The sequence below is a fragment of the uncultured Stenotrophomonas sp. genome (assembly GCF_913778665.1).
Lineage (GTDB): Bacteria > Pseudomonadota > Gammaproteobacteria > Xanthomonadales > Xanthomonadaceae > Stenotrophomonas.
The window spans coordinates 511,105-568,085 of record NZ_CAJYVQ010000008.1; the positions used below are offsets into that span (position 1 = coordinate 511,105).

At 67.0% G+C, this 56,981-nt stretch carries 47 protein-coding genes and 1 riboswitch (1 of these 48 running past the window's edge); of the genes, 24 read left to right on the plus strand and 23 right to left on the minus strand.

Going from position 1 to position 56,981, the window contains the following annotated elements; translation table 11 throughout:
• The first annotated feature begins 350 nt into the window (after positions 1–350).
• The 3 genes from gcvT (at position 351) to QZ853_RS11010 (ending at position 3,232) form a co-directional block, all read left to right on the plus strand.
• The gene (gene gcvT, locus QZ853_RS11000; RefSeq protein WP_295572986.1) at positions 351–1,463 is read left to right on the plus strand and encodes a glycine cleavage system aminomethyltransferase GcvT; all 1,113 of its coding nucleotides are present in this window, start codon (positions 351–353) and stop codon (positions 1,461–1,463) included.
• A gap of 92 nt (positions 1,464–1,555) precedes the next feature.
• Complete coding sequence (gcvH, locus tag QZ853_RS11005) at positions 1,556–1,951, plus strand: glycine cleavage system protein GcvH (RefSeq protein WP_295572988.1); 396 nt, start codon at positions 1,556–1,558, stop codon at positions 1,949–1,951.
• A gap of 774 nt (positions 1,952–2,725) precedes the next feature.
• Positions 2,726–3,232 (plus strand): hypothetical protein, encoded by a 507-nt coding sequence (locus tag QZ853_RS11010; protein WP_295572989.1) that lies wholly within the window; start codon positions 2,726–2,728, stop codon positions 3,230–3,232.
• Between the two features lie 267 nt (positions 3,233–3,499).
• Here the strand turns inward: QZ853_RS11010 and QZ853_RS11015 are convergent, their stop codons facing one another.
• Positions 3,500–4,900: a serine hydrolase domain-containing protein gene (locus QZ853_RS11015; protein WP_295572992.1), complete on the minus strand. Its 1,401-nt coding sequence runs from the start codon at positions 4,898–4,900 to the stop codon at positions 3,500–3,502.
• Positions 4,901–5,186: 286 nt separating this feature from the next.
• Here QZ853_RS11015 and QZ853_RS11020 point away from each other — a divergent pair, with 286 nt between their 5' ends.
• Together QZ853_RS11020 and QZ853_RS11025 are read left to right on the plus strand one after the other, a co-directional pair.
• On the plus strand, positions 5,187–6,515 hold the full coding sequence (locus tag QZ853_RS11020) for an MFS transporter (RefSeq protein WP_295572995.1): 1,329 nt from the start codon (positions 5,187–5,189) through the stop codon (positions 6,513–6,515).
• A 77-nt stretch (positions 6,516–6,592) separates the two neighbouring features.
• Positions 6,593–6,943, plus strand: a complete 351-nt coding sequence (locus QZ853_RS11025) for a DUF1304 domain-containing protein (protein ID WP_295572997.1) — start codon at positions 6,593–6,595, stop codon at positions 6,941–6,943.
• A 496-nt stretch (positions 6,944–7,439) separates the two neighbouring features.
• Here the strand turns inward: QZ853_RS11025 and QZ853_RS11030 are convergent, their stop codons facing one another.
• The 3 genes from QZ853_RS11030 to QZ853_RS11040 form a co-directional block, all read right to left on the minus strand.
• Positions 7,440–7,907 (minus strand): hotdog fold domain-containing protein, encoded by a 468-nt coding sequence (locus QZ853_RS11030; protein ID WP_295573000.1) that lies wholly within the window; start codon positions 7,905–7,907, stop codon positions 7,440–7,442.
• A gap of 75 nt (positions 7,908–7,982) precedes the next feature.
• On the minus strand, positions 7,983–10,460 hold the full coding sequence (locus QZ853_RS11035) for an acyl-CoA dehydrogenase (RefSeq protein ID WP_295573003.1): 2,478 nt from the start codon (positions 10,458–10,460) through the stop codon (positions 7,983–7,985).
• Positions 10,457–11,374, minus strand: coding sequence for an alpha/beta hydrolase (locus QZ853_RS11040; protein WP_295573007.1), 918 nt, complete (start codon positions 11,372–11,374; stop codon positions 10,457–10,459). Before QZ853_RS11040 ends, QZ853_RS11035 begins: the two co-directional genes overlap by 4 nt.
• Positions 11,375–11,514: 140 nt before the next feature.
• On the opposite strand from QZ853_RS11040, the gene QZ853_RS11045 reads away from it, so the two are divergent.
• Together QZ853_RS11045 and QZ853_RS11050 are read left to right on the plus strand one after the other, a co-directional pair.
• Positions 11,515–12,114 carry a TetR/AcrR family transcriptional regulator gene (locus QZ853_RS11045; protein WP_005410690.1) on the plus strand — a complete coding sequence of 200 codons (600 nt, stop codon included), beginning with the start codon at positions 11,515–11,517 and terminating at the stop codon, positions 12,112–12,114.
• A gap of 229 nt (positions 12,115–12,343) precedes the next feature.
• Positions 12,344–15,313 carry a TonB-dependent receptor gene (locus QZ853_RS11050; RefSeq protein ID WP_295573010.1) on the plus strand — a complete coding sequence of 990 codons (2,970 nt, stop codon included), beginning with the start codon at positions 12,344–12,346 and terminating at the stop codon, positions 15,311–15,313.
• A gap of 211 nt (positions 15,314–15,524) precedes the next feature.
• Here QZ853_RS11050 and QZ853_RS11055 read toward each other — a convergent pair whose 3' ends face one another.
• Together QZ853_RS11055 and QZ853_RS11060 are read right to left on the minus strand one after the other, a co-directional pair.
• A complete protein-coding gene (locus QZ853_RS11055) occupies positions 15,525–16,337 on the minus strand; it encodes a hypothetical protein (protein ID WP_295573480.1) in 813 nt (270 codons plus the stop codon).
• A gap of 149 nt (positions 16,338–16,486) precedes the next feature.
• Entirely contained in the window at positions 16,487–17,380 is an 894-nt protein-coding gene (locus QZ853_RS11060; protein ID WP_295573012.1) for an Hsp33 family molecular chaperone HslO, read from the minus strand.
• A 77-nt stretch (positions 17,381–17,457) separates the two neighbouring features.
• On the opposite strand from QZ853_RS11060, the gene mtgA reads away from it, so the two are divergent.
• The 3 genes from mtgA to QZ853_RS11075 are packed head-to-tail and all read left to right on the plus strand — an operon-like array spanning position 17,458 to position 19,664.
• On the plus strand, positions 17,458–18,207 hold the full coding sequence (gene mtgA / locus QZ853_RS11065) for a monofunctional biosynthetic peptidoglycan transglycosylase (protein WP_295573014.1): 750 nt from the start codon (positions 17,458–17,460) through the stop codon (positions 18,205–18,207).
• Between the two features lie 46 nt (positions 18,208–18,253).
• Positions 18,254–19,273, plus strand: coding sequence for a glycosyltransferase family 2 protein (locus QZ853_RS11070; RefSeq protein ID WP_295573017.1), 1,020 nt, complete (start codon positions 18,254–18,256; stop codon positions 19,271–19,273).
• Positions 19,233–19,664: a CBS domain-containing protein gene (locus tag QZ853_RS11075; protein ID WP_295573019.1), complete on the plus strand. Its 432-nt coding sequence runs from the start codon at positions 19,233–19,235 to the stop codon at positions 19,662–19,664. Before QZ853_RS11070 ends, QZ853_RS11075 begins: the two co-directional genes overlap by 41 nt.
• 235 nt (positions 19,665–19,899) lie before the next feature.
• On the opposite strand, the gene QZ853_RS11080 is transcribed toward QZ853_RS11075, so the two are convergent.
• The 4 genes from QZ853_RS11080 to QZ853_RS11095 form a co-directional block, all read right to left on the minus strand.
• Positions 19,900–21,870, minus strand: a complete 1,971-nt coding sequence (locus QZ853_RS11080; protein WP_295573021.1) for an AsmA family protein — start codon at positions 21,868–21,870, stop codon at positions 19,900–19,902.
• 83 nt (positions 21,871–21,953) lie between these two features.
• On the minus strand, positions 21,954–22,592 hold the full coding sequence (locus QZ853_RS11085) for a hemolysin III family protein (RefSeq protein WP_014038156.1): 639 nt from the start codon (positions 22,590–22,592) through the stop codon (positions 21,954–21,956).
• Between the two features lie 234 nt (positions 22,593–22,826).
• The gene (locus tag QZ853_RS11090; RefSeq protein WP_295573024.1) at positions 22,827–24,431 is read right to left on the minus strand and encodes a peptide chain release factor 3; all 1,605 of its coding nucleotides are present in this window, start codon (positions 24,429–24,431) and stop codon (positions 22,827–22,829) included.
• A 66-nt stretch (positions 24,432–24,497) separates the two neighbouring features.
• Positions 24,498–25,397, minus strand: a complete 900-nt coding sequence (locus QZ853_RS11095; protein WP_295573026.1) for a M23 family metallopeptidase — start codon at positions 25,395–25,397, stop codon at positions 24,498–24,500.
• Positions 25,398–25,543: 146 nt separating this feature from the next.
• A riboswitch (SAM riboswitch) is annotated at positions 25,544–25,662 on the plus strand.
• A 77-nt stretch (positions 25,663–25,739) separates the two neighbouring features.
• On the opposite strand from QZ853_RS11095, the gene QZ853_RS11100 reads away from it, so the two are divergent.
• From QZ853_RS11100 to QZ853_RS11110, 3 genes are read left to right on the plus strand one after another with little or no spacing between them, the layout of a single operon-like run.
• Positions 25,740–26,771, plus strand: coding sequence for a homoserine O-succinyltransferase (locus tag QZ853_RS11100; RefSeq protein ID WP_111113353.1), 1,032 nt, complete (start codon positions 25,740–25,742; stop codon positions 26,769–26,771).
• The gene (locus tag QZ853_RS11105; protein ID WP_295573028.1) at positions 26,768–28,003 is read left to right on the plus strand and encodes an O-succinylhomoserine (thiol)-lyase; all 1,236 of its coding nucleotides are present in this window, start codon (positions 26,768–26,770) and stop codon (positions 28,001–28,003) included. The genes QZ853_RS11100 and QZ853_RS11105 overlap by 4 nt, the downstream gene beginning before the upstream one ends.
• A complete protein-coding gene (locus QZ853_RS11110) occupies positions 28,000–29,067 on the plus strand; it encodes a homoserine dehydrogenase (protein ID WP_295573030.1) in 1,068 nt (355 codons plus the stop codon). The genes QZ853_RS11105 and QZ853_RS11110 overlap by 4 nt, the downstream gene beginning before the upstream one ends.
• A gap of 76 nt (positions 29,068–29,143) precedes the next feature.
• Here QZ853_RS11110 and QZ853_RS11115 read toward each other — a convergent pair whose 3' ends face one another.
• Both QZ853_RS11115 and QZ853_RS11120 read right to left on the minus strand, forming a co-directional pair.
• A complete protein-coding gene (locus QZ853_RS11115) occupies positions 29,144–30,139 on the minus strand; it encodes an alpha/beta hydrolase (RefSeq protein WP_295573032.1) in 996 nt (331 codons plus the stop codon).
• A gap of 149 nt (positions 30,140–30,288) precedes the next feature.
• On the minus strand, positions 30,289–31,671 hold the full coding sequence (locus tag QZ853_RS11120) for an L-serine ammonia-lyase (protein ID WP_295573035.1): 1,383 nt from the start codon (positions 31,669–31,671) through the stop codon (positions 30,289–30,291).
• 142 nt (positions 31,672–31,813) lie between these two features.
• Here QZ853_RS11120 and QZ853_RS11125 point away from each other — a divergent pair, with 142 nt between their 5' ends.
• Positions 31,814–31,999 (plus strand): thioredoxin family protein, encoded by a 186-nt coding sequence (locus QZ853_RS11125; protein ID WP_295573482.1) that lies wholly within the window; start codon positions 31,814–31,816, stop codon positions 31,997–31,999.
• Positions 32,000–32,082: 83 nt separating this feature from the next.
• On the opposite strand, the gene QZ853_RS11130 is transcribed toward QZ853_RS11125, so the two are convergent.
• From QZ853_RS11130 to QZ853_RS11140, 3 genes are read right to left on the minus strand one after another with little or no spacing between them, the layout of a single operon-like run.
• Positions 32,083–32,655: a YceI family protein gene (locus QZ853_RS11130; protein ID WP_295573037.1), complete on the minus strand. Its 573-nt coding sequence runs from the start codon at positions 32,653–32,655 to the stop codon at positions 32,083–32,085.
• Positions 32,656–32,658: 3 nt separating this feature from the next.
• Complete coding sequence (locus tag QZ853_RS11135; RefSeq protein WP_295573038.1) at positions 32,659–33,231, minus strand: cytochrome b; 573 nt, start codon at positions 33,229–33,231, stop codon at positions 32,659–32,661.
• Positions 33,228–33,872, minus strand: a complete 645-nt coding sequence (locus QZ853_RS11140; protein WP_295573041.1) for a YceI family protein — start codon at positions 33,870–33,872, stop codon at positions 33,228–33,230. Before QZ853_RS11140 ends, QZ853_RS11135 begins: the two co-directional genes overlap by 4 nt.
• A 163-nt stretch (positions 33,873–34,035) precedes the next feature.
• Here QZ853_RS11140 and QZ853_RS11145 point away from each other — a divergent pair, with 163 nt between their 5' ends.
• Positions 34,036–37,581, plus strand: a complete 3,546-nt coding sequence (locus QZ853_RS11145; RefSeq protein WP_295573043.1) for an ATP-binding protein — start codon at positions 34,036–34,038, stop codon at positions 37,579–37,581.
• A gap of 95 nt (positions 37,582–37,676) precedes the next feature.
• The gene (locus QZ853_RS11150; RefSeq protein ID WP_295573046.1) at positions 37,677–41,207 is read left to right on the plus strand and encodes a hybrid sensor histidine kinase/response regulator; all 3,531 of its coding nucleotides are present in this window, start codon (positions 37,677–37,679) and stop codon (positions 41,205–41,207) included.
• Between the two features lie 242 nt (positions 41,208–41,449).
• Here QZ853_RS11150 and mdtD read toward each other — a convergent pair whose 3' ends face one another.
• The 5 genes from mdtD to QZ853_RS11175 all read right to left on the minus strand — a co-directional run bounded on the left by mdtD (position 41,450) and on the right by QZ853_RS11175 (position 46,007).
• Positions 41,450–42,859: a multidrug transporter subunit MdtD gene (gene mdtD / locus QZ853_RS11155; protein ID WP_295573048.1), complete on the minus strand. Its 1,410-nt coding sequence runs from the start codon at positions 42,857–42,859 to the stop codon at positions 41,450–41,452.
• A gap of 97 nt (positions 42,860–42,956) precedes the next feature.
• A complete protein-coding gene (gene hemE, locus QZ853_RS11160; RefSeq protein ID WP_295573050.1) occupies positions 42,957–44,039 on the minus strand; it encodes a uroporphyrinogen decarboxylase in 1,083 nt (360 codons plus the stop codon).
• Positions 44,040–44,065: 26 nt separating this feature from the next.
• The gene (locus QZ853_RS11165; RefSeq protein ID WP_295573052.1) at positions 44,066–44,305 is read right to left on the minus strand and encodes a WGR domain-containing protein; all 240 of its coding nucleotides are present in this window, start codon (positions 44,303–44,305) and stop codon (positions 44,066–44,068) included.
• A gap of 50 nt (positions 44,306–44,355) precedes the next feature.
• A complete protein-coding gene (aroB, locus tag QZ853_RS11170) occupies positions 44,356–45,468 on the minus strand; it encodes a 3-dehydroquinate synthase (RefSeq protein ID WP_295573053.1) in 1,113 nt (370 codons plus the stop codon).
• Positions 45,465–46,007 (minus strand): shikimate kinase, encoded by a 543-nt coding sequence (locus QZ853_RS11175; RefSeq protein WP_295573055.1) that lies wholly within the window; start codon positions 46,005–46,007, stop codon positions 45,465–45,467. The genes aroB and QZ853_RS11175 overlap by 4 nt, the downstream gene beginning before the upstream one ends.
• A 98-nt stretch (positions 46,008–46,105) precedes the next feature.
• Between QZ853_RS11175 and QZ853_RS11180 the strand changes: the two genes are divergently transcribed.
• Positions 46,106–46,309, plus strand: a complete 204-nt coding sequence (locus QZ853_RS11180; protein WP_295573057.1) for a dodecin family protein — start codon at positions 46,106–46,108, stop codon at positions 46,307–46,309.
• 6 nt (positions 46,310–46,315) lie between these two features.
• Here QZ853_RS11180 and QZ853_RS11185 read toward each other — a convergent pair whose 3' ends face one another.
• Positions 46,316–47,143: a kinase gene (locus QZ853_RS11185; protein WP_295573059.1), complete on the minus strand. Its 828-nt coding sequence runs from the start codon at positions 47,141–47,143 to the stop codon at positions 46,316–46,318.
• A gap of 40 nt (positions 47,144–47,183) precedes the next feature.
• Between QZ853_RS11185 and pdxH the strand changes: the two genes are divergently transcribed.
• The gene (pdxH, locus tag QZ853_RS11190; RefSeq protein ID WP_295573062.1) at positions 47,184–47,783 is read left to right on the plus strand and encodes a pyridoxamine 5'-phosphate oxidase; all 600 of its coding nucleotides are present in this window, start codon (positions 47,184–47,186) and stop codon (positions 47,781–47,783) included.
• 63 nt (positions 47,784–47,846) lie between these two features.
• Here the strand turns inward: pdxH and QZ853_RS11195 are convergent, their stop codons facing one another.
• Complete coding sequence (locus QZ853_RS11195; RefSeq protein WP_295573066.1) at positions 47,847–48,380, minus strand: hypothetical protein; 534 nt, start codon at positions 48,378–48,380, stop codon at positions 47,847–47,849.
• Between the two features lie 167 nt (positions 48,381–48,547).
• Here QZ853_RS11195 and QZ853_RS11200 point away from each other — a divergent pair, with 167 nt between their 5' ends.
• Complete coding sequence (locus QZ853_RS11200; RefSeq protein WP_295573069.1) at positions 48,548–49,009, plus strand: DoxX family protein; 462 nt, start codon at positions 48,548–48,550, stop codon at positions 49,007–49,009.
• 384 nt (positions 49,010–49,393) lie between these two features.
• Here the strand turns inward: QZ853_RS11200 and prpR are convergent, their stop codons facing one another.
• Positions 49,394–50,977, minus strand: a complete 1,584-nt coding sequence (prpR, locus tag QZ853_RS11205) for a propionate catabolism operon regulatory protein PrpR (protein WP_295573072.1) — start codon at positions 50,975–50,977, stop codon at positions 49,394–49,396.
• Positions 50,978–51,142: 165 nt separating this feature from the next.
• Between prpR and prpB the strand changes: the two genes are divergently transcribed.
• From prpB to prpF, 5 genes are all read left to right on the plus strand, one after another.
• Positions 51,143–52,036, plus strand: coding sequence for a methylisocitrate lyase (prpB, locus tag QZ853_RS11210; protein WP_295573074.1), 894 nt, complete (start codon positions 51,143–51,145; stop codon positions 52,034–52,036).
• Between the two features lie 35 nt (positions 52,037–52,071).
• Positions 52,072–53,229, plus strand: a complete 1,158-nt coding sequence (prpC, locus tag QZ853_RS11215) for a 2-methylcitrate synthase (protein ID WP_295573076.1) — start codon at positions 52,072–52,074, stop codon at positions 53,227–53,229.
• 97 nt (positions 53,230–53,326) lie between these two features.
• Positions 53,327–55,945 carry a Fe/S-dependent 2-methylisocitrate dehydratase AcnD gene (acnD, locus tag QZ853_RS11220; protein ID WP_295573078.1) on the plus strand — a complete coding sequence of 873 codons (2,619 nt, stop codon included), beginning with the start codon at positions 53,327–53,329 and terminating at the stop codon, positions 55,943–55,945.
• Between the two features lie 94 nt (positions 55,946–56,039).
• Positions 56,040–56,744: a hypothetical protein gene (locus QZ853_RS11225; RefSeq protein ID WP_295573080.1), complete on the plus strand. Its 705-nt coding sequence runs from the start codon at positions 56,040–56,042 to the stop codon at positions 56,742–56,744.
• Positions 56,745–56,775: 31 nt separating this feature from the next.
• A protein-coding gene (gene prpF / locus QZ853_RS11230) for a 2-methylaconitate cis-trans isomerase PrpF (protein ID WP_295573082.1) crosses the window boundary here: on the plus strand, positions 56,776–56,981 show its 5' end (the start). Its footprint extends 979 nt past the window's final position; only the first 206 of its 1,185 coding nucleotides appear in the window; its start codon is at positions 56,776–56,778; its stop codon lies off the right edge, out of view.

The window sequence follows — 56,981 nt, forward strand, 5'->3', positions numbered from 1 at the left end:
GGGTTCCCAACCAGCGGCGGAGCCCCTCGTGGGCAGTCGCGGAAGGCGGTTCATGTGCTCGGGTCGGGTGGGTTGGGTGCGCGGGACACGCCGTCAACCCATCCATGGCGCCAACGGTCCCTCGAACCCAACCCGCCCGACCCCCGACAGTTTCCGTGCGCGTCCAGCCCACGGACAGGAAATCAAAAGCGAGGAGCAAAAGCCGGTGAACTAAGCCTTTGCGCTCTGGCTGCAGAATGCGGCGCTGGCCGCAGGCCGGCTAACTCTCCCCCGCTGCGCTGCGGCGCGACCTGCGGGCGACCGATCTGGGATAATGGGGATTCTTGTTTCCTCTGCTGCCGGACCCGGTCATGACCCAGAAGACGCTGCTCAACGATACCCACCGCGCCCTCGGCGCCAAGATGGTCGATTTCGGGGGTTGGGACATGCCCATCCACTACGGCTCGCAGCTGGACGAGCACCACCTGGTGCGTCGCGAGTCGGGTGTGTTCGACGTCAGCCACATGACCGTCGTCGACCTGCGCGGTGACCAGGTCAAGCCGTTCCTGCGCCGCCTGCTGGCCAACTCGATCGACAAGCTGAAGGCACCGGGCAAGGCGCTGTACTCGTGCATGCTGAATCCGCGCGGCGGCGTCATCGACGACCTGATCGTCTACTACCTGGGCGACGATTTCTTCCGCATGGTGGTCAACGCCTCCACCCGCGAAAAGGACCTGGCCTGGCTGCGCGAGCAGGCTGCGCCGTTCGGTGTCAGCGTCGAGCAGCGCCCGGATCTGGCGATCCTCGCCGTGCAGGGCCCGCAGGCGCGCGAGATCGTGATCGGCCTGGCCCGCGAATCCGAGCGTGAGGCGCTGACCAAGCTGGGCCGCTTCGCCGCCCTGCAGGTGCAGTCCGACGACGGCATCGAGCTGTTCGTCGCGCGCACCGGTTACACCGGCGAAGATGGTTTCGAAATCCTGCTGCCGCAGGACGCCGTGGTTGCGTTCTGGAACCGCCTGCTGGCGGCCGGCGTGAAGCCGGCTGGCCTCGGCGCGCGCGATACCCTGCGCCTGGAAGCCGGCATGAATCTGTACGGCCAGGACATGGATGAGGAGATCAGCCCGTATGAAGCGGCGCTGGCCTGGACCGTGTCGCTGGACGAAGGCCGCGACTTCATCGGCCGCGATGCGCTGGAAGCGCAGAAGGCGGCTGGCAACGCGCGCCAGATGATCGGCCTGGTGATGGACGAGAAGGGCGTGCTGCGCCATGGCCAGGCGGTGACCACCGCTGGCGGCCAGGGCGAGATCCTGTCCGGCACCTTCTCGCCGACCCTGGCCAAGGGCATCGCCTTCGCGCGCGTGCCGGCCGGCGAACTAGGGGACGTCACCGTCGACATCCGTGGCCGGCAGGTGCCGGTGCGCGTGGTCAAGTTCCCGTTCGTGCGCGAAGGCCAGGCCCAGCCTGGCGTGCTTGCCGACGCCTGATCCGAACATGCCGGTCGTCACTGACAGCAGTGGCGGCCGGTTGGTTACACTAGCCCCGTTTTTCCACCCCTGCATATCTCTGGAGCAGTCCCATGAGCGAGATCCCCGGCGACCTCAAGTTCCTCAAATCCCATGAGTGGGCCCGTGTCGAAGGCAATGGCCGCGTCACCGTCGGTATTTCCGACCATGCGCAGGGCCTGCTGGGTGACCTGGTCTACGTCGAACTGCCGGAAGTCGGCGCCGACGCAAAGGCGGGCGAGCAGATCGCCGTCGTCGAATCGGTGAAGGCCGCTTCGGACGTCTACAGCCCGATCAGCGGCAAGGTCGTCGAGGTCAACTCGGCCCTGTCCGACAAGCCGGAAACCATCAACGAAGATGCCTACGGCGAGGGCTGGATGTTCGTGGTCGAACTGTCCAATGCCGAAGAGCTCAACGAGCTGCTGGACCCGGACGCTTACGCCGAAGCCCTGGAAAACGACGACCACTGAGTCGTCGGTTCCAGGTTCGGACACGGCCACCTTCGGTGGCCGTTTTTGTTTTGGCGCCCGCGTCGGACTCATGACGCCCGGTTCGTTGCCGACCCTCGACGCGGCATCAGCGGTCAGCCGAGCGATGCCGATAAGCGTGCGCAGTTTTGCGCAAATCCGCGTTTCCACCCCGCGTCGGCGCGTCCGGATGTGAAAAGTTTTCGCCCCTTGTTGCGGTGCCGTTGTGCTGGCGTTGGCGAGGGGGACACCGCTCGCTGCGGGCGCGAACGTAAAGTGCTATCCAATCCGCATGCATCTGCGCGGAGTGCTTATTTCAAGTGCTTTTTGTTCAACGCTTGCGTTGGCGTTGTTGTGCCCGGCGTGCGTACACGGCGTGCCGGCGGTGGTTGTGGACGGAGCACGGCGGCCGTGCCGGTGCCAGCGCCGACGCTGCGGATGTGAAAATTTTTCGCGGGGGTTGTTGACAGTAAAAAAAACCGTGATTAGGTTTCGCCTCAGCAGACCTTGCCTGCCCAACCGAGTGCGCAGAATCAATCGTCCGATGCGAAGCAGCCCCTTCAAGACCACCGCGATCCTGATGACGGTGGACATGGCCCCGCTTCCCCCGGAGAAATGCAAGGCAACTCCCGTTCCGATGCCCGCTCCGCCGATCGAGGCGGGCATCGCCGCATCCGTAACGGCGCGCCTGACGCGCCGGCGGTCCCCGCACGCAGCATCTGCGGGTTTGATCCACCTGGGCGTTTCAACTCCCTATCACTGACGAGGAGCCATCCCATGGCAACCAAGAAAGCTGCGAAGAAGAAGCCCGCCGCCAAGAAAGCGGTGAAGAAGGTCGCGAAGAAGGCCGCTGCCAAGAAGGCAGTGAAGAAGGTAGCCAAGAAGGCGACCGCCAAGAAGGCAGTGAAGAAGGCTGCGAAGAAGGTCGCCAAGAAGGCCACTGCGAAGAAGGCAGTGAAGAAGGCGGCGAAGAAGGTAGCCAAGAAGTCCACTGCCAAGAAGGCCGCGAAGAAGGCCGTCAAGAAGGTAGCCAAGAAGGCCACCAAGAAGACCGCCAAGAAGGCAACGGCCCGCAAGCCGGCCAAGAAGGTCGCGAAGAAGGCCACTGCCAAGAAGGCTGTCAAGAAGACTGCCAAGAAGGCAGTGAAGAAGACCGCGAAGAAGGCCACCAAGAAGGCTGCTCCGAAGAAGGCAGCGAAGAAGGTTGCCAAGCGCAAGCCGGCCGCCCGCAAGAAGAAGGCCGCCCCGGTCGCTCTGCCGGCAACCCCGGCGCCGCTGATCTAAGTACTTCCCGATAGCCGTACCCTGAAACCCCCTTCCCCGACTGCCCAGCGGGGAGGGGGTTTTTTTATGCACGTGTATGTGCAGCGTCGCGCAATGCTCGAGGCCGCCAGGCTTGTAGCGTCGAGCTCGCTCGCCCGCTTTTCGCATTCGTAGAGTCGAGCTTGCTCGACTGCTCTGGCTCGATCAGTCGAGCAAGCTCGACTCTGCAAGCCAACAAAAAGGGCGACCCATGGGCCGCCCTTCGTGCTTGGGATCGAGCCCACCAGGTCAGCGCGGCGAGGCTACCGCGCGGTTGCCCGAGGCACCCTTGCCCTTGCGCTTGTCCTGCTGCGCCGGGCCCGCACCTTCGGCCATCAGGTTGTCGCTGCCGAAGTCGGTGTCCACATCCAGCCAGCGCTGCGCCGGCAGGCCGAGTGCGGAATCGAGCACGGTCGGCAGCAGGCCGCTGGGCAGGCCGCTTTCGCCGTTCCACAGGATCGCGATGCCGAGGTCGCGTTCCGGTACCAGCGCGACCAGGCCGCGATAGCCCTGCACGGCGCCGGCATGGAACACCACGTCGTGGCCGGCGTAGTCGAAGGTGCGCCAGCCCAGTGCGTAGCCGGCCGAATGCAGGCGCTCACGGCGCCAGCCCGAACGCATCTCGCCGGGGGTGTTGATCAGGCTCGAATGCAGGGTGGCCAGCAGCGGCGCCGGCAGCACGTCGGGGCGATGGCCGGTGTGGGCCAGCAGCCACTGCGCCATGTCGCTGGCGCTGGCGTTGACGCCGGCGGCCGGGGCGACGCGGTAGTAGGTGGGCTTCGGCGTCAGCGAGACCCAGCCGTTGCGGCTGCGCACATGCGGACGTGCCCAGCGCGAGCTGGCCTGGATGCCGGCCAGGCCGAGGCTGGCGTCGTTCATGCCCAGCGGCTTGAAGATGCGGCGCTCGACCGACTGCTCGTAGAAGCTGCCCGAGGCCGCATACACCACATCGCCGATCAGGCTGAAGGCCACGTTCTGGTACGCGTAGCAGTCGCCCGGCAGGCACTTGAGGCTGGTGTTGGCCAGCTTCTGGGTCAGCGAGTAGTACTCGGCGTTGCCTTCGATGTCGCGGTCGTAGGCGTTGTACGGCAGGCCGACGCGGTGGCTGAGCACATCGGCCACGGTCAGGCGGTCGGTGGCTTCGGGCGAGTTGAGGCGGAAGCCCGGCACGTAATCGGTCACCTTGCTGTCCCAGCGCAGGGTGCCATCGTTGACCAGCAGGCCGGCCATGGTGCCGGCGAAGGCCTTGGACAACGAGGCCAGGCGGAACACGGTATGCGCATCGACCGGCAGCGGATTGTTGACGTCGGTGACGCCGTAGCCGCGCGCGCTGAGGATGCGGCCGCCCTGCACGATCGCCACCGCCATGCCCGGCACGCGCTCGCCATAGGTGAGCTGCTGCGCCATCGATTCGATGTTGGCGACGTTGAAGCCGGCGGCCGGGGCCTGTACCTGCGTTACCAGCCCGGTGCGGTACGCCGCCGGCTGGGTGTGGGCAACGGCCGGGGCAGCAGAAGATTCGATGTTGGCCGGCATCGGTGGCAACGGCGGCGGGGTCTGCGCGGTGGTGGACAAGGCAACGGGCATCAACATGCCCAGCAAACCGGTGGCCGCCGAACGGATCGGACGACGCAGGCTGTTCTTTTTCATCGGTTGGACCCGTGCGCGACTGCTGATGGCGATTCTAGCGCCGGTTTTCCCCTGTGCACAAACAAAGCGAAGATGAATACGCATCTCTTTGAAAAAGTTGGGATTTTGACGCTCCAAGGGTGTGTGTCGGAACGTGTCATCCGGGGCTGCTCATGACGCCCTGTTGCAGCGCTGCGTGGCACCGGCGCTGGCGATGTTGCAGTGCATTGGCTAACGTACGCGCTTCACTGCCCCCGGAGCCTGCGATGCCGCTGTCCAACCGCCGTTCTGTGGCGAGGGGCGCCGCGTGAGTGCGGCATCGCGCAAGGGGCCGCTGCAGGGCCTGTTCGCCGCGCTGCGCGAGTCACCCGCGCTGTGGTGGTCGTTCCTGTATTTCTTCTGCCTGCTCAGCGGCTACTACGTGCTGCGCCCGGTGCGCGAGGCGATGGCGGCCTCGGCCGACCTGGAGACGGTTTTCCCACCGCTGCTGATCGCCTGGTTCGAGAGCCACGGCATCGCGCTGAAGGACTTCGTGCTGCAGTTCCTGTTCTCCTGCGTGTTCGTGATCATGCTGGTGCTGCAGCCGGCTTACGGCTGGCTGGTCAGTCGCTTCCCGAGGCGGGTGTTCCTGCCGGCGGTGTATGGCTTCTTCATCGTCACCCTGCTGGGGTTTTACGCGATGTTCGACAGCGGCGTGCCGGGCCGCGGCATGGCGTTCTTCTTCTGGATCACTGTCTTCAACCTGTTCGCGGTGGCGGTGTTCTGGAGTTTCATGGCCGACGTGTTCTCCAACGCGCAGGCGCGTGCGTGGTACGGCTACATCGGCGCGGCCGGCACCATCGGCGCCTTCCTCGGGCCGATCATCACCAGCGCGCTGGTGCAGCGCGTGGGCATCGCCAACCTGATGCTGGTGTCGGCCGGTTTCCTTGCCATCTGCCTGTTGAGCATCTGGAGGCTGCGGCACTGGGCGGTGCTTCGTGAGCAGGAACAGCAGTTGGTGTCGGGCGAAAAACCGATGGGCGGCAGTGTGCTCGATGGTCTCAAGCTGATCGTTTGCGAGCCCCTGCTGCGCTGGCTGGCGATCATGGTGGTGTTCGGCGTCGGCGTTGGCACGCTGCTGTACAACCAGCAGGCCACCATCGTGCGTGCCTCATTCAGCGATGCAGGCGCCGCCACAGCCTTCTTCTCGCGCATCGATCTGGCAGTGAACGCGCTGGCGCTGTTGATGCAGCTGGGGCTGACCCGCTGGCTGCTGTCGCGCCATGGCATTGCACCGGCGCTGCTGATTCCCGGCTTCGCGATCCTGATCGGCTTCTCGGTGCTGGCCGCTTCGCCGATGCCGTTGATGGTGGCGGTGGTGCAGGTGATGACCCGCGCCAGCGAGTTCGCCCTGGCCAAGCCAGCACGCGAGACGATCTACACCCGCGTGGACCGCCAGTGGCGCTACAAGGCCGGTGCGGCGATCGACACCGTGGTCTACCGCGGTGCGGACCTGAGCTTTGCCTGGGTGCACAAGGGCCTGTCATTGTTCGGCTCGCACGTAGTGTTCATCGGCGGCATGCTGGTGGCCGCGTGCATGACTGCCGCCGCGTTTGGCGTGCTGCGCGAAGAAAAGAAACTGCCACGCGACCGCTGATTTTCCGGGGTCAGATCCCTTTCCCGCGGGGAAAGGGATCTGACCCCATTCTTCTTCCCCCGTCCAAGGAATCGCCCATGTACTGGATCGCTCTCGCCCTGACCTTGTTGGTCGCCCTGCTGCACGTCTATTTCCTGGTGCTGGAGATGTTCCTGTGGACCCGCCCGCTGGGCCTGAAGACGTTCCGCAACACCCCGGAGAAGGCGGAGACCACCCGTGTGCTGGCCGCCAACCAGGGCCTGTACAACGGCTTCCTTGCGGCAGGTATCGTGGTAGGGGTGGTGATGGCGCAGCCGGTGCTGGTGACGTTCTCGCTGGCGTGCGTGGTGGTGGCGGGGTGCTATGGCGCGTACAGCGTGAGCCGGCGCATTTTCATGATCCAGGCGCTGCCGGCGATCCTGGCGCTGGTGCTTCGCGCGGTGGCGTAGTTTCCAGCCAACGGCGCAGCCTCTCGTGGGTTGGTCGCTTGGAGCAGGTCATGTGTTGGGTGGGGCGGTGGGCCGTGCAGGGGGCGCTGCAAGTACGTCCCTGTAAGCTCGATGGCGCCATCCATGGCGCCAACGCCCCTACACGGCCCACCCGCCCCACCCCTGACAGTTTCCGTGCTCGGCCAGCCCACGGAGAAGAAGAGAAGATCAACAGCAACAGCGGGTCGCTGCGCTCGTGGGTTCTGCACGCATGAAAAAAGCGGCTTGTGGGCCGCTTGTGCTTCTGCTCTTCTTTTTTCTCTTCCGTGGCTGGACGCCACAGAGACCTGTCAGAGGCCGGAGGGGTGGGGCCGGGCGGGGTATCCGCGCCATGGATGGCGCGGCTAAGCCCCCAGGGATGGGTTCACGGCGTCCCCGCCCGGCGTCACCCCTCCGGCCCAACCGATAAACCGCTTTCAGCATCCAACCACGAGGGGCTGCGCCGTTCGCGGGAACACTACTTCGCCGGCGACATCCACATGTCGATGACCGCGCTGAACACCTCCGTCCCGGCACGATCCCGCACACTCACCGTCACCGGCAGCGCGTAGCCCTGCGCCGCCGCCACGATCGGCTGCGCCGGCAGCGCCACCGCCTGCAGCGTGCCGCGCGCCTTGGCCAGGTACTGCACCTGCATCCCCTTCGGAATCCAGCGCATGCCCTTCGGCAATGATGCATCCACCATCAGCCCGGCGGTCAGCTCGGCCAGGTTGCACATCGCGATCGCGTGCACCGTGCCGATGTGGTTGCGCACCCTGCGGCGGTCGGCCAGCGTGCCTTCGCAGCGGCCGTGTTCCAGGCGCGTGATGCGCGGTGCGATGCTGGCAAAGTAGGGCGCCTTGAAACACACCGCGCGCGAGAACAGCCAGTTGCCAGCGGGCCAGCGCTGCAGGCGGTGATAAAGCGAAAGCAGGGGCGTGGACATGATCGGCTTCCGGTCGGCGGATGGAACGACGGCGGGCCGAGGCCCGCCGTCGAAGGCAACGCGTGTCGCGGGCGATCAGGCCGCCTGCGAATGCGGATCCTTCTGCTGGCGGTCGTAGTAGCTGGCCGCGCGCAGTTCGTGGGTGTCGAAATCGTCCACGGTGATGGTGTCCAGGGTCAGCGTGCGCAGCTCTTCCAGCAGGCTGCGCTCGTCCTGGGTGATCACGCCTTCAGCCACGGCCTCGTCCAGCTGCGCCTTGAAGTCCAGCGCCTCGATGCCCTTGCTCTTCAGCGCCTTCAGGAACTTGCGCTCCACCGGCTCGGCCATGATCGCCTTGCTCAGGTAGCTGTTGATGCGGCCACCCGGGTTGTTCTCGCACGGGGTCAGGAACACGCCACTGGCCAGGCGGTCGCGGGCTTCGTTCGGTGCCATCAGCAGGGCGGCGACGCGGCGGCTCAGACGGTCGCCCGGGGCTTCGGCACGACGGCCCAGCGGGAAGATCAGCGCCCACATCAGCCAGCCGATCGGACGGATCGGGAAGTTGCGCAGCGCCGCCGACAGCGACTCTTCGATCTTGTGCACGCTGTCATGGAACGCCCAGGCCAGCAGCGGCTGGTCGGCCTGCGGTGCGCCTTCGTCGTGGTAGCGCTTGAGCATGGCGCTGGTCATGTAGACATGGCTCAGCACGTCGCCCAGGCGCCCGGACAGCGATTCCTTGAACTTCAGCTTGCCGCCGAGGGTCATCATCGAGATGTCGGCCATCAGCGCCAGGTTGGCCGAGTAGCGGTCCAGCTTGCGGAAGTAGCGGCGGGTGTAGGCGTCGCCCGGGGCGGCACCGAAGCGCGCACCGGTCAGGCCGAACCAGAACGAACGCACGGCATTGGAGAGGCCATAGCGGATGTGGCCGAACAGGCTGCGGTCGAACTCCTGCAGGCCAGCACGGGTATCCGGGTCCTGCGCGGCCTTCATTTCCTTCAGCACCCACGGGTGGCAGAGGATCGCACCCTGGCCGAAGATCAGCAGGCTGCGGGTCATGATGTTGGCGCCTTCCACGGTGATCGCGATCGGCGCGGCCTGCCAGCTGCGGCCGGCGAAGTTGCGCGGCCCCAGGATGATGCCCTTGCCGCCGATCACGTCCATCACGTCCGAGATCACTTCACGGCTCATGCTGGTGCAGTGGTACTTGGCGATCGCCGACGGCACCGACGGCACGTCGCCGCGGTCGACCGCTGCAGCGGTGGCCTGCGACAGCGCGCTGATCTTGTAGGCCTTGCCGCCGATGCGGGCCAGCGCTTCTTCCACGCCTTCGAAGCGGCCGACCGACAGGCCGAACTGCTTGCGGATGCGTGCGTAGGCGCCGGTCACGGCAGCACCGGCCTTGGCACCGCCGCTGGCGGTGGAGGGCAGGGTGATCGAGCGGCCCACGGCCAGGCACTCGTTGAGCATGTTCCAGCCCTTGCCGGCCATGGCTGCGCCACCGATCAGCTGGGTCAGCGGAATGAACACGTCCTTGCCGCGGATCGGGCCATTCTGGAACGTCGAATTCAGCGGGAAGTGGCGACGGCCGATTTCGACGCCAGCGGTGTCACGCGGCAGCAGGCCCAGGGTGATGCCGATGTCGCGGGTATCGCCGATCAGGCCGTCCGGATCGTACATGCGGAAGGCCAGGCCGATCAGCGAAGCGACCGGGGCCAAGGTGATGTAGCGCTTGTCGAAGGTCAGCTTGACGCCGAGCACCTGCTCGCCGTTCCACTCGCCCTTGCAGACGATGCCGTAGTCGGGAATGGAGGTGGCGTCGGAACCGGCAAACGGACCGGTCAGGCCGAAGCATGGCACTTCGCGGCCATCGGCCAGGCGCGGCAGGTACTGGTCCTTCTGTTCCTGGGTGCCGTAGTGCACCAGCAGTTCACCCGGGCCCAGCGAGTTCGGCACACCGACGGTGGAGCTGACCACCGAGGACACCGAGGCCAGCTTCTGGATCACCTTGTGGTGGGCCAGCGCGGAGAAGCCCAGGCCGCCGTATTCCTTCGGGATGATCATGCCGAAGAACTTGTTCTTCTTGATGAAGGCCCACAGCTCCGGCGGCAGGTCGGCATGGACGTGGGTGATTTCCCAGTCGTTGACCATCGCGCACAGCTCTTCGACCGGGCCATCGAGGAAGGCCTGTTCTTCGGCGGTCAGCTGCGGCTTGGGGTAGTTGAGCAGGATGTTCCAGTCCGGATCGCCGGTGAACAGCTCGCCCTCAAAACCGACCGAGCCGGTTTCCAGCGCGATGCGCTCGGTCTGCGATAGCGGCGGCAGCACCTTGCGGAACACCTTCATCATCGGGCCGGTCAGCAGCGGCTTGCGGATGAACGGCAGCAGCAGCGGCACGGCGATCACCGCCAGCACGGCGGCCGCCACGATCGTGGCGGTCTGGTTGACGTAGGGAATGAACCAGCAGGCGACCAGCAGGGCAACGCTGATCAGCGTCCAGGTAACCAGCCGCATGCGGTGGTAGGCGACGAACGCGCCTGCCAGCAGCAGGGCGAGGAAGGGAAGAACGATGCTCATGAGCGTGCTCCGGTGACGTGCTCGTTTGTGGCGGACGAAGCTGCAGCATCCGCTGCGGGCAACACGTCCAGATAGTCCAACACAGTAGCGGTAAAGGCGTCGTTGTCATCGCCGGCGACCATGTGCGTGGCCTGCGGCAGCTGCACGTGGCGCGCGTGCGGTGCCAACGCCAGGAATTCGGCCACTGTCTGCGGCGTGACCAGATCGCTGCGCCCGCCGCTGACCAGCAGCAGCGGGCATTTCACCTGGCGTGCGGCCTCGGCCAGCGCGTCCTGGTGCTGCTCGCTGTCGCGGGCCAGCTCGGCCACCAGGCGCGGATCCCAGTGCCAGCGCCATCGACCGTGGCCGTCCTCGCGTAGCAGCGCGCGCAGCGACTGCTCGGATTTGCGCGGACGGTGCGGCATGTAAGCGGAGATCACGTCGGCGGCCTGCGTCAGCGAGGCGAAGCCGTCGGGATGGGCCGTCATGAAGGCCAGGATGCGTTCGACGCCGGCGGTGTCCCAGCGCGGGGTGATGTCGACCAGCACCATCGCCGAGAACAGGCCCGGCCAGCGCGATTCAGCCAGCAGGCCGAACAGGCCGCCCATCGAGGCCGCCACCAGCACCGGCGGCCGCGGCTGTTCCCCAGCCAGCACGATCAGGTCATCGGCGAACTGTTCGCCGTGATAAGGCAGGTCGGCGGCATTCCAGTCCGAGTCGCCATGGCCGCGCGCATCGTAGGCCAGCGTCTGCAGGCCGGCCGCACCGAGTGCGCGGGCGGTCGCGTTCCAGGCGTGGCGGGTCTGGCCGAAGCCATGCGCGAACAACACGCGACCGCGGCGGCCATGGTCGCTGGCGGTGGCGGCCAGTCGCGCGCCATGGGCTGCGTCCAGGCGCAGATCATGGAATGCAGCGGGAGGAGGGGACGTAACCATACTTGCTAGTATGGATCGCTTGTGAGGGAAGTCAATACTGCACGGTATGGTGCGCTGCGGCAGGTGCCGGGCAGGTGATGCGACGGTGGCGGCCGCAACCGCGTACTGCAACGAACTCCGGCGTATGGTTAAATCAGCGCATGAATCAACCTGACGCTTCCGCCGGCGAACCGCGCGCCGGCCGCAACAGCCGCCTGAGTGCCGAAGACTGGGCCCAGGCGGCTCTCGACCTGATTGCCGAACAAGGCGTGGGCGCCGTCGCGGTGGAGCCGTTGGCCCGGCGCCTGGGCGTGACCAAAGGCAGTTTCTACTGGCATTTTCCCTCGCGCGATGCGTTGCTGCAGGCGGCGCTGGAACGTTGGGAACTGTTCGAACAGGAGCAGGTGTTCGGCAGCCTCGAAGACGTGCCGGATCCACGCGTGCGCCTTCGCCAGCTGTTCCAGATGGTGGCCCACGAAGTGCAGCCGCACATCATCTACAGCGAACTGTTGAAGGCGCTGGATCATCCGATGGTGCGCCCGGTGATCGATCGCGTCTCGCAGCGCCGCCTCGATTACCTGGTTGCCTCGTTCCGCCAGGCGGGCCTGAGCTCGACCGACGCGCGGCACCGCGCGCGGCTGGCCTACGCGGCCTATGTCGGCTTCCTCCAGCTTTCGCTGCAGCTGCAGCAACCCAAGCAGGCCCGCGAGGATTTCGAGGCCTATGTCGAGCATCTGATCGAGACGCTCATCCCCAGCTGAATGGGGGGGCTGTCCTGTATGTCCCGATTGGGACATACAGGACTGTCTCAATGCGCCAACGTATGTCGTAGCGAGAGCGATTTCACGCGTTTTCGGCGTTTTCTTAACGACTCTTTAATTCCAGATCAAGTGTGGCTACTATCGGGTCACCAACCGTTTTTTGTGCCTCCCTTTTGGGGCACGTCGGTTGGACTCAGCACACAACCCAAGATCCATGGAGAGAGAGCCCATGAAGTTGAACAGCAACAAGCTGCGCGATGCTGTGTGCGTCGCGCTTGCGGCCAGCGCCGCGTCCGTCGGCGGTACCGGCGTGGCGTTCGCCCAGCAGGCCACCAACCTGGACCGCATCGAAGTCACCGGTTCGCGCATCCGCACCGTCGATGTCGAAACCGCCCAGCCGGTCCTGACCCTGAACCGCGCTGACATCGAGAAGCAGGGCTTCTCGTCGGTCGCCGACATCCTGCAGAACATCAGCGCCGTGGGTACGCCGCCGATCAGCCGTGCCCAGCCGCTGTCCTCGGGCGAAGCCGTCGGTGGTACCTACATCAGCCTGCGTGACCTGGGCGCGACCCGTACCCTGGTCCTGCTCAACGGCAAGCGCCTGGGCATCACCACCGGTGGCCTGCAGGACATCTCGACCGTGCCGGTCTCGGCCATCGAGCGCATCGAGGTGCTGAAGGACGGCGCGTCGTCGATCTACGGTTCCGATGCCATCGCCGGCGTCATCAACATCATCACCCGGACCAACTTCGAAGGCGCCACCGGCAGCGTCTACTACGGCCAGTACAGTGAAGGCGACGGTGCCACCCGCACCATGGACTTCACGATGGGCGTGAAGGGTGAGCGCGGTTCGCTGACCATCGGCGCCGAGTACGCCAAGGAAGACAAGGTGCGTGCGGCGGATCGTCCGTACGGTGCCTTCCCGCGCAGCGCCAACCACCCGGACTTCGGCTGGACCACCGTCGGTGAATTCGGCGGTTTCGTCAGCCGTCCGGCCGATGGCCTGACCGGCGTCACCTATCCGGCGGCCAGCGCGAGCAATCCGAACCGCGAAGTGCGCGTGATCCTGCGTGAGGGTGGCAACCCGAACAACAAGGCCGACTACATCGCGCAGAACGTCAACAGCTTCTCCACCCAGGACAAGACCAACACGAACCTGCAGACCGACCTGCGTACCCCGCAGGAGCGCCGCGCGGTGTTCGTCGATGGCATCTACGACCTGACCGACAACGTGCGCCTGCGCACCAACATGCTGTACAGCTACCGCGATTCGAACCGCCAGATCGCCGGCTATCCGTACGGCGCGCTGGCCTTTGGTTCGCCGATTTCGGCCAGCAGTGCGTTCAATCCGCTGGGCACCGACATCGCCAACTGGTGGCGTCGTACTTCGGAAGTGCCGCGCAACACCCGCGCCGAGCTGACCACCTTCCGCTTCAGCGGCGGCCTGGAAGGCACCTTCGAGTTCTCCGATCGCCTGTTCGACTGGGATGTCGGCTACCTGTACAACAACAACAAGCTGGTCCAGACCAGCACCGGTGACCTCAACCTGACCGCGCTGCGTGCGGCGGTGGGCCCGTCCTTCATCAACAGCAGCGGCGTGGCGCAGTGCGGTACCGCGGCCAACCCGATCGGGTTGAACCAGTGCGTGCCGTACAACCCGTTCCTGCGTGCCGGCATCCAGAGCAACGGTGCCAATGGCGCGTTGACCGGCAATACCGCCCTGCAGAACCTGCTGTTCCCGTCCGCGCACTCCACTGCCGAAACCACCACCAAGGTGATCACCGCCAACGTGGCCGGCAGCCTGTTCACCCTGCCGGCCGGCGACCTGGGCTTCGCGGTGGGTATCGAACACCGCAAGGAAACCGGCAGCTTCAGCCCGGACGCGCTGACGCAGTCGGGTAATACCTCCGGCCTGGCCAACTTCCCGACCGGTGGTGGCTACAAGGTCGACGAGGTGTACGCCGAGTTCAACGTGCCGATCCTGGCCGACCTGCCGGGTGCCCGCGAGCTGAGCATCAACGCGGCCACCCGCCACTCGAAGTACGACACCTTCGGCAATACGCTGAACAGCAAGTTCGGCTTCAAGTGGAAGCCGATCGATTCGCTGCTGATCCGCGGTACCTGGGCTGAAGGCTTCCGTGCCCCGACCATCGCCGACCTGTACGGCGGCGGCTCGCAGTCGTTCGACTTCTTCACCGATCCCTGCGACGTGGTCTACGGTGCTTCGCGCACCAACGCCGCGGTGCGCGCCCGCTGTGCCGCAGCACTGCCGGCCGGTGTCAGCGCCAACGCGTTCCGCCAGCAGCAGCAGGGCTTCACCCCGACCACCGCGGCGTCGTCGCAGACCCCGCTGGCCTTCGTCTCCGGTTCCAACGATCAGCTGACCCCGGAAACCTCGAAGTCCAAGACCCTGGGCTTCGTATGGAGCCCGGGCTTCATCCAGAACCTCAACGTGTCGCTGGACTGGTGGGAAATCCGTGTCAACAACACCATCATTTCCGACACCGCGAACCTGATCCTCAACGACTGCTACGTCAACAACATCGCCTCGCGCTGCTCGGCGTTCACGCGTGACCCGGTGACCGGCATCGTCAACTACCTCAACCGTACCGGCATCAACGCCGGTTACCGTGAGGTGGAAGGCTTCGACCTGGATGTCGGCTACCGCCTGCCGACAGATCGCTTCGGCAACTTCAGCGTGCAGTGGACCAGCACCTACACCACGCGCGATGACCTGGTCACCACCAAGAACCCGGTGACCCATCCCAACCCCAACACGGGCGTGGGCTGGGCCGGTACCACCACCGGCACGCACTTCCGCGTGCGTTCGAACGTGAACCTGGGTTGGGAGCTGGGTGATTTCGGTGCCAGCTGGACCGTGCGCTACTACTCCGGCATGAAGGAATCGTGCCTGAGCGCGACCACGTTCCCGGAAGAGTGCAACAACCCGAACTACGCTTCGCCGAACAACCAGGGCGTGGCGGTGGGCAGCCCGACCAACGAGCGTGGTGCGACCGTGTTCAACGACGTCCAGCTGCGCTGGACCGCGCCGTGGAATGCGACCGTGGCGGTGGGTGCCAACAACGTGTTCGGCCGCGTGGGCCCGACCATGTACAGCCAGCCGAGCTCCAACGTCTCCTACTACGGTGGCTTCGACATCGGTCGCTTCCTGTACATGAAGTACACCCAGCGCTTCTGATCGCAGCGTAGTCGGTACGTGTGACATGGCCACGCCCCGCAAGGGGCGTGGCTTTTTTCATGGGGCCGGGGGGATGGCGCAGGTGTGTGGCCTGTAGCCTGCGCCGGATCACGCTGCGTGCACGCGCATACGCAGCGCCAGGCGGCCGGTCGTCATTGAAGTGAGAGGGGAGCACCGCGCGCAGCTGCGTCGCGGTGATGCGGCAGGGGCCTTACAGGTCCTGCTCGTAGCGGACGTAGGGCACGGTGCCGTCGTCATTGCTTTCGTTGCGCGGCGAGAACGGGTTCTTGCCACGGCTGATCACGTTCTCGGCGCCCACGGTGAGCTGGCCGGACCAGGGCGTGCGCCAGGTCAGGCCGATACCCAGGCCTTCCCACTTGCCGGGCTTGCCGGGCACATCGATGACGCGGCCGATGATGCTGCCGGTGAAATTGCCGTAACCGGCACCGATGCTCAGGCTCTTGCTGTCCCAGCGGTCGGCGATCGCCGGCGAGGCGTCGGCCAGCGGCACCAGGCGGGCCTTGGCGTAGGTACCGGCGATGGAGACGAAGCCCTCGCGGCCGATGTTCTTCTGGGCGAACACGGTCAGATCGTTCTGCTCGGCGCGCAGCGAAGGCGACTTGTTCGGGCCTGCCAGCCAGGCCGGCAGGGTTTCACGGCTGTTGCCGGCGGTGATGCCCAGACGGCTGTTGCCGCGGTTCAGCGCGGCGGTACCGGTGAAGCGGCGGCTGTTCAGGTCATCGTCGTCGCCGAGGCTGGCCAGCATGCAATGACTGGCCAGGCCGCTCATGCTGGTTCCGCTGCTGCTGCAGAGCAGCCCCAGCGAATCGCCGGAGGACAGGCCGAACGCCGCATCCAGCGAGTTGCGGCCGAAGTGCCAGCGGGCACCGGCCGCCTGTTCACCGGTGGGCTCCAGGTACAGCAGGGCCTCGACCTTGCCGCTGCCCTTGTTCCACACCGGCAGCACGGTCCGGGTGTCCTTGCTCTGCGCGTGCACGCCCGTGATCGCGCCCAGGGCGATCATCAAGGCCAGCGGTAGTCGCAGGTAGGTACGCATCAGACCAGTTCAGACAGGGACAGACAACGGAAGTTCCCGCAGATACGGGAACTTGATCCTAGGGTGTTTATGAATTCTTAACAAGCCTTGATCCCCCCAGATGCAAGACAAGCCGTTCACTGCAGCCGTTCAGGTGCCGGCACGGTCCCCTCGGCACCGTGGAACAGTATGCCGAACTCCGTCAAAGGAAAGTGATACTCGCGCCCGCAGAATTCGCAACGCACATCGACCGCACCGGTGTCTTCGGCGGCCGCACGAGCCTCGTCCTCGCCCAGTGACTGCAGCATCGAGGCCACCCGCTCGCGCGAGCAGGAACAGGCGAAGGACAGCGGCTTGCTGCCCATCAGCGCCGGCTTCTCTTCATGGAACAGGCGGTGCAGCAGCTGTTCGGCCGGGGTGGCCAACAGCTCGGCCTTGCCCAGGGTTTCGAACAGGGCGCTGGCGCGCGCCCAGCCGTCCTCGTCACCTTCGTCGCCCGGCAGCTTCTGCAGCAGCAGGCCGGCGGCGCCGTTGCGGTCGGCGGCCAGCAGCAGGCGGGTCGGCAGCTGTTCGGACTGGCGGAAGTAGTCCTCGAAGGCCTCGTCCAGTTCCGGCGCGGTCAGCCCGACCAGACTCTGGTAGCGCTGCGGTTCGCGCGGGTCCAGGCCCGGATTCTCGATGGTGATGGCGAGGATGGCGTCATCGCCCAAGGCGGACAGGTCGCGCGGCGCATCGGCGCCTTCACTGAGCTGGGCGATGCCGCGCAGGGTACCGGCGGCGGTGCACTCGGCGAACAGGGTACGCAGGGCGGTGCTGCTGCGCAGCTGGATCGACAGGCGGCCATCGATCTTGGTGTGGCCGGTGAACAGTGCCGAGGCCACGCAGGCCTCGCCGAGCAGCTCGGCGGCGGTGTCCGGGTACGCGGCGTGGGACAGGATTTCCTCCCAGGTGGCCTGCAGGCGCACGTGGACGCCGCGGACACCGGCGTCGGGAAGCAGGAAGCGGATCAGGGAATCAGGGTTGGCGGTCATCGGCTCACATCGCGCGTAAACAGGGGCGGTTGCCGGATAATGCGCCGACAACCAGGCAGAAGAAGGATGCACCAGTAATGGGGGCAGCGGGAGAACAGCACAAGGTAGAGGCGGTGGCGGCACCGCCGCGCCGTCGCCGCTGGCACTGGAAGCGGCTGCTGTGGCTGCCGGTGCTGCTGGTGGCCTTCAGCTGCTTGCAGGTGCTGGTGCTGCGGTTCATCGACCCGCCGGTGTCCACGGTAATGCTGTGGCGCTACGGCGAGGCGCTGGGCGAGGCGGACTGGTCCTATCGGCTGCATTACCAGTGGCGTGACCTCGACCAGATGGCGCCGAGCCTGCCGATCTCGCTGGTGGCGGCCGAAGACCAGCGCTTCCCCGACCACAATGGCTTCGACCTGCAGGCGATCGAGAAGGCCCGCGACCACAACGCCAAGGGCGGGCGCCTGCGCGGTGCCAGCACGATCAGCCAGCAGGTGGCCAAGAACCTGTTCCTGTGGCAGGGCCGCAGTTGGATCCGCAAGGGCCTGGAGGTCTGGTACACGGTGCTGATCGAAGCGCTGTGGCCGAAGGAGCGGATCCTGGAGATGTACGCCAACATCGCCGAGTTCGGCGACGGCGTGTACGGCGCGCAGGCGGCGGCGCAGACGTTCTGGGGCAAGGATGCTGCCCGGCTGAGCCCGTCGGAGAGTGCGCGGCTGGCCGCGGTGCTGCCGGCACCGCGGCGCTACAACGCCGCAAAGCCGGGGCCGTACGTGCAGCGGCGTGCGGCCTGGATCCAGCGCCAGGCACGGCAGCTGGGTGGCGCCGCGTACCTTTCGGAAGAGTGAGTGTGCGCCGCCTGATCTACGGGCGGCGGCAACGTACAATCCGGGCATGATCCGCGAACGGCTTACCTTCGTCATCGCCGCCTACAACGAGGCCCTGGCACTGCCATTGCTGCATCCGCGGCTGTGCGCGGTGCTCGACGGCCTGGCCGGCATCGACGGCCACATCCTGTATGTGGACGACGGCAGCCATGACGGCACCTGGGAGGTGATCGCCGGCCTGGCACAGGCCGATGCGCGGGTCTCGGCGTTGAAGCTGTCGCGCAACTTCGGTAAGGAAGCAGCGCTGACCGCCGGCCTGGATCTGGTGCGCGAAGGCGCGGCGATGATCCTCGATGCCGATGGCCAAGACCCGCCTGAGCTGGTACCGCAGTTCGTCGCGCGCTGGCGCGAGGGTTACGACAACGTGTATGGCACGCGCATGGCCCGCGACGGCGAGGCTTGGGTCAAGCGGGCCACCGCGGCGGTGTTCTACCGCTTGATGGGGCGCCTGTCGCGCACGCCGATCCCGGCCGACACCGGTGATTTCCGCCTGCTGTCGCCGCGAGCGCTCAGTGCGCTGCGCGAGATGCGCGAGCGCCATCGTTTCATGAAGGGGCTTTTCAGCTGGGTCGGATTCAAGCGGATGGCCGTGCCCTATCACCGCCACGCGCGCGTGGCCGGCACCAGCAAGTTCAGCCTGTGGCGGCTGTGGAATTTCGCGCTGGAGGGCATCACCGGCTTTTCCACCGTGCCGCTGCGTGCGGCCACCTATCTTGGACTGGCGACCGCGACGGTGGCTTTCTTGTTTGGCCTGTGGGTGATCGTCAAGGCGGCGCTGTACGGTGACCGGGTGGCGGGCTGGCCGACGATGATGGCAGTGATCCTGTTCCTGGGCGGCGTGCAGCTGATCGCGCTGGGGCTGATCGGCGAGTACCTGGGGCGGCTGTACGAAGAGTCCAAGCAGCGACCGTTGTACCTGGTTGACGCGTGGCTAGCATCGGCCGTGGCAGACTCGGCCCTGCAACCCACCCTCGGAGGGCAGGCAGATGACCACGGTACGGCAACTGTTGGACGGCAAGTCTCCTGAAGTACATGCGGTCGCGCCGGATGCGGCGGTGATCGATGCGATCCGGTTGATGGCGGAAAAGGGCATCGGTGCGGTGCTGGTGATGGACGGGCCGAAGCTGGTCGGGATCCTGTCCGAGCGCGATTACGCGCGCAAGATCGTGCTGTGCGATCGTTCGTCGCGTGATACCGCGGTGGCAGAGATCATGACGGCCCAGGTGGTGACGGTGTCGCCGGGCGAGCAGGTGGAGCACTGCCTGCAGCTGGTGACCGATTACCGCATCCGTCATCTGCCGGTGGTGGAGGGCGCGCAGGTGCTGGGCGTGATTTCGATCGGTGACCTGGTGAAGTCGGTGATCGATGCGCAGCGGCGCGAGCTGGATCACCTGCAGCAGTACATCGTCGCCGGGTGAGGGTGTCGCTGGCGGGCCTGCGGCCCGCCAGCCCGCTTTTTGAAGCCACAGCCAAAGCCAAAGCAGCGCCTTCCTGATACGTTGGAAGGCGGAGGGTGCGGCGGGGCAGGACACGCGGTAAACCCATCCATGGCGCCATCGAGCCTAGAGGGACGGTCTTGCGGCGTGTCCTGCCTGGGCCACCCATCCCCCTCAAGCCGCGATCAATGCAGGCGCCGCGAACAACGCTGTAACCCTACTTCGCATACTGCCCACCGCAGTCGGCATCCTTCCCCGGCCCCAGCTCGATCGTCGCCAGCAATGCCGCCGGCGGGGCAATGCTGCCCAGCGCCAATGCCACGGCGCCTCGAATGCCCAGCGCCTTGAAGTCCGGACGGAACGAGGGGTCCTTGAACGTGCCCGTGATGTGCAACGGCGAGCGCAGCACCAGGATGCTCTTGTCCTTCGGGCGAGGCCTCAGCAGCAGATCCAGGGTTTCGTCGTGCAGGCTCACCGTGCCTTCGCCGATGAGGATCGTGTCGGTGGTATCCACCGCCAGTGCCTGGCTGGTCATCAGGCCGTCGCGCACGCCGAAGTCGGCGAAGGCACAGCGCAGCGGAATCTGCTTGTCGCCGGTCACCAGGAATTTCAGCGACTCGGTGATGTCCAGCCCGGCCAGTTCCATCACCAGGTTGCCGACGTGGCCGCGACCCATCGCCAGGCCGACCTTGCCACTGCTGCTGCCCAGCATCGCGGCGATCGAGTTGCCACGTCCGCTCAGGTCCACTTCGCCACCGATGCCGCCCTTGGCCTGCTCGGCCAGCTTCGCATCGGGGAACAGCTGGCCCAGCTGCACGCCGCGCACGGATGCCTTCAGCGCGGTGCGGATCTGCGGTTGGCGTGCATCCATGCGGATCGTGCTGCGGATATCGCCGCCGGCCACGCCGAAGTTCAGCGGGTCCAGCCGCAGCACGCCATCATCCAGCAGCAGATGCGCGTCCATGTCGTCCAGCGGTAACGAGGGTGCGTTGATACGGTGGGCCTTCCAGCGCACATCGGCGTCCATCGCACGCAGCTTGCCCAGGTTGTAGGGCGTGTCGGGCAATACCCGGCTGCTCGCTGCAACACGGGCGGCCTGTGCCTTTTGTTCGGCATTGGCGGTTTCACCGCTGCCGGTCTTCGGTGGCGCGCCGACGAAGCCGGCCAGGTCATCGAAGTCCAAGCGCCTGGATTCCAGCGTCGCGGTCAGTCGTGGACGGTCGCGTCCCACCTCGAACTGCAGGTTGCCACCCAGGTCGCTGTCGCCAACCTTGCCGGTGAAGCCGTCGTAACGCCAGACGTTGTGGTCGCGCTTCAGGCGTCCGTCCAGCGCATAGGGCGGTGAGGGCGGGATGGCAATGCCGAGCAGCGGGTAGAGATCGGCCAGGTCCTGGCCGCTGAGCGCGAACTGCAGGTCGAACACGCGCAGCTGGAACGGGTTGGTGAGCGTGCCGCGGGCGACGGCGTGGGTGCTGCCTGCGCGGCCGTCCAGATGGATGCGGAACGGGTGGTCGCTGTCGGTCAGCTCCAGCGGTGATTCGGTGCCGCCCTGCAGGGTGAACGGGTTGCCCTGCCAGTGCCCCTTGCCCTGCACCAGCAGCGGTGGGGCGGCATCGGCCTGCTTTGGTTGGCCGCTGCGTACGTCCACGCGGATGTCGGTGCGGCCGCGTGCATCGAGGTACTGCAGGCGGCCGTCGTCGATGCGCAGGCGCTTCAGCTCGGGACGCGTGCCGCCGCTGCTGTCGCCGAGGAAATCCCAGTTGCCCGGTTGATCCTTGCGTGGGGCGGTTTCCAGCAACACGTCCGGCCGTATCAATCGCACTTCCGGCAACTGCACGCTGCCGCGCAGCAGGGGCCAGACCCGCACGTCAATCTCGACACGGTCGGCGCTGGCCATGTTCGGCTGCTTCGCCCACCCGGCGTTGGCGAAGGTGATCGCATCGGCGCGGACCGTGCTGGTGCGCCCCAGGTCGACATCCAGGTGGCCGATGTGCAACGCACGGCCGGTGCGTGCCTGCACGGCGCGCTCGACCGGGCCCTTGAACCAGTTCCAGTCCCATAGCGCGATCAGCACCAGCAGCGCGGCCAGCAGGAATATCAGGATGGCCAGCCAGCGCCGACCGCGCGGTCCTGGGGGGCGCAGCCAGCGCGACGTACGAGGCGCGGCAGGGGACGTGGCAGCATTCACACGGCCATGGTTGCCCTCTCATCGTGGACGGGGCGCGAAGCGTCCATGTGCATCATGTGCACGTGCGGCACGCGGGCCAGTGCTTACAGCACCTGCATGGTGACCGCGACGAAGTGGCAGACGCTGCCGCCGATCACGAACAGGTGCCAGATCGCGTGCGAATACGGGATCGATTCGCGGTGGTAGAAGTACGTGCCCAGCGTATAGGACAGGCCGCCCGCCAGCAGCCAGCCCAGGGTCCAGCCGTCGATCGAGGCCAGCATCGGCTTGACCGCGACGATCACCAGCCAGCCCATGGCCACGTAGATCGCGGTGGACAGGCGCTTGAAGCGGCCGGTGTAGAACAGTTTGAACACCACCCCGGCCAGCGCCAGCGTCCAGATCGCGGCGAACAGGCCCCAGCCCCACGGGCCTCGCAGGCCGATCAGGGTGAACGGGGTGTAGGTGCCGGCGATCAGCACGTAGATCGCGCAGTGGTCGAACACCTTCAACCGGCCCTTGGCCACCGGGTGCTGGATGGCGTGATAGAGGGTGGAGGCGGTGTACAGCAGCAGCAATGCGATCCCGAACACGATGGCGCCGGCCAGCTGCCAGCCATCGCTGTAGATCGCGGCCAGAGTGATCAGTACCGCGCCGGCCCCCAGCGCGAACACGGCACCGAGGCCGTGGGTCAGGGCGCTGGCGATTTCTTCGCGGATCGAAGCAACGGAAGTCGTGGACATGGCGTAGGCATCGTTGGCGGGGAGGGGGACCCGCATGGCCTCTATCATCGCCGCGATGGCGGTTGCTTGCACCCCCGCCACCGTATGGTGGGTGAATCGCGGGCTGGCGCCTTGCCCGCCGTGGATGAATGCTGGCCAGCGCCCATTGCGCTAGATCCACGCCATGCGTGGATGAATGCCCGTAGTACCGGGGTCAGAGCCCTTTCCTGCTGGAAAGGGATCCGATCCTGTTGTTCAGCCTACCGAAACCGTGTGCGCCGCTTCGCGGGTAGCCGAGAAGCGCACGTCCGGCGAACGTTCCTGCGCCAGCTGCAGGTTGACCCGGGTCGGTGCCAGGTAGACCAGGTGGCCGGCCGCATCCAGCGCCAGGTTCAGCGCGTTCTTTTCGCGGAACTCTTCCAGCTTCTTCTCGTTGCTGCAGTGAACCCAGCGCGCAGTGGTCACGCTGACCGGCTCGAAGGTCGCTTCCACGCCGTATTCGTCCTTCAGGCGGTAAGCGGCCACGTCGAACTGCAGCACGCCGACCGCGCCCAGGATCAGGTCGTTGCTGGTCAACGGACGGAAGAACTGGGTCGCGCCTTCCTCCGACAGCTGGGCCAGGCCCTTCTGCAGCTGCTTGAGTTTGAGCGGATCGCGCAGGCGGGCGCGACGGAACAGCTCCGGGGCGAAGTTGGGAATGCCGGTGAAGGTGACCGCTTCGCCTTCGGTGAAGGTATCGCCGATGGAGATGGTGCCGTGGTTGTGGATGCCGATCACATCGCCCGGCCAGGCCTCCGCCGCGATCTCGCGGTCGCTGGCCATGAAGGTCAGCGCGTTGGCCAGCTTCATTTCCTTGCCGGTGCGCACGTGGAAGGTCTTCATGCCGGCACTGAAACGGCCCGAGCACACGCGCATGAACGCGACGCGGTCACGGTGCTGCGGGTCCATGTTGGCCTGGATCTTGAACACGAAGCCGGTCAGCTTGTTCTCCTCGGGGGCGATCTCGCGGCCGGTGGTGGAGCGTGCCTGCGGCGACGGCGCATGCTCGACGAAGAAGTCCAGCAGCGGCTGCACGCCGAAGTTGTTCACGCCCGAGCCAAAGAACACCGGGGTCTGCTTGCCATCGCGGTAGGCCTGCAGATCGAACGGGTGGCTGGCACCCTGCACCAGTTCCAGTTCATCGCGCAGGTCGGCCAGCATCTGTGCACCGATCTTTTCGGCCAGGCCGGGAGCGTCGATGGACGGGAAGATGGTGGAATCCTGGCGGGTGAAGTTGCGGCCCGGCTCGTACAGGTGCACTTCGCCGGTCAGCAGGTGCACCACGCCCTTCAGGCGCTGGCCCATGCCGATCGGCCAGGTGACCGGCGCGCACTGGATCCCGAGCACGGTTTCCACTTCATCCAGCAGCTCGATCGGGTCCTTGCCCTCTCGGTCGAGCTTGTTGATGAAGGTCATGATCGGGGTGTCGCGCAGGCGGCACACTTCCATCAGCTTGATGGTGCGCTCTTCCACGCCCTTGGCCACGTCGATCACCATCAGTGCCGAGTCCACCGCGGTCAGCACGCGGTAGGTGTCCTCGCCGAAGTCGGCGTGGCCAGGGGTGTCGAGCAGGTTGACGATCTTGCCTTCATACGGGAACTGCATCACCGAAGAGGTGACGGAGATGCCGCGTTCCTTTTCCAGCGCCATCCAGTCGGAAGTGGCGTGGCGGGCGGCCTTGCGGCCCTTGACCGAACCGGCCATCTGGATCGCGCCTCCGAACAGCAGCAGCTTTTCGGTCAGCGTGGTCTTGCCGGCGTCAGGATGGGAAATGATGGCGAAGGTGCGGCGACGCGACGCTTCGGTGGCGACTTCGGACATGGCAGTGGCGCCCGCCCGGGGCGCTTTTCAAAGAGATAAGCGGCCGATTATACCGGCCGGGGCCGGTCAGCGCCCGGTGCTGCCTTCGGCGTCGCCCTGGCGTGCGAACTGCAGTTGGCCCTGCGCGGTGAAGATGCGTGCCGGCACCGAGCGCAGGCCCATGCCACGATTGACCTGCACCACGAAGTGCAGATGCGGGGCGCTGCTGTAGCCGCTGTTGCCGGACAGGCCGAGCGGCTGCCCGGCCTGCACCGCCTGGCCGCGACGCACGCGCATGCCGCCGGCCTGCAGGTGGCCGTACAGGGCCATGCTGCCGTCGCTGTGCAGGACACGGACGAAGTTGGCGCGGCCGCCGTCGCGTTCACGGTCCAGGCCATTGCCCTGGAAGCCGTCCTGGATCTGCATCACCGTGCCCTCGCGCGCAGCCAGCACCCGCGTGCCCTCGGGCAGCGCGAAGTCGACCGCATCGCGGTTCTCCTCGTCATCGTGGCTGAACCTGCCCTGCGGTGCCTGGTCCACGCGCAGGCGCGCGGTGTCGAAGGGCAGCCGGTAGGCGACATCCTCGGCCTGCGCGGCCGGATTGCCGGGCACCACCTGCAGGCGCAGGTCCAGATTGTGGCCGTTGGCGGGGGCAGGCAGGTGACCGACCACCAGGCTGCTGTCGCCCTGGATCAGTGACTGCACCGGCAGGCCTTCGACGGCGCGGCCAGGCGCGGCGCGCAGCTCGATCTGCAGCGGGCCCGCCAACGCGTTGTCGATCCGCGCCTGCCACTGTTCGCCGACCGGCTGCAGGCGCAGCTGGGCCATCGGAATGGCTTCCTTTGCGGCGCCCGCGCCGGTGCTGGCAGTGCTGGCGCTGGTGGGCGGCTTCGGCAGCATCCCCCAACCCTGGCGCCAGTCGCTGGCGCCGGCGGAGGCACTGGCCAGCAGCGGCAGGAGCAGGCAGGTCAGGGGCAGGCGTGGCATCGGCGATTCAGGAACATGGACCGCCCGGACTGTACCCGATCCTGAACGGAGCGACCGCGACGCCTCTCGCATACTGGGATGAAAATATTCATCGCTTTATCCGCATGAAGGGATTGACAGTGCCCGGAAGGGCTGGCATCGTGGCCTCACCATCGAGACCGGCAGAGGGACAGGCCCTTTGAAGCCGGGGCAGCCCGCGGATGCGAAAGCGTCCGCGTAGGTGCCAAATCCTGCGGGGACCGTGGCGTCTACCGAAAGATGGTTCGAACCATGCACCGCACGTGCATCTCGAACGCGAGCCCCGCGAAGGCTCGATGGCCGATTCCCCAACCGGATCCCGCCATGAGCTTCGCTGCCAGTACCGCCGTTCGCCCCGAGCCCTTTGTCCCCGTCAGCGTGCCGGTCGAAGACCGCGTGCATGCCGAGCGCGGCGAGTTCGCCGCGGTGCTGTCGATGCGTCATGCCGGTCCCAGCCCGGTGCGCCTGCGCTACGAGTGGGTCGGCCCGGCCAACGCGCCGGTGGTGGTGCTGGCCGGCGGCATTTCCGCGCATCGCCATGTGGCCTCCAATCCGCAGTTCAGCGAGAAGGGATGGGCCGAGGACCTGGTCGGCAGTGGCCGCACGCTGGATCCGCAGCAACTGCGCGTGCTGGCCTTTGACTTCATCGGTGCCGACGGTGCGCTGGACGTGCCGATCGATACCGCCGACCAGGCCGATGCGCTGGCGCTGTTGCTGGACCATCTCGGCATCCGCACGCTGAAGGCCTTCGTCGGCTATTCGTATGGCGCGCTGGTCGGCCAGCAGTTCGCGATCCGCCATCGTGCCCGCGTGCGCCAGCTGGTGCTGGCCAGCGGCGCGCATCGCCCGCATCCGTATGCCGCCGCGTGGCGCGCGCTTCAGCGCCGTGCCGTCGCCCTCGGCCAGCTGCAGTGCGGCGAGGACCACGGCCTGGCCCTGGCCCGGCAGTTCGCCATGCTCAGCTACCGCACCCCGGAAGAGTTCGGCGAGCGCTTCGATGCCGCGCCGGAAGTGATCAACGGCCGCGTGCGCGTCGCCGCCGAAGACTATCTGGATGCTGCTGGCGCGCAGTACGTCGCGCGCACGCCGGTGACCGCCTACCTGCGCCTGTCCGAATCGATCGACCTGCACCGCGTGGACCCTGCCGCGATCCTGCCGCCCACCGTGGTGGTGGCGGTGGAGGGTGACCGCCTGGTACCGCTGGCCGATCTGGTTGGCCTGGTCGAAGGACTGGGCCCGCGCGGCAGCCTGCGCGTGCTGCGCTCGCCCTATGGCCACGACGCCTTCCTCAAAGAAACCGATCGCATCGACGCGATCCTCGCTACCGCCTTCCGCACTTCTGGAGAGTCCGCATGAGCCTGCACGCCACCGAGTCGTCCTGTAGTCGCACCACCGCCGCTGTCCGCGCCGGCATCGATCGCGATACCGCGCATGGCGCGGTCACGCCGCCGATCGTGCTGTCGTCGAACTTCAGCTTTGAAGGCTTTGGCAACAAGCGCCAGTACGACTACACGCGCAGCGGCAATCCCACGCGCGACCTGCTGGGTGAAGCGCTGGCCGAACTGGAAGGCGGTGCTGGCGGCGTGATCACTGCTACCGGCATGGGCGCTATCAACCTGGTGCTGAACGCACTGCTGCAGCCGGGCGATACCCTGGTGGTCCCGCACGATGCATACGGCGGCAGCTGGCGCCTGTTCAATGCGCTGGCGAAGAAGGGCCACTTCGAACTGGTCACCGCCGACCTGACCGATCCGCGCGCGCTGGCGCAGGCGCTGGCCACCCAGCCGAAGCTGGTGCTGGTGGAAACCCCGTCCAACCCGTTGCTGCGCATCACCGACCTGCGCTTTGTGATCGATGCCGCGCACAAGGCCGGTGCGCTGGTGGTGGTCGACAACACCTTCCTGTCGCCGGCGCTGCAGCAGCCGCTGTCGTTCGGCGCCGACCTGGTATTGCACTCCACCACCAAGTACATCAACGGCCACAGCGACGTTGTCGGTGGTGCGGTGGTTGCGCGCGATCCGCGGTTGCACGAGCAGCTGGTGTGGTGGGGCAATGCGCTGGGCCTGACCGGTTCGCCGTTCGATGCGTTCCTGACCCTGCGCGGCCTGCGCACGCTGGATGCGCGCCTGCGCGTGCACCAGGAAAACACCGCGTTGATCGTTGCGCTGCTGGACCAGCATCCGGCCGTTGGCCGCGTCTATTACCCGGGCCTGGCCGATCACCCTGGCCATGCCATCGCCGCACGCCAGCAGAGCGGCTTCGGCGCGATGCTGTCGTTCGAGCTGGCCAACTGCGAAGGCGACGATCCGCACGCTGCCGTGCGTGCGTTTGTGGATGGCCTGCGCTGCTTCACTCTGGCCGAATCGCTGGGTGGCGTGGAGAGCCTGATCGCGCACCCGGCCACCATGACCCATGCCGCGATGACTGCCGCGGCGCGTACCGCCGCGGGCATCAGCGAGGGCCTGCTGCGCCTGTCGGTGGGCATCGAGGCCGAGCGTGACCTGCTCGCCGACCTGGGGGCCGCGCTGCAGCGCGCCGAGGCGGTGATCGATGCGGCTGCGCGCCGCAAACAAGTGGTGGATGCATGAGCGCGCTCGCCGCTGACATTCCCGCGCTGGGCGCAGGTCGCCTGGCGCTGCTGGGCACCGGCACGGTTGGCTCAGCCTTCGTGCAGCGTTACCAGGCATTGCGCGCGCGTGGGCTGGAGCTGCCCAGCGTGCAGTGGCTGGCCAATTCGCGCACCGCGCTCGCGATCGATCGCGACCTCGCATTGCCGCTGGAACTGGCGCGACGTGCACCACGCGATGGCCACAGTTCACCGCCGTGGGCCAGCGCCGAAGGCCTGGAGCGTGGCGATGTGGTGGTCGACGCCACCGCCAGCGAAGACGTCGCCGCGCGCCACGTGCACTGGCTGGCGCGCGGCGTGCACGTGGTGACGGCCAACAAGCTGGGCCGGGGGGCGCAGCTGGCCCGCGCGCAGGCGATTGCCGAAAGCTGCGCCGACAGTGGCGCGCGCTATGGCGACAGTGCCACGGTGGGTGCGGGCCTGCCGTTGTTGAGCAGCCTGCGCGCGCTGGTGTCCGGGGGCGATCACATCCATGCCATCGAGGGCGTGCTGTCCGGTTCGCTGGCGTGGCTGTTCCATCGCTATGACGGCCAGTCGCCGTTCTCGGCGGCGGTGCGCGAGGCGCTGGCAGCTGGTTACACCGAACCCGATCCGCGCTTGGACCTGTCCGGCGAAGACGTGCGGCGCAAGCTGCTGATCCTGGCGCGCAGCAGTGGATTGGCGCTGGATGCCGCGCAGGTGCAGGTGGATTCGCTGGTGCCTGCGCCGCTGGCGGCATTGTCGCGGGAGGAAGCGGTAGGCGCGCTGGAACAGCTGGATGCGCCGTTGCAGGCACGCTGGCAGCAGGCGCGCGACAACGGACGCGTGCTGCGCTTTGTCGGTCGTGTCGATGGTGGGGGCGCACAGGTGGGCCTGCGTGAGCTGCCGGCCGATCACCCACTGGCGCAGGGTGCAGGCACTGACAACCGCGTGGCCATCCACAGTGATCGCTACCAGCGCCAGCCGTTGTTGATCCAAGGGCCGGGTGCAGGCGCGGAAGTCACCGCCGCCGCGCTGCTGGATGATGTATTGCGGATCGTAGGGTGAGGGATCGCCGGGCAGCGCCCGGCGCTACCCATGCCGATCCTGGCCGCACCGGGCCATGCCCGGCGGACAGAAAACCTCAACGCGCCTTCAGCGCCTTCAACAACGCGCTGTTGAACTGCTTCGGGTCCTGCACCTGCGGCGAATGGCCCAGTTCGGCGAACTCGACCAGCGTCGCGCCGGGAATCGCTGCGGCGGCCGCTTTGCCGAGTGCCGGATAGTTGCCCAGCGTTGCCTTCAGTTGTGGTGGCGCCTGGTCACGACCGATTGCGGTACGGTCCTTCTGGCCGATGAACAACGTGGTCGGCACCGGAAGCCGCTTCAGCTCGTAGACCACCGGCTGGTTGAACACCATGTCCGAGGCCAATGCCTGGCTCCACGCAACGGCCTGCTTGCCCGGGCCTTCGTACATGCCCGACTGCATCCGCGCCCAGGTTTCATAGGCGGGCTTCCATTGGCCGTCGTAGTACACGTCCAGCTGGTAACGGCGGATGCTGTCATAGCTGGTCTTCAGTTCGCCAGCGTACCAGGCATCCACGCTGCGCCACGGCACGCCGAGTGCCTTCCAGTCTTCCAGCCCGATCGGATTGACCAGCGACAGGCTGCGCAGGTCCCGCGGGTACATCAGCGCATAGCGCACCGCGAGCATGCCGCCCATCGAGTGCCCGACCAGATGCACCGGGGTATCACCCAGTTGCAGTTGCTGCAGCAGCGCATGGGTATTGGCCGCCAGCTGTGTGAATGTGTACTGGTAGCGCTCGGGCTTGCTGGACTTGCAGAAACCCACCTGGTCCGGTGCGATCACCCGGTAACCGGCGGCCAGCAAGGGCTTGATGGATTCCTTCCAGGTCGCGGCACAGAAGTTCTTGCCGTGCAGCAGCACCACCACCCCGATCGGCACCCTTTTCGGCGCGAGGTCCAGGTAGGCCATTTCCAGCGGTTGCTGCTGCGATTCCAGCGCGAAGGTCCTTACCGGATAGCCGTAGTCGAAGCCCTCCAGCCGCGGCCCGTAGGTGGGAGCGGCGAGCGCGGACAACGGAAGGCAGGCAAGGAGGGCGGTGGCGATCACGCGCATGGGACAGTCCGGGGCAGGGGAGCCCCGAGCCTAGCCGGAACGCAGTGACGATGTCGTACGACCCGGCAAGGGGGACTGGGTAGAGCCGACTGTTGATCGACCGTTCTTCCCACAGACCCCCGGCGGCGCCGCGCCGGGGCCGGGCACCCTCAGCACTCGATGACGTTCACCGCCAAGCCACCGCGGCTGGTTTCCTTGTACTTGTCCTGCATGTCACGGCCGGTATCGCGCATGGTCTTGATCACCTTGTCCAGCGACACCTTGTGCTTGCCGTCGCCACGCATCGCCATGCGCGAGGCATTGATCGCCTTCACCGCGCCCATCGCGTTGCGCTCGATGCACGGAATCTGCACCAGGCCACCGATCGGGTCGCAGGTCAGGCCGAGGTTGTGTTCCATGCCGATTTCCGCGGCGTTCTCGATCTGGCTGGGGTTGCCGCCGAGCGCGGCGACCAGGCCTCCGGCCGCCATCGAGCAGGCCACGCCCACTTCGCCCTGGCAGCCGACTTCAGCGCCGGAAATCGAGGCGTTTTCCTTGTACAGGATGCCGATCGCCGCCGAGGTCAGCAGGAAGTCGAACACGCGCTGCTCGTTCGCACCCGGGCAGAAGCGATCGAAGTAGTGCAGCACCGCCGGCAGCACGCCGGCCGCGCCGTTGGTCGGCGCGGTGACCACACGGCCACCGGCCGCGTTCTCCTCGTTCACTGCCAGCGCGTACAGATTGACCCAGTCCAGCGTGGTCAGCGGATCGCGCATCGCCGCTTCCGGCTTCGACGACAGCTCGCGGTACAGCGCCGGTGCACGACGGCCGACTTTCAGGCCGCCCGGCAGCACGCCTTCCTCGCGGATGCCACGCGCCACGCAGGACTGCATCGCGCTCCAGATCTCGCGCAGGTTGGCGCGGATCTCGTCTTCGCTGCGCCAACACTTCTCGTTCTCGAACATCAGCTGGGCGATGCTCAGGCCGCTGCGCGCGGTCTGCGCCAGCAGCTCGTCGCCGCTCTTGAACGGGTAGGGCAGCGGGGTTTCGTCGGGCACGATGCGGTCATCGGCCGCGTCGTCCTGGTTGACCACGAAGCCGCCGCCCACCGAGTAGTAATCGCGGGTGGCGATCACTTCGTCCTCGGCGTTGTACGCGGTGAAGCGCATGCCGTTGGTGTGGTAGGGCAGCTTCTGGCGCTTGTTCATGCCGAGGTCGCGCTTCTCGTCGAAGGCGATCTCGTGCTGGCCCATCAGCTGGATGCGCTTGCCGCTCCGGATGCGTTCCAGGGTGGCCGGGATGACGTCCGGGTCGATCAGGTTCGGGCGCTGGCCTTCCAGGCCGAGCAGGATCGCCTTGTCGGTGCCATGGCCGCGGCCGGTCAGCGCCAGCGAGCCGTAGACATCGGCGCGGATGCGCGCGACCTCGTGCAGGCGGCCCGGATCGAGCAGCCAGCGATGAATGAATCGCTCGGCGGCCTTCATCGGTCCGACGGTGTGCGAGGAACTCGGACCAATGCCGATCTTGAAAACGTCGAACGTGCTGACAGCCATGGATGCCGTACTGCGGGTACCGGGAGAGACCGCTATTCTAGCGGTTCATTGCCGCAATCCATGGCTGCGGCGCAGCATTTCCAGCAAGGGGCCCGAACCGGTGTTGACCCTGTTCCAGCGTGACGACTGCCAGCTGTGCGACATGGCCCTGGCCGAGCTGGCCAAGGCGCGGGCGCCGGAGTTCGAATCGGTGTTCCTCGACGACCAGCCGGCGCTGGAGGCGCGCTATGGCGCGCGGGTGCCGGTGCTGCGCGACGAGGCGCGCGATCGCGAGCTGGACTGGCCGTTCGATGCGGTCACAGTGCAGGCTTGGCTGGCCGCGGGTTGAATCCGCCGGGCATGGCCCGGCGCTAGCCTGTGTCACCGTTCTGCAGTAGCGCCGGGCCATGCCCGGCGGCACACCCGTCTTGTTTATTTCGCGTCGAACTTCACGATCGTGCTGATCGCAGTGTCGTCCGGGATGGTCTTGGTGTCGGCCCAGTCGCCGCCGCCGACGCCGAAGTCCAGGCGCTTGACCGTGGCCTTGCCGGTCAGCACCGGCTGGGTACCCGGCTTCCAGGTGAAGGTGAGGGTGACCGGCTTGCTGACGCCGCGCAGTTCCAGGGTGCCATCGGCGGCAAACTGGTCATTGCCGACGGCGCGGAAGCCCTTGGCGGTGTAACGCGCGGTGGCGAACTTGCCGACGTTGAAGAAGTCGGCGCCCTGCAGTGTAGAGTCACGGTCGCTGTTGCCGCTCTTGGCGCCAGCCAGCGGGATCACCACGTCCAGCGAACCGGCGGCCGGGTTGGCCGGGTCGAAGCTGAGCTTGGTGGCAAAGCCCGGGAAGCTGCCGGTGAACACTTCGCCGTCGTACTTGCTGGCAAACACCAGGATGGAGCCGGCACCGGGGGCCTGCGCGTACTCCGCGGCGAGCACCGGGGCAGTGGCCAGCATGCCGGCCAGGGCGGCGGCCACGGCGGCCGGAGTGGTCAGTTTCAGTTTCATCGGTCAGTCCTTCTGAGGGGAGGCGAGCCAGCCGCGCGGCAACATGCGGGACAAGGTTGCATCGCGCTGGAACAGGTGGTGGTAGAAGGCAGCGCCGGCATGCGCCAGCACCACCGCGATCAACAGCCAGAAGCCGTATTCGTGGATGGCATGCGATACCGCGACCACCTGCGGGTCGGGGCCGCTCAGCTTGGGCACGTCGACCAGGCCGAACCAGCGGAACGGGCGCAGGCCGCTGGCCGAGTCATACAGCCAGCCCGACAGCGGGATGGCGAACATCAGCACATACAGCAGCACGTGGGTGGCACTGGCGATGCGCTCCTGCCAGCTGGGCACGCCCGGCACCGGCTTGGGCGCGCCGGCATACAGCCGCCAGCCGAGGCGGAACAGCACCAGCGCCAGCACGGTGATGCCGATCGACTTGTGCGCGGTATAGACCCAGAAGTACTTCGGAGTCTTGGGCAGCTCGCCCATGAGCAGGCCGACCACGCCCAGGGCGAGGATCAGCAGGGCAATCAACCAATGCAGGATCTGGCTGACACTCCCCCAGGCGGCGGGGGTGTTCTTGGCGGTCATGAAGGGTCCTTGGGGGCCGTCTTGGGGTCGGAGTGTTGAACGGGAGCGGGAGTTCCCGGGGCGTCGCTGCGGTCGAGGGTGGCTTCAGCCTCGATCCGCAGCTGCACGGCATCGCCGATGACGCCCGGCCAGGCGGTGATGCCGAACGCGCGCCGGCTCAGCGTAGTGGTGGCGGAAAAACCGGCAGTGCGTCGGAACGGGGGGAGCGGATAGCGCTTGATGGCGTTGAGCGTCACATCCAGCGTGACTTCCTGGCTGACGCCGCGCAGGGTGAGCGTACCGATCACGTGGGCGCGCTTGGCATCGATCGGTTCGACCCGGGTCGAGACGAAGCGTGCGTTCGGGAAGCGTTCGCCATCGAGCAGGCTGCGCGCCAGCGTGGCCTCGTTCCACTTGGCATCGCCCAGGTCCAGTCGCGACACCGGGACGTTGACGTCCAGCGTCGCCCCACGCCAGTTGTCGGGATCGAACTGCAGGCGGCCCTCGCTGCCCGACACCGTGCCCATCGCCTGCGAATAGCCGGCATGGTCGATGCTGAACAGCACGCGGGTGTGTACCGGATCGAGGCGATAGATATCTGCGTCGGCCCAGGCGGGGGCAGTGGCGAGCAGCATGGGCAGCAGGGCCAGGCAGGGACGCATCGATGGCGGGCTCCGGAAGGGGACGTTGCGATCATACGCACAGCCTCCTGCCAACGTTGCGTGCATGGCTGCAACAGTTCGTGGCGGCCTCGCTCCCGGCAACAGGCTGTTGCGGTCATGGACCCGGCCTGTGTGACAATCGGGCCAGGACAGGGGGGGCAGGATGAGGAGCGGCTGGCGCCGGTGGTGCCTTGGCATCGTGGGTATGGGACTGCTGCAGATCGCGTTTGCCGCGGCCGCTGCGTCCCCGGACATGGCAGAAACACCGCGCCTGCGCCGCTTCGGTGCCGCCGAAGGCATGCCATCGCGCATGGTGCTGGCGCTGGCCGAGGATCGCCAGGGGCATGTCTGGGCCGCCACCGACGGAGGCCTGGTGCGCTACGACGGCAGTAGCCTGCGGGTCTGGGAACATGACCCGGAACAGCCTGGCTCGCTGCCCGGCAACGAGATCGAAACCCTGCTGGTCGATCCGCTGGACCGCGTCTGGGTCGGCATCAATGGCAAGGGCCTGGCCCGCCTGGATGCCGACCGTGAGCGGTTCAGGACTTTCGATGCGGTCAATGGCCCATGCCTGGGCCAGTTCTGGACCCTGGCCTACACCGACGACGCGCTGTGGATCGGTACCAGCACCCACGGTGTCTGCCGGTTCGGAGAGGACGGTAGTCTGCGCTTCTTCCAGCATGACCCGGCGCGTGCCGGTGGACTGCCCAACAACACCATCTTCAGCAGCGTGGTCGATGCGCAGGGACGGCTGTGGATCGGCACCGAGTCCGGGCTGGCGCGCTGGAATGGCCATGACTTCGAGGCGGTGGCACCGGAGACGCTGGGCCGCCTGAGCGTGCTGCGCCTGAGCCGTGATCCCGATGGTTCGGTGTGGGTCGGGAGCCAGAATGACGGGCTCTACCGCGTCGATGCACAGGACCGGGTCAGCCGCCCACGCTGGAGCGACGGTGCCCGGCTGCGTTCGGCGCTGGTACTGGCCGATCGCCAGGGCGGCTACTGGGCCGGCACCTCCGATGGCCTGCTGCGCGGCGATGCCGGCACGCTGTGGCGGCTGGAAGGCGATCGTGGGGGCGGCTTCCTGACTGCGCAGAGCGGCGTGCTCGATCTGCTGCAGGATCACGAAGGCGGCCTGTGGGTGGCGTTGCTGACCCAGGGCCTGGCCTACCTGCCTCCGGACTGGCGACGCTTCTCGATCTGGAACCAGCTCGATGGCAAGCCCCTCGACAGCCAGTACCTGCTGAGCGCGGCCAGCGACGGCCGCAACTACTTCGTCGGTTCGGCGCACGGCGTGTACCAGCTGGACGCGCAGGGCACGCTGCGGCTGCTGGCCAGTGACCGCGAAATCGGTAGTGGCGCGGTGTGGTCGGTGCTGCCACGACCGGACGGGCGGCTGTGGCTGGGACGGGCCGGTCGCATCAGCGTGTACGACCCGGCCACGCGCGCGTTGCGCGATTGGCGGATCGACGGTGGCGCCGACCTGCGGCAGCGCATCGACCTCATGCGGCAGGCGCCGGACGGGACGGTCTGGCTGTCGGTGATGAACCTGGGCCTGCAGCAGCGCAGCGGCGACGGCCGCGTGCTGCGCAGCTATCCGCTGGAGGATCTGCGTGGGATGGGGGACGTCCCGATCGAGCAGATCCGCTTCGATCCCCATGGCAAGGCCTGGGTGATGGGCGATATGGGCCTCTGGCGGCAGCAGGCGGAACGTTTCGAGCCGGTGCCGGGTGTCTCGCGCGGCAACATCTTCGATCTGATCTGGATCGATCCGCAGCAGGTGTGGCTGGCCCGCCAGGGAGCGTTCGAACGCTACCAGTGGGATGGCATGAGCCTGCACCTGATCCAGCGCATCGACGGCGGTGCCGGCGTGCCGCCGGTCAGCATGGGCGGCTTGGCGCTGGCCGACGACGGTCGCCTGTGGGCGACCACTCCACGTGGCTTGCTGCGCTGGGACCCGAAGGCACGACGGTTGCAGCAGTTCAACGAGCGCGTTGGCCTGCCCGATGCCGAATTTACCGGCCGGCCGCCGGCGGTGAATGCCGATGGCCGCGTGCTGGCCGTCGCGCAGACCGGCTTGGTCGCGTTCGATGTCAACGCCGCCGATGTCACGCTGCCTGACTCGTCGCTGGTGATTGCCGAGGTGCGCGTGCGCCGTGACGATGCACGCGGCTGGCAGCCACTGCCGAACACCGGCACCCTGCTGCTGGGGCCGGATGACCGGGACCTGCAGATCGATGCGCGGCTGTTGTCGTACGCCAACCCGCAGGGCAACCGCTACCGCTTCCGGGTGCAGGGCTATGACCAGAACTGGGTGGATCAGGGCGGCGACGGCCAGCGCACGCTTTCGCGGCTGCCGACCGGAAGCTATGTCATCGAGGTCCAGGCGGCGACCGCCAACGGCGCCTGGACAGCTTCGCAGCGCCTGCAGGTCAAGGTGCTGCCGCCGTGGTGGCGCAGCGGCATGGCGATCTTCGGTTACATCCTGATCGGCTCGCTGCTGCTGCTGACCCTGGCGTGGTCGATCCGGGCGCGGCTGCGCCGCCGCCAGCAATGGCAGCTGACCGTGCACAAGCAGGAACTGGCCGAGCAGGCCTCGCAGGCCAAGAGCCGCTTCCTGGCCACGCTGGGGCATGAGGTGCGCACGCCGATGACCGGCGTGCTGGGCATGAGCGAACTGCTGCTGGCTACGCCGCTGGACCCGGTGCAGCGCAGCTATGCCGGGTCGATCCAGCAGGCAGGCAGCCACCTGCTGCGCCTGGTCAACGATGCGCTGGACCTGGCCCGCATCGAGGCCGGACGCTTGGAGCTGGACCTGCGGCCGTTCGACCTGGCCGGGCTTCTGGACCAGGTGCAGGCGCTGATGCAGCCGATGGCGAAGCAACGCGCGCTGGACTTCCAGCGTGGCCACGATCCGGCCGGGCCGATCAGCGTCAGCGGCGACGAGATGCGCGTGCGCCAGATCCTGCTCAACCTGCTTGGCAATGCGATCAAGTTCACCGAGCGTGGGCACGTCGGTCTGGGCGTACGCCTGGAGGAGAACGGCGCGGGCCTCTGTTTCGAGGTGCACGACAGCGGTCCGGGCATCAACGCCGAGCAGCAGGCGCGCCTGTTCCATCGCTTCGAGCAGGCTGACGGTCCGCGCACGGCGTCGCGCTATGGCGGTAGCGGGTTGGGCCTGGCGATCTGCCAGGAACTGGCCGTGGCGATGGGCGGGCGCATCGAAGTGGACAGCCAGCTGGGCAAGGGCGCGCGCTTCCGGGTTCGGTTGCCGTTGCCGTGGACCCGGCAGGCCGCCAGTGCGCCGGGCGACGCGCCAGCGCAACCGGTGCTGCCGCCCTTGCGCATCCTGCTGGTCGAGGACGATGCCACCGTGGCCGAGGTCATCGCCGGCCTGCTGCGCAGCCGTGGCCATCATGTCGTGCACGTGCTGCATGGCCTGGGCGCCCTGGCCGAGATCGCCACCGACGGCTTCGATGTCGGCCTGCTCGACCTCGACCTGCCGGCGCTGGATGGCACCGCCGTGGCCCGCCAGCTGCGGACCCTCGGCTATGAACTGCCGCTGGTGGCGGTCACCGCACGCTCCGATGCCTATGCTGAATCGCAGGTGCTGGCGGCCGGCTTCGATGGGTTCCTGCGCAAACCGGTGACCGGCGACATGCTGGTGGCGGCGATCGCGCAGGCGCGCGCCAAACGCCAGAGCCCAGCGTGAGCGCGCCGGCGCCGGGCGTGACCGGCGCGACTTTCGGTTTACCATGCCGACGCCCGCAGCGCGGGAATCATCAGGGCAGCGTGAGGAGGCAATCGGTGGTGTATCTGCGGGCGGCGATGCTGCTGGTCCTCCTGTGCTGCCTGTCACCTGCTGCTGCACAGCCGGTGCCGCCGAGCCCGCGCCAGGTGACGGTGTTCGATGGCCTGCCGTCCAACACTGTCAACCGCATGGCCGAGGACCGCTACGGCTACCTGTGGATCGCCACCAACGACGGGCTGGCCCGCTACGACGGGCGCAACTACCGCATCTGGCGTTCGGAGGATGGGCTGCGCGACAACCGCATCTGGACCGTACTGGTCGATGCGCGCAACCAGCTCTGGATCGGTACCGAGAACGCTGGCCTGATACGGATGTCGGCCGACCGCCGCCAGCTGCATTTCTACGACCGCAGCAGCCAGCCGCTGATGGGCACCAACACGATCTGGAGCCTGGCGACCACGCCGGATGGCTCGATCTGGTTCGGTACCCATGAGGGCGGCCTGTACCGGTTGGACAGCAACGACCGCCTGCAGCGTTTCCTGCCCGAAGCGAACAACCCGCGCAGCCTGCCTGCAGCTTCGGTGCCCTACCTGGCAACACTGGCCGACGGCAGCTTGTGGATCGGCACCAAGCACGGTATCGCGCGCTGGACCGGTACCGATTTCGAACGGGTCGGCGCCGACGTCATTCCCAGCCTGCTGATCAATGGCCTGACCAGCGAACCCGATGGCAGCCTGTGGATCAGCACGATGGCAGGCGCCATGGTGCGTCGCCCCGACGGCCGCTTTGAAGCGCTGCCCTGGAAGCTGCCGGAGGGTGAGCAGGTGCTCGGCATGATGCTGCGCGACGAGCAGGGCGGGCACTGGCTGGATACCCGCAGCGGCCTGGGCCGGGCGGTGGATGGCCAGTACCATACCGTGCCGTTGTACAGCGCAGTGGCGCGCGGGCCGGTCAGGCCGAACTGGACCGGTGCCTACGAGGACCGCGAAGGCGGCATCTGGCTGGCCAGTACCAACGCCGGTCTGTGGCACCTGTTGCCGCGCTGGTGGCAGTTCTCGGTGCTGTCGCGGCTGGAGGATGACGCCGGTTCGTTGCGCAATGCGTTCGTGCTGGGCACCAGCCCTTCCAGCAATGGTGGCATCTGGACGGTCGGCAGCCACGGTGCACTGGACCGCTTCGATCCCAAGACCGGAAAAATCGAGCAGCACCGCACCTGGGTCAACGGCATGCATTGGCTCTCGTCGGTGCGTGAGGATCGTCGTGGCCAGGTCTGGATCGGTTCCAACGATGCGCTGCTGCGCTATGACCCGAAGCGCCGCGATCTGCGCCGCTGGGGGCGTGATGCCGGGGCCGATGCGACCATGGAAGGGGTGGTCGAATCGATGATGACCTGCGACGGCGACAGCCTGTGGTTGATGCTGTCGGCCGGGCTCCAGCAGCGCGACCTGGACGGGCGCCTGCTGCGCCAGATGGAGAATGGCCAGCGTGGCCTGCAGCACGGCCAGCTCAACCTGGACGTGGAATGCGGGCCGCAGGACCACATCTGGCTGGCCAGCAGCCGCGGCCTGTTGCAGTGGGTGCCGGAAAGCGGGCGTTTCCAGCCGGTGCCGGGGGCGCCGGCGGCGGCGATCCATGCCTTGCACGTGGGCCGCGATGGCCAGGTCTGGCTGTCCGAGGATGGCCGCCTGTCACGCTATCGCTGGAGCCAGGGCCGCCTGGAACGGCAGGCGGTGGTCGGCGCCGAGCAGGGCTATCCGGCGATTTCCGCGTCGGGGCTGGTGGTCGACGCGCACGGCGTGGCCTGGGCCACCAGCGCACGCGGCCTGGTGCGGGTCGGTGCCGACGGCCAGAGCGTGCGCCTGTATGGCGTGCATGACGGCCTGCCGAGCCAGGAATTCCGCGAGCACACACTGACGATGTCCGCCGACGGTCACCTGGTGGCCGGTACGCCGGCCGGCGTGGTGGTGTTCGACCCGGAGCAGGTGCGGCCATCGGTGCGGCGTGCGCCGCTGGTGATTGAACGGGTCGAGGTCCGTCGCAGCGAGCGGGTGCTGGACCTGACCCACGAAACGCCGCTGCAGATCGCCGACGGTGACCGTGACCTGCGCATCGTGGCGCGGCTGCTGTCGTTCGCCGATTCCGCATCCAATAGCTACCGCTACCGGTTGGCCGGCTACGACCCGGACTGGGTGGAAGTGGGGCCAGCCGGCGAGCGCCTGTTCTCGCGCCTGCCGCCCGGCAGCTATCGCCTGGAAGTGCAGGCACGCTCGGCGGATCATGTCTGGTCGCGAGTGCAGAGCCTGGAGTTCCGCGTGCAGCCACCGTGGTGGCGCAGCCTGTCCGGCCTGCTGGTACTGGCTTCGATCGCGTTGTTGCTGACCAGCTGGTTCGCCTGGCTCTACCGGCGCCGCCTGCAGCGCCGCCATGCTTATCAGCTGGCCCTGCACAAGCAGGAGCTGGCCGAGCAGGCCTCGGCGGCAAAGACCCGTTTCCTGGCCAACCTGGGCCACGAGATCCGCACCCCGATGACCGGTGTGCTCGGCATGAGCGAACTGCTCCTGTCATCGCCGCTGGATCCGCAGCAGCGTGGCTACACGCAGTCGATCCTTCATGCCGGTGAACACCTGCTGCATCTGGTCAATGATGCACTGGACCTTGCGCGGATCGAATCGGGACGGCTGGAGCTGCAGGCCAAGCCGTTCGCGCTGAGCTGCCTGCTGCACGACCTGGCCGCACTGATGGGACCGCTGGCCGCGCAGAAGGGCCTGCGTTTCAGCCTGGACAACCAGTTGCCGCCCGGCCTGGAGGCGACCGGTGATGCGATGCGGGTGCGGCAGATCCTGCTCAACCTGCTCTCCAACGCGGTCAAGTTCACCAGCCGCGGCACCGTCACCCTGCACGCGCGCTGCGATGGCGAACTAAGCGCGCTGCAGTTTGAAGTGCGCGACACCGGCCCGGGCATCAGCCAGGAACAGCAGCAGCGCTTGTTCCGCCGCTTCGAACAGGCCGACGGCGCGCGTACTGCCGCGCAGTACGGTGGCAGTGGCCTGGGCTTGGCGATCTGCCGCGAACTGGCGCAGGCGATGCAGGGCCGGATCCAGGTCGAGAGCCAGCTCGGTCGCGGTACCTGCTTCGGCGTGAGCCTGCCGTTGCCGATGCGGGTGCAGGCCGGTGCCGATGCCGAAGCGACGGATGCAGCGCATCGCGAAGAGGCCGCGAGTATGCCACCGCTACGCGTGCTGATGGTGGAGGATGACGCCACCGTTGCCGATGTGGTGCGTGGCCTGTTGAGCGCCCGTGGCCACGAGGTGGTGCATGCCGGCCACGCGTTGGCGGCGCTGCGCGAGATCAGCGCAGGCGATTTTGACGTTGGCCTGCTCGACCTGGACCTGCCGGGCCTGAGCGGTTTCGAGCTGGCCCAGCACCTGCGCAACCAGGGCTACATGCTGCCGCTGCTGGCAGTGACCGCACGCACCGATCCGGACCTTCAGCAGCAGGTGGAGGCGGCTGGCATCGGCGGCTTCCTGCGCAAGCCGGTGACCGGCGAACTGCTGGTGGAAGCGATCGCCCGGGTGATGGGGCGGTAGGGTTTATTGCAGGGCTTGCAGCCCTGCACCTGCAGAATCAACGTCAATAGCCTGCATTCCGTGGGTGGTGGGGCGGTGTGGGCTTGCAGGACACGCCGTAAACCCGTCCATGGGGGCTCGATGGCGCCATCCATGGCACCAACGGTCCTGCAAGCCCACACCGCCCCACCACCCACGGAATGCTCGCTGTTGCTGTTGATTCGGCCTCTGCGGGTGCAGGGCCGCAGGCCCTGCCGCCCCCCTCACTCCGCTACGTGTTCGACCTGCCGTGGCTCCGGCTTGGTGTCGGGCAGTTGCCAGAAGATCATCGTCGAGGTCAGGGTGATCGCACCGACGCACAGGAACGTGGCATGCAGTGCGGCCGTGGCGTCGGTGCTGTCCAGATGGTTGCCGAACGCAGCCAGCAGGCTGCCCGCAGCGGCAGCACCGAAACCGGCAGCGAGCATCATCACCATCGACAGCAGGCTGTTGCCGGAACTGGCGAACTCGCGGTCGAGGTCGCGCAGGGTCACGGTGTTCATCACGGTGAACTGCAGCGAATTGACTGCGCCGAAGAACGCCAGCTGCAGCAGGCGCCAGGCCAGGTGCTGGCCCGGTGTCATCAGGATGAAGCTGGCCATTGCCAGCCCCACCAGCACTGTGTTGACCATCAGCACGCGGCGGTAGCCGAAGCGTTCGACCAGCTTCACCGCCAGCTGCTTGGACACCATGCCGGCGGCTGCCACCGGCACCATCATCAGGCCAGCGTTCATCGGGCCCAGGCCGAGGCCGACCTGCAGCAGCAACGGGATCAGCATCGGCATGGCGCTGCTGCCGATGCGCGAGAACAGGTTGCCGAGGATGCCGATGCGGTAGCTGGGCACACGGAACAGCGCCAGCGAGAACAGGGGTGCGGTGGAATTGGCCGCGTGCAGCCAGTAGCCGACCAGCGCGGCCAGGCCGGCCACGGTCATCAGCATGATCAGCGCGTGCGGCGTGCCCAGCCCGGAGATGCCGTCCAGTGCCAGCGACAGCACCACCATCGCGAACGCCAGCATGATGTAGCCGCGCAGGTCGAAGCGGGTGCGGTGGCTGGCGTAGTGGTCGGGCATGATCTTCATCGCGGCGACGAAACCGATCACGCCGATCGGCAGGTTGATCAGGAACACCCAGTGCCACGAGGCGATTTCGACCAGCCAGCCGCCCAGCGTCGGACCGATCAACGGGCCGACCAAGGCCGGAATGGCGATGAAGCTCATCGCGCGCAGGAAGTCCTCGCGCGGCACCGAACGCATCACCGCCAGCCGTCCGACCGGCAGCAGCATCGCGCCGCCGATGCCCTGCAGCACGCGTGCGCCGACCAGCTGGTGCAGGTGCTGCGCCAGCGCGCAGGCCAGCGAGCCGAGGGTGAACAGGATGATCGCCACCAGGAAGGTTCGACGGGTGCCGTAGCGGTCGGCGATCCAGCCGGAGGCGGGAATGAAGGTAGCTACCGCCAGTGCGTAGCTGAACACCACCGACTGCATCTGCAGCGGACTTTCACCCAGGCTGGCTGCCATCGCCGGCAACGCCGTGTTGACGATGGTCGAGTCCAGCATCTGCATGAAGATCGCCAAGGACACCAGCCACAGCAGGGGACGCTGGCGGTTGTAGGTCGATGGCGATGTGGACATGGAGTGCGGCCGGTGCAGCGTGGGGGCGCCATGATCGCGCACTGCAGGTCACGGCGCGATCAATATCGCGCCGCAACCGCAACCGCGTGCGGCATGCTCAGCGCTGGCTGTGCGCGTGCACCGCGTCGACCAGCACCTGCACGTGCGCCGGGTCCATGTCAGGCGACATGCCGTGGCCGAGGTTGAACACATGGCCCTCGCGCGACCCGCCGTTGCCGGCGGCATAGGTGTCGAGCACGCGCGCGGCAGCGGCGGCGATCGCATCCGGCGAGGCGTACAGCGTGGTCGGGTCGAGGTTGCCCTGCAGGGCAACGCGGCCACCGGTGCGGCGCATTGCCTCATCCAGGTCCAGCGTCCAGTCCAGGCCCAGGGCATCGGCGCCGGTCTGCGACAGCGCTTCCAGGTGCAGGCCGGTGCCCTTGCCGAACAGGATCAGCGGCGTACGCTCGCTGCCTTCGCCACGCTCCAGGCCTTCGGCGATGCGCTGCAGGTAACGCAGCGAGAACTCGCGGTACATCGCCGGCGACAGCACACCGCCCCAGGTATCGAACACCTGCAGCGCCTGCGCACCGGCCGCGCGCTGCGCACCGAGGTAGGCGATCACCGCTTCGGTGGTGACCTCAAGCAGGCGGTGCAGGGCCTGCGGGTGGTTCAGCGCCATCGCCTTGATCCGCGCGAAGTCCTTGCTGCCGCCGCCTTCCACCATGTAGCAGGCAAGTGTCCACGGGCTGCCGGAGAAGCCGATCAATGGCACCTGGCCGTCCAGTTCGCGGCGGATCAGGCGCACCGCGTCCATCACATAGCCCAGGTCCAGCTCCATGTCCGGCACCGCCAACCTGGCGATGGCACCTTCATCACGCACCGGGTGGCGGAACTTGGGGCCTTCGCCTTCGACGAAGTACAGCTCCAGGCCCATCGCATCGGGGATGGTGAGGATGTCCGAGAACAGGATGGCCGCGTCCAGCGGGAAGCGGCGCAGCGGCTGCAGGGTGACTTCGCAGGCGATCTCCGGGGTCTTGGCCATGGCCAGGAAGCTGCCGGCCTTGGCCCGGGTCGCGCGGTACTCCGGCAGGTAGCGGCCGGCCTGGCGCATCAGCCAGACGGGGGTGCAGTCCACCGGTTCGCGGCGCAGGGCGCGCAGCAGGCGATCGTTGCGGAGAGGGCTGGTCACGATGGGCATTCCTTGGACGAAAGTTGGCAGCGGCGTCAGTCGCCGTGCGAAAGGATCTGGAAGCCGCGATGCAGTTCGGCATCGCGGGCTTTCTCGAAGGCATGGCGGGCTTCGTCTGCCTGCAGGAACAGCTCGCGCCGCAGCTGCGAGCGGCTGCCGACGCGGCCGCTCTCGCGCAGCAGCTCCCAGCCGCCAAACAGGTCCGGCTGCAGGCTCAGGCGCAGGAAGCGCGGTGCCTGCGCACCGGCCTCGGGATGTTGCAGGTAGACGTGCATGGACCGATTGTAGCGGGGCCAGGGTGACCCCGGCCGCAACGCGGCCGGCTCTACCGGGCCGACAGCACCTTCAGCACCGCGGCCTCATCCACGTCCGGCACCACTTCGGCGCGGCCCATGCCCCGCCACAGCACCAGTCGCAGGCGGCCGGCCACGTTCTTCTTGTCCAGCCGCATGCGGTCGAGCAGGGCCTGCGGATCGAGTCCGGCCGGGATCGTCACCGGCAAACCGAGGCGTTCCAGCAGGGCCTGCAGGCGGACGCGGTCGCTGTCCTCGGCCAGGCCCAGATCGGTGGACAGCCTGGCCGCCAGCACCATGCCCACGGCCACGGCCTCGCCATGGTTCAGCGCATCGCGGCCGGGGGCCGAGTAACCTTGTTCGGTCTCGATGGCGTGGCCGAAGGTGTGGCCCAGGTTCAACAGCGCGCGCTCGCCCTTCTCGAACGGATCGCGTTCGACGATGGCGGCCTTGTGCCGGCAGCTGCGCGCGATGGCTTCGGAAAGCACCGCATCTTCACCGGCGAGCAGCGCATCGGCATGCTGCTGCAGCCACTCGAAGAACACCGCATCGCCCAGCGCGCCGTACTTCACCACTTCAGCCAGGCCGGCGCGCAGTTCGCGCGGTGGCAGGGTAGCCAGCACGCGGGTATCGGCGATCACCGCGCGCGGCGGATGGAAGGCCCCGACCAGGTTCTTGCCGGCCGGGATGTCGACGGCGGTCTTGCCGCCCACCGACGAATCGACCATCGCCAGCAGCGTGGTCGGCAGCTGCACGCAGTCCACGCCGCGCATCCAGCAGGCCGCAGCGAAGCCGGCCAGATCCCCGACCACACCGCCGCCGAGGGCGAACACGCAGGCATCGCGGGTGGCACCGAGGGCCGCCAGCGCTTCGATCGCATGGCCGAATTCGGCCAGGGTCTTGGACGCTTCACCGGCAGCCAGCACGTGCTCGCCGATGATCAGGTCCGGGCGTGCGGCCAGCAGCGTCTGCTTCACCGCTGCCAGGTAGCGCGGAGCGACTTCGCTGTCGCTGAGCAGCAGCACGTGACGGCCGCGCACATGCGAGGCCAGCGCAGTGCCGTCGGCCTGCGCACCGGCGCCGATGGTGATGGAGTAGGGGCGGTCGCCGCCAACGGCGACCTGCAGCAGGGCGGGGGAGGTCATGCAGTCAGGTCCTGGCGCTGCCATTGCGTGGCCAGCTTGACCACCAGCTGGGCGGTCGCATCGGCAGCGGTATACGGGTCGGTATCGAGGGTGAGGTCGGCCAGTTCGCGGTACAGCGGGTCGCGATGAGCGGCCAGTTCGTGCAGCACCTGTTCGCGGTCCGGGCGCTGCAGCAGCGGGCGGCCCTTGTCACGGGCCAGGCGCTCCAGCTGCGCGGCCACGCTGACCCGCAGGTAGACCACGAAGCCGCGCTGGGCGATCAGGGCCCGGTTGTCCGCATCCAGCACCGCGCCGCCACCGGTGGAAACCAGTTGGCCGCAATTGGCCAGCACGCGGGCCAGGGCCTCGCGTTCATGGCTGCGGAAGCCGGTTTCGCCGGAGTGCTCGAAGATGGTCGGGATGCTGGCACCGGCGGCGTCGACGATGGCCTGGTCGACATCGACGAAGTCCAGCGTGAAGCGCTCGGCCAGGCGGCGGCCGATGCAGGTTTTGCCGGCGCCCATCGGGCCGATCAGGATCAGGTTCGGAGCAGGATTCATGCCCTCTGATGCTAACACCTCCGTGTCCCGGCCTTTACGCTCTTCACGTCAGGGTGGCTGTTCCTGCGGGGTTTCCCGCGCCAGCTGGAGTACAGCCCATGTCGGTCGCCAAGGTCATCGAAATCACTGCCTCCTCGCCGGAAAGTGTCGAGGACGCCGTACGCAGCGGGTTGAAGAAGGTCTCCGAGACGGTCAAGGGCATCCAGGGCGCCTGGGTGAACGAGACCAAGGTGGTGACCAATGGCAGCGGCGAAATCACCGAATGGCGGGTCAACCTGCGGGTGACCTTCGTGGTGGAGTAGTCGCCTTCAGCGCACGGCCTGCACCTGGCGCTGGCTGTCCAGCACCACCACATGGTCGGCGAGCGCGGGCAGGGCCTGCAGTGCCTGCCGGCTGACCCGCTCGTAGTACTGCACGAAGCGCTCCAGCTGTGGCCGGCTCATGCCGTGCCGGCCCGGCTGCGCGGCCTGCAGGTTCTGCTCCTGCTGCCAGCGCCAGCGCGGCACCACCGAAAAATCCGGCGGCTGCAGGAACCACAGCCGGTCGCAGCGCTGCCACAGCGCCGGGTAGTCGCGGGCCAGTGCCAGGTTGCACCAGCGCCGCCAGCGGCCGTCGCCATCGGCTTCGCGTTCCAGTGCGTTCAACGGGCTGTCCAGCGCGCCGTCATCCTGCGCGGGTGTGCCGAGGAACCAGCCTTCGAACACCAGCAGGTCGAGCGGTCGTTCAATTCGCGGCCACCGCGCGTCGGGCAGCCTTTCGTCGGCCAGCTTGTCGAAGCGGGGCAATGCGAAGGGCTGGCGCGCGGCTACCGCGTCCAGCACGCTGTGGGCCAGCGGCAGGTCATGGGTGCCGGGTGGGCCGCGGGTGATCAGCAGCGGGTGCACCTGTCGGGCCAGTCGCTGGCGCTGTGCGCGGGTCAGGTAGACGTCATCGATGGACAGCGTGGCCGCGTTCAGGCCCCGCGCCTGGGCACGTGCCACCACCTGCGTGGCCAGCGTCGATTTGCCGCTCCCCTGCAGGCCGCTGATCGCCAATACTGGAACCGCTGCGCCGCTGCCCAGCGCATCGTCCAGCGCCTGGTCGGCCAATGTTTCCGGGAATCCTTTCACCTGGGGCATATACGCAGCAGCGGCCATGCAGCCACAATAGCCCAATCCGTGTGAGAAGAACTCAATCATGAGCGACCTGTACGCCGAAGCCCTGTCCACGTTTGCCGCCCTGTTCGAAGAGGCCAAGCAGAGCCGCGAGGTCGAGCCGAATGCGATGACCGTGGCCACCGCCGATACGCAGGGCCGTCCCTCGGCGCGCACCGTGCTGCTGAAGGCCTTCGATGAGCGCGGCTTCGTGTTCTACACCCACCTGGACAGCCACAAGGGACAGGAACTGCAGGCCAATCCGCAGGCGGCGCTCCTGTTCCTGTGGCGCAGCCTGCGCGAGGCGGGAATCCAGGTGCGCATCGAAGGCCATGTCGAGCAGGTGGCCGATGCCGAGGCCGATGCCTACTTCGCCAGCCGCCCGCGCATGAGCCAGATCGGTGCGTGGGCCTCGCAGCAGTCGAAGACGCTGGCGACGCGCGAAGAGTTCGACGCGCGCGTGGCCGAGGTCGAAGCCCGTTTCGAGGGCAAGGACGTGCCGCGCCCGGAGGGCTGGAGCGGCCTGCGCGTGGTGCCGGACCGCATCGAGTTCTGGTACGGCGCGCAGTTCCGCCTGCACGAGCGCTGGTGCTACGAAGCGGGTGCCGAAGGGCGCTGGAGCAAGCGGCTGTTGTACCCGTAAGGCGGCAGGAACGACGCCGGCAGAGCCATGCCCCTGTTCTGCCGGATGGAGCAGGGTCTGCGGTCAGCAGGCGCTGCTGCGATCCATCAGGGATGCCGCCGAAAACCAGTCGTCCATGCGATCGGCAACCGGGTTGTAGCCGTCGACGAAATCACCGCTCACGGCGGCCATCCAGGTGTTGATGACAGTACAGGCATCGCGCGCGGTGGCGGTGGCGTGTTCCAGATCGAGCTGATGGGCGCTGTTGCGCGACGTGCCCTTGCGCAGGTGAAGGCTGAGCTCATAAGGGCATGCGGCCGCCGGCGCGTAGTGCACATACAGCGATGCCCGCACACGCTCACCCTGGCGCAATGCGAATTCTCCGCTGGCGTAGAACACCATGCCGCTGAAGTAAAGGTCGCGCAGCAGGAAGGCGAGATCCGGGTCTGACACCTCATCAAGTACGGCCGGGGTTGCATCCAGCAGGTTGTTCTTGGCAAAGCACCAGCCCCACGGCGCCAGGAAATACGGCAACGGATGCTGCTGCCGCAGTCGTCGGTCCAGCTGGATGAACGTGTCGATGTGCAGTCTCCTGTGCCGGTGCAGGCCGGCGGTCACACGGCACTACCTGGCCAATGGCGTGTTCCAGGCAACCTGCGGTTGCGTGGGACAGCGGGAAAATCCACTGCGACCAGCACGTGTCGCATCCAGACCTGTGCGCTTCATGCGCGGGCAGGGGGCTGGCGGGCACACTGCGTTGAATACCCTCGATTTCCGGAGTTGCCATGCCCCTCTGGCGTTGCTTGTTTGCCGTGCCGCCCCCTCGCGGAGGCGTGGAAGCGGCCCTGCTGCTGCTCGCCCGCATCGTGGCCGGGGTGATGTTCTGCGTATCGGGCTGGAACAAGGTGTTCACCGCAGCCGGCCGCGAGCGCATGGTGCATACGCTCATTGAAGCCAGCATTCCGTTCCCGGTGTTCAGTGCACCGGTGCTGGGCACGATTGAATGGATTGCCGGTGGGCTGCTGGTGCTGGGCCTGCTCAGCCGGCCCTCGGCCCTGCTGCTGGCGGGCATCTGCGCGGTGGCTGCTTTGACCGATGGCATCGCACGCATTCCGGCAGGGCTGAGCGTGCCGGACTGGCTGAGCTGGTTCTTCTACCTGAGCGAAGTGCCGCTGGGTGTGCTTTTGCTGTGGATTGCCGCGGTGGGAACGGGGCGGTTCGCCATCGAGGCGTGCTGGCGGCGTTGAACAGCGAGTGAAACGGAGGCAATGGGGATCAATGATGTGATCAAGTGAGTGGCTCGCGCATGCCCAGATCGCCGGAATGCTGATTGCGTTTCGGCGGCCGAGGTCATGCGTCGCTTGGGTATTGCTCCTCACTGCGATATGTGGATGTCCTACATGGCGATCAATGGTGCGCTGCCTCCCGTGCCCGGTAGGCTTGAGTTGTTGCGTATGGTTGGCCCTGGAATTCCGAAGATTCCCGACCAGGCTGATTGTTTCGGGGCAAGAGCGGTCTCGATGGAAGAGCTTCCATCACTTCATTGCGTGGTACGTCGATGACGCAGGTAAATCCTAGCGCCGGGTCATATTCGACTGGTGGCGCGCTATAGCGTCGCGCACGGCTCCGCTCTACAACCCCTCCGCGCGCAGCCAGCGCCACAGCGTGGTGCGTGACACGCCCAGCGCCTGCGCCATGCCCTCGCGGTCATTGCGGTGTTCCTGCAGCAGTGCCTCCAGCTGCGCACGCGGCGGGCGTCGGCCAGTGCTTTCCAGCGGCAGTGCGGCGCCGCCGTCACCGGCCAGTTCCGGCGCCAGCTGCAGCAGGCGCACGGCATCCATGTTGCCTTCGGCCGGCTGCCAGTGGATACGCAGGCGATCCACAAGATTGCGCAGTTCGCGCACGTTGCCAGGCCACTCGGCGGCCTGCAGGACGGCCAGCGCGCTGTCATCCAACGGTGCATCCACGCCACGCAGCTGGCGGAAGAAATGCCGCGCCAGCGTGGCGACGTCCTCGCGGCGCGTGCGCAGTGCGGGCAGTGCGATACGCAGCGCGGCCAGCCGATAATAGAGGTCGCGGCGGAAGCTGCCGGCCTGCACGCGCTGCTCCAGCGACTGCAGCGTGGCGGCCACCACGCGCAGGTCCACGCTGGTCGGTTCGGTGGCCCCCACGCGCAGCACTTCGCGCTCCTCCAGCACCCGCAGCAGGCGGGTCTGCAGGGGCAGCGGCAGCTCGCCGATCTCATCCAGGAACAGGGTGCCGCCGTCGGCCGCCTCCACCAGGCCGACCCGGCCGCCGCGGCGCGCACCGGTGAAGGCACCATCGCTGTAACCGAACAGTTCGGCTTCCAGCAGCGATTCGCTGATCGCCCCGCAGTTCAGCGCCACGAAGCGTCCGCGCCGGCCACTGGCTGCGTGCAGCTGGCGAGCCACCAGTTCCTTGCCGGTGCCGGTTTCGCCGGTGACCAGCACGGTGCTGTCGTGCGGGGCGTACAGGCTGATCAGCTCGCGCACCGTGTCCATCGCAGCGCTGTCACCCAGCAATGGGGTTTCCGCGCTGCGGGCGCGGCTGCGGCGCCGCAGCGGGGCAACGGCACGCCCGGAACGGGCCAGGGTCTGGGTCAGTTCCAGCGCGTGCTCGAAGGCATGGCGTACCGAATCGGCCGAGTACAGCAGCACGCCTGGCATGCCCACCTGTTCGGCATGGTCGATGGCCATGCCGGTGCCGACGATCACTTCGATGCCGTTGGCGCGCAGGTCGGCGATGCAGTCGCGCGCGTCCTCGCGGGTAACGAAGCGGCGGTGTTCGATCTCCAGCCCGAAACTCTGCTGGAAACTGCTGAACACCGGCACGTCGCTGGCATGGGTGACCAGGCCGATGCGCGGGGCGATGCGGCGCGCGCGCGCAAGCGCTTCCATCAGGTCGAAGCCGTTGGCCTGGATCGGCACCAGCGGCACCTCCAGCCGGCTGCGCAGGTAGGCGGCGTTGGAGCCGCCGGCAATCACCACGTCGCAGTGCTCGCGGCGCAGGCGTTGGCCGATCACATCCACCGCCTCCTCGAAGCCCAGGTTGATCTGCTCGATGCGCGCGCGGCGGTCGAATTCGGGAATGACGTCGCCCAGCAGGCCGGTCAGCCGCGAAACGCTGACCGTCCAGATCACCGGGCGGCCCGGGTCGGGGTCGGGGTAACGCAGCGGAGAGCGGGGCAGGTCCATGGGCAGTCGGCAGAGGGCGGATGTTTCATGATACATCTGTTTCAATGTTTCATATGTTTCAACGGTGCGCCGCGGTCATCTGCGTGAAATCAACGACTTGCAGGTTGGCACGGTGCTTGCGCTTACCTCTCCGTATTGCCCCTTGTCAGACAACTGGACCCCTGCATGAGTGCCACTGCCCCCGTTTCCGCCGGTGCCCGCTTCCGCCAGGCGCTGGCTGCCGAATCGCCGCTGCAGGTGATCGGCGCCATCAACGCCAACCATGCCCTGCTGGCCAAGCGCGCCGGCTTCCGTGCCATCTACCTGTCCGGTGGCGGTGTCGCCGCCGGTTCGCTGGGCCTGCCGGACCTGGGCATCAACACCCTGGAAGACGTGCTGATCGACGTGCGCCGCATCACCGATGTCTGCGATCTGCCGCTGATGGTGGACATCGATACCGGCTTCGGCCCGAGCGCCTTCAACATCGCGCGCACGGTGAAGTCGCTGATCAAGGCCGGCGCCGCCGCCTGCCACATCGAAGACCAGGTCGGCGCCAAGCGCTGCGGCCACCGCCCGGGCAAGGAGATCGTCTCCCAGGGTGAAATGGTCGACCGCGTGAAGGCCGCCGCCGACGCCAAGACCGATCCGGATTTCTTCCTGATCGCCCGCACCGACGCCATCCAGGTGGACGGCGTGGACAAGGCCATCGAGCGCGCCATCGCCTGCGTCGAGGCCGGTGCCGACGGCATCTTCGCCGAGGCCGCCTACGACTTGGACACCTACCGCCGTTTCGTCGACGCGGTGAAGGTGCCGGTACTGGCCAACATCACCGAGTTCGGTGCCACCCCGCTGTTCAGCCGCGATGAACTGGCTTCGGCCGGCGTGGCGATCCAGCTGTTCCCGCTGTCGGCCTTCCGTGCGGCCAACAAGGCCGCCGAGAACGTCTACCAGGCGGTGCGCCGTGATGGCCACCAGCGCAACGTGGTGGAGACCATGCAGACCCGCGAAGAACTCTACGACCGCATCGGCTACCACGCCTTCGAGCAGCAGCTCGATGCACTGTTCGCCGCCAAGAAATAAGCAGTACCCTGCACCATCAGTTTTCGGAGGGAAACATGAACGATACGACCGCAACCCCGACCTTCAAGCCGAAGAAGTCCGTCGCCCTGTCCGGCACCGCTGCCGGCAACACCGCGCTGTGCAGCGTCGGCCGCAGCGGCAACGACCTGCATTACCGCGGCTATGACATCCTGGACCTGGCCAGCACCAGCGAATTCGAGGAAATCGCCTACCTGCTGGTACACGGCAAGCTGCCGACCCGCGCCGAGCTGGTTTCGTACAAGGCCAAGCTGAAGTCGCTGCGTGGCATCCCGGCCGCGGTGAAGGCGGCGCTGGAAGAACTGCCGCCGTCGGCGCACCCGATGGATGTGATGCGCACGGGCGTGTCGGTGCTCGGCTGCGTGGCGCCGGAGAAGGATGACCACAACCATCCGGGTGCACGCGATATCGCCGACAAGCTGATGGCCTGCCTCGGCTCGATGCTGCTGTACTGGTACCACTGGAGCCACAACGGCCGCGCGATCGACGTGGAAACCGACGATGACTCGATCGGCGGCCACTTCCTGCACCTGCTGCACGGCGAGAAGCCGCAGGATTCGTGGGTGAAGGCGATGCACACCTCGCTGATCCTGTACGCCGAGCACGAGTTCAACGCCTCCACTTTCACCTGCCGCGTCATTGCCGGCACCGGCAGCGACATGTACAGCGCGATCTGCGGTGGCATCGGCGCGCTGCGTGGCCCGAAGCACGGCGGCGCCAACGAAGTGGCGTTTGAAGTGCAGAAGCGCTATGACAACCCGGATGAGGCAGAGGAAGACATCAAGGCCCGCGTCGAGCGCAAGGAAGTGGTGATCGGTTTCGGCCACCCGGTCTACACCGTCTCCGATCCGCGCAACAAGGTGATCAAGGACGTGGCCCGCGAGCTGTCCGAAGAACAGTCGAGCATGAAGATGTACGACATCGCCGAGCGCCTGGAATCGGTGATGTGGGACATCAAGAAGATGTTCCCGAACCTGGACTGGTTCAGCGCCGTCAGCTACCACATGATGGGCGTGCCGACTGCAATGTTCACCCCGCTGTTCGTGATCGCCCGCACCGCCGGCTGGAGCGCGCACATTGTCGAGCAGCGCATCGACGGCAAGATCATCCGCCCGAGCGCCAACTACATCGGCCCGGAAGATCGCGACTTCGTCGCCATCGACAAGCGCGTCTGATCCACCTGCTGTATCCCTCCGGCCGGCCTCGTGCCGGCCGGATGCTATCGCCGCCGCACCGCCGGCACCCGGCCCGCCCCAAGCACTCCGCCAGCCCATGAATACCGATTACCGCAAGACTCTCCCCGGCAGCTCGCTGGATTATTTCGACGCGCGCGCCGCCGTTGATGCCCTCCAGCCCGGTGCCTACGCCGCGCTGCCGTACGTATCGCGCGTGCTGGCCGAGAACCTGGTGCGCCGTTGCGATCCCTCCATGCTGGCCGATTCGCTGAGGCAGCTGATCGAGCGCCGTCGCGACCTGGATTTCCCGTGGTTCCCGGCGCGCGTGGTGTGCCATGACATCCTGGGCCAGACCGCGCTGGTCGACCTGGCCGGCCTGCGCGACGCGATCGCTGACAAGGGTGGCGACCCTGCCAAGGTGAATCCGGTAGTGCCGGTGCAGCTGATCGTCGATCATTCGCTGGCGGTGGAGTGCGGTGGTTTCGATCCGCAGGCCTTCGAGAAGAACCGCGCCATCGAGGATCGCCGCAACGAGGACCGTTTCCACTTCATCGACTGGACCAAGCTGGCGTTCCAGAACGTCGATGTGATTCCGCCGGGCAACGGCATCATGCACCAGATCAACCTGGAGAAGATGTCGCCGGTGGTCTACGTGCAGGACGGCGTGGCCTTCCCCGATACCTGCGTGGGCACCGACAGCCACACCCCGCACGTGGATGCGCTGGGCGTGATCGCGATTGGTGTTGGCGGCCTGGAAGCGGAGAACGTGATGCTCGGCCGCGCCTCGTGGATGCGCCTGCCGGACATCATTGGCGTCGAACTGACCGGCAAGCCGCAGCCGGGCATCACCGCCACCGACGTGGTGCTGGCCTTGACCGAGTTCCTGCGCAAGGAACGCGTGGTCGGTGCCTGGCTTGAATTCTTCGGCGAGGGTGCCGCGGCACTGACCATCGGTGACCGCGCCACCATCTCCAACATGTGTCCCGAATACGGCGCCACCGCCGCGATGTTCTACATCGATGCGCAGACCATCGATTACCTGCGCCTGACCGGTCGCGAGGAATCGCAGGTGGTGCTGGTGGAGAACTACGCACGCACCACCGGCCTGTGGGCCGATGACCTGGCCACCGCGCAGTACGAGCGCGTGCTGCGCTTCGACCTGTCCAGCGTGGTGCGCAACATGGCCGGACCGAGCAATCCGCACCGCCGCCTGCCGGTGTCCGAGCTGGCCCAGCGCGGCATCGCCGACGAGGCCAAGCTCGACGCGGGCAAGGCCGAGCAGGCGCAGGGCCTGATGCCCGATGGCGCGGTGATCATCGCTGCCATCACCAGCTGCACCAACACTTCCAACCCGCGCAACGTGATTGCCGCCGCACTGCTGGCACGCAACGCCAACGCACGTGGCCTGCAGCGCAAGCCGTGGGTGAAGTCGTCGCTGGCACCGGGCTCGAAGGCCGTGCAGCTGTACCTGGAAGAATCCGGCCTGCTGCCGGACCTGGAGCAGCTCGGCTTCGGCATCGTCGCCTTCGCCTGCACCACCTGCAACGGCATGAGCGGCGCGCTGGACCCGAAGATCCAGCAGGAAATCATCGACCGTGACCTGTACGCCACGGCCGTGCTGTCGGGCAACCGCAATTTCGACGGCCGCATCCATCCTTACGCCAAGCAGGCCTTCCTGGCCTCGCCGCCGCTGGTGATCGCCTACGCCATTGCCGGCACCGTGCGCTTCGACATCGAGAAGGACGTGCTGGGCGTGGATGCCGAGGGCAACGAGGTGCGCCTGAAGGACATCTGGCCGAGCGATGCCGAGATCGACGCCGTGGTGAAGGCTTCGGTGAAGCCCGAGCAGTTCCGCAAGGTCTACAACCCGATGTTCAACGTGCGCGTGGAGAACGGTGCGCCGGTCAGCCCGCTGTACGACTGGCGCCCGCAGAGCACCTACATCCGCCGCCCGCCGTACTGGGAGGGCGCACTGGCCGGTGAGCGCACGCTGTCCGGCATGCGCGCGCTGGCGGTGCTGCCGGACAACATCACCACCGACCACCTGTCGCCGTCCAACGCGATCATGGCCTCCAGCGCTGCCGGCGAATACCTGGCGAAGATGGGCCTTCCGGAAGAGGACTTCAATTCCTACGCCACCCACCGCGGTGACCACCTGACCGCGCAGCGCGCCACGTTCGCCAATCCGAAGCTGTTCAACGAGATGGTGCGCAACGACGACGGCAGCGTGAAGCAGGGCTCGCTGGCGCGCGTGGAGCCGGAAGGCAAGGTCATGCGCATGTGGGAAGCGATCGAGACCTACATGGACCGCAAGCAGCCGCTGATCATCATCGCCGGCGCCGATTACGGCCAGGGCAGCTCGCGTGACTGGGCCGCCAAGGGCGTGCGCCTGGCCGGCGTGGAAGCGATCGTGGCCGAGGGCTTCGAGCGCATCCATCGCACCAACCTGATCGGCATGGGCGTGCTGCCGCTGGAGTTCAAGCCGGGCACCACCCGCCTGACCCTGGGCATCGACGGCACCGAGACGTTCGATGTTGTGGGCGAGCGCACCCCGCGCGCCGAGCTGACCCTGGTCATCCACCGCCGCGACGGCCAGGACGTGATCGTGCCGGTTACCTGCCGCCTGGACAGCGACGAGGAAGTGGCGATCTACGAGGCGGGTGGCGTGCTGCAGCGCTTCGCGCAGGACTTCCTGGAAGGCGCCAAGGTGGCGTAAGGCAGCAGATAGTTGCCTTGTGTCGAGTTGCCGCCATGCTGGCTTCGGCCCGCATGGCGGTGGTTACGGAGGAGAGGGGCGTTGCCCCGTCTGCATGGGAACGGCGTTCTACAACATCGCAGGTACGGTCAACACCGCCTTCATCCTGCTGAGCCTGTTGGGTGTGGGGGCGCAGTTGCGCTTGGTGCGCAACCGTCGGGAGCGTGCGGATGCGACTGACAGCGCCACTGCAGTTCTGTCGCTGAATCAATTCACGGTCAGCTTCCTGGCGTACCTGTCCTTCTTCGTCTATGGCTACAGCGTCACGCCGTTCAATCACTTCATTGTCTGGCCACGCTTGCTCGCGTCGGTGCTGGTCATGGCCATCCTGGTGGAGATCTGGCGCGACCGACGGAATCGCTCCGCCACGACCAGCGTGTTGGCAGCCGCGCTGCTGCTGATCTGCGCGCTGGCCGGTCTGGCCTGGGGTGATCGTCACGTGGACGAGGGCAGGGGGGTGGCCAGCGCGATGATCGTGGCCATTACTGCCTTGCTGGCGCAGGGCTACACGCACCAGATCCTGCTTATCCTGCGCAATGGCCATACCGGTGCTGTATCGCTGCGGATGAGTCAGTTGATCCTGCTGATGGACCTGTCCACGATCGTATTTGCCTTTGCCATGGGCCTACGGATGGGATGGCCGTTGCTGCTGCTAGCAGTGGTGAGTGGCAGTACCAAGCTGGTCATCCTGTATCTGTTCCGATGGCAGCAGGGAACGTCCGCCGCAGATCGCCGTCGGCAGCGGGTTCAACCAGCGTAAAGCGTGCGTTCTTCACATAATCGAGAATTCCATGACCTTCCTCCCCCAACTCCGTATTCCCGCCACCTACATGCGCGGTGGCACCAGCAAGGGCGTGTTCTTCCGCCTGCAGGACCTGCCCGGAGCGGCGCAGGTGCCGGGTCCCGCGCGCGATGCGCTGCTGATGCGGGTGATCGGTTCGCCTGATCCGTATGGCAAGCAGACCGACGGCATGGGCGGTGCCACGTCCAGCACCAG

Excerpts from the sequence above, each read along its gene's own strand:
- gcvT (WP_295572986.1), top strand. The coding sequence starts at position 351 with ATGACCCAGAAGACGCTGCTCAACGATACCCACCGCGCCCTCGGCGCC.
- gcvH (WP_295572988.1), top strand. The coding sequence starts at position 1,556 with ATGAGCGAGATCCCCGGCGACCTCAAGTTCCTCAAATCCCATGAGTGG.
- QZ853_RS11010 (WP_295572989.1), top strand. The coding sequence starts at position 2,726 with ATGGCAACCAAGAAAGCTGCGAAGAAGAAGCCCGCCGCCAAGAAAGCG.
- QZ853_RS11015 (WP_295572992.1), bottom strand. The coding sequence starts at position 4,900 with ATGAAAAAGAACAGCCTGCGTCGTCCGATCCGTTCGGCGGCCACCGGT.
- QZ853_RS11025 (WP_295572997.1), top strand. The coding sequence starts at position 6,593 with ATGTACTGGATCGCTCTCGCCCTGACCTTGTTGGTCGCCCTGCTGCAC.
- QZ853_RS11030 (WP_295573000.1), bottom strand. The coding sequence starts at position 7,907 with ATGTCCACGCCCCTGCTTTCGCTTTATCACCGCCTGCAGCGCTGGCCC.
- QZ853_RS11035 (WP_295573003.1), bottom strand. The coding sequence starts at position 10,460 with ATGAGCATCGTTCTTCCCTTCCTCGCCCTGCTGCTGGCAGGCGCGTTC.
- QZ853_RS11040 (WP_295573007.1), bottom strand. The coding sequence starts at position 11,374 with ATGGTTACGTCCCCTCCTCCCGCTGCATTCCATGATCTGCGCCTGGAC.
- QZ853_RS11045 (WP_005410690.1), top strand. The coding sequence starts at position 11,515 with ATGAATCAACCTGACGCTTCCGCCGGCGAACCGCGCGCCGGCCGCAAC.
- QZ853_RS11050 (WP_295573010.1), top strand. The coding sequence starts at position 12,344 with ATGAAGTTGAACAGCAACAAGCTGCGCGATGCTGTGTGCGTCGCGCTT.
- QZ853_RS11055 (WP_295573480.1), bottom strand. The coding sequence starts at position 16,337 with ATGATCGCCCTGGGCGCGATCACGGGCGTGCACGCGCAGAGCAAGGAC.
- QZ853_RS11060 (WP_295573012.1), bottom strand. The coding sequence starts at position 17,380 with ATGACCGCCAACCCTGATTCCCTGATCCGCTTCCTGCTTCCCGACGCC.
- mtgA (WP_295573014.1), top strand. The coding sequence starts at position 17,458 with ATGGGGGCAGCGGGAGAACAGCACAAGGTAGAGGCGGTGGCGGCACCG.
- QZ853_RS11070 (WP_295573017.1), top strand. The coding sequence starts at position 18,254 with ATGATCCGCGAACGGCTTACCTTCGTCATCGCCGCCTACAACGAGGCC.
- QZ853_RS11075 (WP_295573019.1), top strand. The coding sequence starts at position 19,233 with ATGACCACGGTACGGCAACTGTTGGACGGCAAGTCTCCTGAAGTACAT.
- QZ853_RS11085 (WP_014038156.1), bottom strand. The coding sequence starts at position 22,592 with ATGTCCACGACTTCCGTTGCTTCGATCCGCGAAGAAATCGCCAGCGCC.
- QZ853_RS11090 (WP_295573024.1), bottom strand. The coding sequence starts at position 24,431 with ATGTCCGAAGTCGCCACCGAAGCGTCGCGTCGCCGCACCTTCGCCATC.
- QZ853_RS11095 (WP_295573026.1), bottom strand. The coding sequence starts at position 25,397 with ATGCCACGCCTGCCCCTGACCTGCCTGCTCCTGCCGCTGCTGGCCAGT.
- QZ853_RS11100 (WP_111113353.1), top strand. The coding sequence starts at position 25,740 with ATGAGCTTCGCTGCCAGTACCGCCGTTCGCCCCGAGCCCTTTGTCCCC.
- QZ853_RS11105 (WP_295573028.1), top strand. The coding sequence starts at position 26,768 with ATGAGCCTGCACGCCACCGAGTCGTCCTGTAGTCGCACCACCGCCGCT.
- QZ853_RS11110 (WP_295573030.1), top strand. The coding sequence starts at position 28,000 with ATGAGCGCGCTCGCCGCTGACATTCCCGCGCTGGGCGCAGGTCGCCTG.
- QZ853_RS11115 (WP_295573032.1), bottom strand. The coding sequence starts at position 30,139 with ATGCGCGTGATCGCCACCGCCCTCCTTGCCTGCCTTCCGTTGTCCGCG.
- QZ853_RS11120 (WP_295573035.1), bottom strand. The coding sequence starts at position 31,671 with ATGGCTGTCAGCACGTTCGACGTTTTCAAGATCGGCATTGGTCCGAGT.
- QZ853_RS11125 (WP_295573482.1), top strand. The coding sequence starts at position 31,814 with ATGGCCCTGGCCGAGCTGGCCAAGGCGCGGGCGCCGGAGTTCGAATCG.
- QZ853_RS11130 (WP_295573037.1), bottom strand. The coding sequence starts at position 32,655 with ATGAAACTGAAACTGACCACTCCGGCCGCCGTGGCCGCCGCCCTGGCC.
- QZ853_RS11135 (WP_295573038.1), bottom strand. The coding sequence starts at position 33,231 with ATGACCGCCAAGAACACCCCCGCCGCCTGGGGGAGTGTCAGCCAGATC.
- QZ853_RS11140 (WP_295573041.1), bottom strand. The coding sequence starts at position 33,872 with ATGCGTCCCTGCCTGGCCCTGCTGCCCATGCTGCTCGCCACTGCCCCC.
- QZ853_RS11145 (WP_295573043.1), top strand. The coding sequence starts at position 34,036 with ATGAGGAGCGGCTGGCGCCGGTGGTGCCTTGGCATCGTGGGTATGGGA.
- mdtD (WP_295573048.1), bottom strand. The coding sequence starts at position 42,859 with ATGTCCACATCGCCATCGACCTACAACCGCCAGCGTCCCCTGCTGTGG.
- hemE (WP_295573050.1), bottom strand. The coding sequence starts at position 44,039 with ATGCCCATCGTGACCAGCCCTCTCCGCAACGATCGCCTGCTGCGCGCC.
- QZ853_RS11165 (WP_295573052.1), bottom strand. The coding sequence starts at position 44,305 with ATGCACGTCTACCTGCAACATCCCGAGGCCGGTGCGCAGGCACCGCGC.
- aroB (WP_295573053.1), bottom strand. The coding sequence starts at position 45,468 with ATGACCTCCCCCGCCCTGCTGCAGGTCGCCGTTGGCGGCGACCGCCCC.
- QZ853_RS11175 (WP_295573055.1), bottom strand. The coding sequence starts at position 46,007 with ATGAATCCTGCTCCGAACCTGATCCTGATCGGCCCGATGGGCGCCGGC.
- QZ853_RS11180 (WP_295573057.1), top strand. The coding sequence starts at position 46,106 with ATGTCGGTCGCCAAGGTCATCGAAATCACTGCCTCCTCGCCGGAAAGT.
- QZ853_RS11185 (WP_295573059.1), bottom strand. The coding sequence starts at position 47,143 with ATGGCCGCTGCTGCGTATATGCCCCAGGTGAAAGGATTCCCGGAAACA.
- pdxH (WP_295573062.1), top strand. The coding sequence starts at position 47,184 with ATGAGCGACCTGTACGCCGAAGCCCTGTCCACGTTTGCCGCCCTGTTC.
- QZ853_RS11200 (WP_295573069.1), top strand. The coding sequence starts at position 48,548 with ATGCCCCTCTGGCGTTGCTTGTTTGCCGTGCCGCCCCCTCGCGGAGGC.
- prpR (WP_295573072.1), bottom strand. The coding sequence starts at position 50,977 with ATGGACCTGCCCCGCTCTCCGCTGCGTTACCCCGACCCCGACCCGGGC.
- prpB (WP_295573074.1), top strand. The coding sequence starts at position 51,143 with ATGAGTGCCACTGCCCCCGTTTCCGCCGGTGCCCGCTTCCGCCAGGCG.
- prpC (WP_295573076.1), top strand. The coding sequence starts at position 52,072 with ATGAACGATACGACCGCAACCCCGACCTTCAAGCCGAAGAAGTCCGTC.
- acnD (WP_295573078.1), top strand. The coding sequence starts at position 53,327 with ATGAATACCGATTACCGCAAGACTCTCCCCGGCAGCTCGCTGGATTAT.
- QZ853_RS11225 (WP_295573080.1), top strand. The coding sequence starts at position 56,040 with ATGGGAACGGCGTTCTACAACATCGCAGGTACGGTCAACACCGCCTTC.